At 68.1% G+C, this 50,161-nt stretch carries 47 protein-coding genes and 1 tRNA gene; 29 read left to right on the forward strand and 19 right to left on the reverse strand.

What is annotated here, in order from left to right; translation table 11 throughout:
* The first annotated feature begins 65 nt into the window (after positions 1 to 65).
* The 3 genes from bamA (at position 66) to fabZ (ending at position 3,826) form a co-directional block, all read left to right on the forward strand.
* Complete coding sequence (bamA, locus tag ABU113_RS05595) at positions 66 to 2,627, forward strand: outer membrane protein assembly factor BamA (protein ID WP_454558553.1); 2,562 nt, start codon at positions 66 to 68, stop codon at positions 2,625 to 2,627.
* On the forward strand, positions 2,627 to 3,223 hold the full coding sequence (locus ABU113_RS05600) for an OmpH family outer membrane protein (RefSeq protein ID WP_454558507.1): 597 nt from the start codon (positions 2,627 to 2,629) through the stop codon (positions 3,221 to 3,223). The genes bamA and ABU113_RS05600 overlap by 1 nt, the downstream gene beginning before the upstream one ends.
* A gap of 138 nt (positions 3,224 to 3,361) precedes the next feature.
* Complete coding sequence (fabZ, locus tag ABU113_RS05605) at positions 3,362 to 3,826, forward strand: 3-hydroxyacyl-ACP dehydratase FabZ (RefSeq protein WP_454558554.1); 465 nt, start codon at positions 3,362 to 3,364, stop codon at positions 3,824 to 3,826.
* A gap of 80 nt (positions 3,827 to 3,906) precedes the next feature.
* Here the strand turns inward: fabZ and ABU113_RS05610 are convergent, their stop codons facing one another.
* Positions 3,907 to 4,260, reverse strand: a complete 354-nt coding sequence (locus ABU113_RS05610) for a YbaN family protein (RefSeq protein ID WP_454558508.1) — start codon at positions 4,258 to 4,260, stop codon at positions 3,907 to 3,909.
* Between the two features lie 75 nt (positions 4,261 to 4,335).
* On the reverse strand, positions 4,336 to 4,578 hold the full coding sequence (locus ABU113_RS05615) for a hypothetical protein (RefSeq protein WP_454558509.1): 243 nt from the start codon (positions 4,576 to 4,578) through the stop codon (positions 4,336 to 4,338).
* A gap of 159 nt (positions 4,579 to 4,737) precedes the next feature.
* Between ABU113_RS05615 and ABU113_RS05620 the strand changes: the two genes are divergently transcribed.
* On the forward strand, positions 4,738 to 5,238 hold the full coding sequence (locus ABU113_RS05620; protein WP_454558510.1) for an SgcJ/EcaC family oxidoreductase: 501 nt from the start codon (positions 4,738 to 4,740) through the stop codon (positions 5,236 to 5,238).
* Between the two features lie 71 nt (positions 5,239 to 5,309).
* On the opposite strand, the gene ABU113_RS05625 is transcribed toward ABU113_RS05620, so the two are convergent.
* Positions 5,310 to 7,025, reverse strand: coding sequence for a class I adenylate-forming enzyme family protein (locus tag ABU113_RS05625; RefSeq protein WP_454558511.1), 1,716 nt, complete (start codon positions 7,023 to 7,025; stop codon positions 5,310 to 5,312).
* Here ABU113_RS05625 and ABU113_RS05630 point away from each other — a divergent pair.
* Together ABU113_RS05630 and ABU113_RS05635 are read left to right on the forward strand one after the other, a co-directional pair.
* Positions 7,015 to 7,224, forward strand: a complete 210-nt coding sequence (locus tag ABU113_RS05630; RefSeq protein WP_454558512.1) for a hypothetical protein — start codon at positions 7,015 to 7,017, stop codon at positions 7,222 to 7,224. The two genes, ABU113_RS05625 and ABU113_RS05630, sit on opposite strands and share 11 nt — an antisense overlap.
* 234 nt (positions 7,225 to 7,458) lie before the next feature.
* Complete coding sequence (locus ABU113_RS05635) at positions 7,459 to 9,699, forward strand: TonB-dependent receptor (protein ID WP_454558513.1); 2,241 nt, start codon at positions 7,459 to 7,461, stop codon at positions 9,697 to 9,699.
* A gap of 140 nt (positions 9,700 to 9,839) precedes the next feature.
* Here the strand turns inward: ABU113_RS05635 and ABU113_RS05640 are convergent, their stop codons facing one another.
* Positions 9,840 to 11,297: a carotenoid oxygenase family protein gene (locus ABU113_RS05640; RefSeq protein ID WP_454558514.1), complete on the reverse strand. Its 1,458-nt coding sequence runs from the start codon at positions 11,295 to 11,297 to the stop codon at positions 9,840 to 9,842.
* A gap of 248 nt (positions 11,298 to 11,545) precedes the next feature.
* Here ABU113_RS05640 and ABU113_RS05645 point away from each other — a divergent pair, with 248 nt between their 5' ends.
* From ABU113_RS05645 to ABU113_RS05655, 3 genes are all read left to right on the forward strand, one after another.
* A complete protein-coding gene (locus ABU113_RS05645; protein ID WP_454558515.1) occupies positions 11,546 to 12,772 on the forward strand; it encodes an acetyl-CoA acetyltransferase in 1,227 nt (408 codons plus the stop codon).
* Between the two features lie 165 nt (positions 12,773 to 12,937).
* On the forward strand, positions 12,938 to 14,692 hold the full coding sequence (locus tag ABU113_RS05650; protein WP_454558516.1) for an AMP-binding protein: 1,755 nt from the start codon (positions 12,938 to 12,940) through the stop codon (positions 14,690 to 14,692).
* A gap of 30 nt (positions 14,693 to 14,722) precedes the next feature.
* Positions 14,723 to 15,514, forward strand: coding sequence for a DUF1295 domain-containing protein (locus ABU113_RS05655; protein ID WP_454558517.1), 792 nt, complete (start codon positions 14,723 to 14,725; stop codon positions 15,512 to 15,514).
* Between the two features lie 41 nt (positions 15,515 to 15,555).
* Here ABU113_RS05655 and ABU113_RS05660 read toward each other — a convergent pair whose 3' ends face one another.
* Complete coding sequence (locus tag ABU113_RS05660; RefSeq protein WP_454558518.1) at positions 15,556 to 16,515, reverse strand: NAD(P)H-dependent flavin oxidoreductase; 960 nt, start codon at positions 16,513 to 16,515, stop codon at positions 15,556 to 15,558.
* Positions 16,512 to 17,663, reverse strand: coding sequence for a thiolase family protein (locus ABU113_RS05665; protein ID WP_454558519.1), 1,152 nt, complete (start codon positions 17,661 to 17,663; stop codon positions 16,512 to 16,514). The genes ABU113_RS05660 and ABU113_RS05665 overlap by 4 nt, the downstream gene beginning before the upstream one ends.
* A 405-nt stretch (positions 17,664 to 18,068) precedes the next feature.
* Between ABU113_RS05665 and ABU113_RS05670 the strand changes: the two genes are divergently transcribed.
* From ABU113_RS05670 to ABU113_RS05680, 3 genes are all read left to right on the forward strand, one after another.
* Positions 18,069 to 19,010, forward strand: a complete 942-nt coding sequence (locus ABU113_RS05670) for a winged helix-turn-helix transcriptional regulator (RefSeq protein ID WP_454558520.1) — start codon at positions 18,069 to 18,071, stop codon at positions 19,008 to 19,010.
* 103 nt (positions 19,011 to 19,113) lie between these two features.
* Positions 19,114 to 19,863, forward strand: coding sequence for an SDR family oxidoreductase (locus ABU113_RS05675; protein WP_454558521.1), 750 nt, complete (start codon positions 19,114 to 19,116; stop codon positions 19,861 to 19,863).
* Positions 19,864 to 19,960: 97 nt separating this feature from the next.
* On the forward strand, positions 19,961 to 21,085 hold the full coding sequence (locus tag ABU113_RS05680) for an NAD(P)H-dependent amine dehydrogenase family protein (RefSeq protein WP_454558522.1): 1,125 nt from the start codon (positions 19,961 to 19,963) through the stop codon (positions 21,083 to 21,085).
* Here ABU113_RS05680 and ABU113_RS05685 read toward each other — a convergent pair.
* The 8 genes from ABU113_RS05685 to ABU113_RS05720 all read right to left on the reverse strand — a co-directional run bounded on the left by ABU113_RS05685 (position 21,060) and on the right by ABU113_RS05720 (position 27,008).
* The gene (locus tag ABU113_RS05685) at positions 21,060 to 21,590 is read right to left on the reverse strand and encodes a nuclear transport factor 2 family protein (protein ID WP_454558523.1); all 531 of its coding nucleotides are present in this window, start codon (positions 21,588 to 21,590) and stop codon (positions 21,060 to 21,062) included. The two genes, ABU113_RS05680 and ABU113_RS05685, sit on opposite strands and share 26 nt — an antisense overlap.
* On the reverse strand, positions 21,587 to 22,030 hold the full coding sequence (locus tag ABU113_RS05690; RefSeq protein WP_454558524.1) for a nuclear transport factor 2 family protein: 444 nt from the start codon (positions 22,028 to 22,030) through the stop codon (positions 21,587 to 21,589). The genes ABU113_RS05685 and ABU113_RS05690 overlap by 4 nt, the downstream gene beginning before the upstream one ends.
* Positions 22,027 to 22,428 (reverse strand): nuclear transport factor 2 family protein, encoded by a 402-nt coding sequence (locus tag ABU113_RS05695; protein WP_454558525.1) that lies wholly within the window; start codon positions 22,426 to 22,428, stop codon positions 22,027 to 22,029. Before ABU113_RS05695 ends, ABU113_RS05690 begins: the two co-directional genes overlap by 4 nt.
* A gap of 99 nt (positions 22,429 to 22,527) precedes the next feature.
* Positions 22,528 to 24,006, reverse strand: a complete 1,479-nt coding sequence (locus ABU113_RS05700; RefSeq protein ID WP_454558526.1) for a carotenoid oxygenase family protein — start codon at positions 24,004 to 24,006, stop codon at positions 22,528 to 22,530.
* Between the two features lie 249 nt (positions 24,007 to 24,255).
* Positions 24,256 to 24,331 (reverse strand) — tRNA-Lys (locus ABU113_RS05705).
* Positions 24,332 to 24,491: 160 nt separating this feature from the next.
* On the reverse strand, positions 24,492 to 25,715 hold the full coding sequence (locus ABU113_RS05710) for an NADP-dependent isocitrate dehydrogenase (protein ID WP_454558527.1): 1,224 nt from the start codon (positions 25,713 to 25,715) through the stop codon (positions 24,492 to 24,494).
* Between the two features lie 123 nt (positions 25,716 to 25,838).
* On the reverse strand, positions 25,839 to 26,492 hold the full coding sequence (locus ABU113_RS05715; protein WP_454558528.1) for an LOG family protein: 654 nt from the start codon (positions 26,490 to 26,492) through the stop codon (positions 25,839 to 25,841).
* A 60-nt stretch (positions 26,493 to 26,552) separates the two neighbouring features.
* Positions 26,553 to 27,008 carry a hypothetical protein gene (locus ABU113_RS05720; protein WP_454558529.1) on the reverse strand — a complete coding sequence of 152 codons (456 nt, stop codon included), beginning with the start codon at positions 27,006 to 27,008 and terminating at the stop codon, positions 26,553 to 26,555.
* A gap of 222 nt (positions 27,009 to 27,230) precedes the next feature.
* Between ABU113_RS05720 and ABU113_RS05725 the strand changes: the two genes are divergently transcribed.
* From ABU113_RS05725 to ABU113_RS05760, 8 genes are all read left to right on the forward strand, one after another.
* On the forward strand, positions 27,231 to 27,920 hold the full coding sequence (locus tag ABU113_RS05725) for a phosphatidylserine decarboxylase (protein ID WP_454558530.1): 690 nt from the start codon (positions 27,231 to 27,233) through the stop codon (positions 27,918 to 27,920).
* Positions 27,917 to 28,927, forward strand: coding sequence for a CDP-diacylglycerol--serine O-phosphatidyltransferase (gene pssA, locus ABU113_RS05730; protein ID WP_454558531.1), 1,011 nt, complete (start codon positions 27,917 to 27,919; stop codon positions 28,925 to 28,927). The genes ABU113_RS05725 and pssA overlap by 4 nt, the downstream gene beginning before the upstream one ends.
* A gap of 201 nt (positions 28,928 to 29,128) precedes the next feature.
* Positions 29,129 to 29,566 carry an NUDIX domain-containing protein gene (locus ABU113_RS05735; RefSeq protein WP_454558532.1) on the forward strand — a complete coding sequence of 146 codons (438 nt, stop codon included), beginning with the start codon at positions 29,129 to 29,131 and terminating at the stop codon, positions 29,564 to 29,566.
* 90 nt (positions 29,567 to 29,656) lie between these two features.
* Positions 29,657 to 30,148 carry a CYTH domain-containing protein gene (locus tag ABU113_RS05740; RefSeq protein WP_454558555.1) on the forward strand — a complete coding sequence of 164 codons (492 nt, stop codon included), beginning with the start codon at positions 29,657 to 29,659 and terminating at the stop codon, positions 30,146 to 30,148.
* Positions 30,149 to 30,285: 137 nt separating this feature from the next.
* Positions 30,286 to 31,920, forward strand: a complete 1,635-nt coding sequence (locus tag ABU113_RS05745) for a long-chain-fatty-acid--CoA ligase (RefSeq protein ID WP_454558533.1) — start codon at positions 30,286 to 30,288, stop codon at positions 31,918 to 31,920.
* A 129-nt stretch (positions 31,921 to 32,049) separates the two neighbouring features.
* Positions 32,050 to 33,219 (forward strand): acyl-CoA dehydrogenase family protein, encoded by a 1,170-nt coding sequence (locus ABU113_RS05750; RefSeq protein ID WP_454558534.1) that lies wholly within the window; start codon positions 32,050 to 32,052, stop codon positions 33,217 to 33,219.
* Between the two features lie 63 nt (positions 33,220 to 33,282).
* The gene (locus tag ABU113_RS05755; protein ID WP_454558535.1) at positions 33,283 to 33,513 is read left to right on the forward strand and encodes an AbrB/MazE/SpoVT family DNA-binding domain-containing protein; all 231 of its coding nucleotides are present in this window, start codon (positions 33,283 to 33,285) and stop codon (positions 33,511 to 33,513) included.
* A 3-nt stretch (positions 33,514 to 33,516) separates the two neighbouring features.
* The gene (locus tag ABU113_RS05760) at positions 33,517 to 33,930 is read left to right on the forward strand and encodes a PIN domain-containing protein (RefSeq protein ID WP_454558536.1); all 414 of its coding nucleotides are present in this window, start codon (positions 33,517 to 33,519) and stop codon (positions 33,928 to 33,930) included.
* A 4-nt stretch (positions 33,931 to 33,934) separates the two neighbouring features.
* On the opposite strand, the gene ABU113_RS05765 is transcribed toward ABU113_RS05760, so the two are convergent.
* Positions 33,935 to 34,912 carry an L-threonylcarbamoyladenylate synthase gene (locus ABU113_RS05765; protein WP_454558537.1) on the reverse strand — a complete coding sequence of 326 codons (978 nt, stop codon included), beginning with the start codon at positions 34,910 to 34,912 and terminating at the stop codon, positions 33,935 to 33,937.
* Positions 34,913 to 34,968: 56 nt separating this feature from the next.
* Here ABU113_RS05765 and ABU113_RS05770 point away from each other — a divergent pair, with 56 nt between their 5' ends.
* The 4 genes from ABU113_RS05770 to ABU113_RS05785 all read left to right on the forward strand — a co-directional run bounded on the left by ABU113_RS05770 (position 34,969) and on the right by ABU113_RS05785 (position 40,520).
* The gene (locus tag ABU113_RS05770) at positions 34,969 to 36,759 is read left to right on the forward strand and encodes an acyl-CoA dehydrogenase C-terminal domain-containing protein (protein WP_454558538.1); all 1,791 of its coding nucleotides are present in this window, start codon (positions 34,969 to 34,971) and stop codon (positions 36,757 to 36,759) included.
* Between the two features lie 92 nt (positions 36,760 to 36,851).
* Positions 36,852 to 37,664 (forward strand): hypothetical protein, encoded by an 813-nt coding sequence (locus ABU113_RS05775; protein WP_454558539.1) that lies wholly within the window; start codon positions 36,852 to 36,854, stop codon positions 37,662 to 37,664.
* 129 nt (positions 37,665 to 37,793) lie between these two features.
* A complete protein-coding gene (locus tag ABU113_RS05780; protein WP_454558540.1) occupies positions 37,794 to 38,237 on the forward strand; it encodes a (deoxy)nucleoside triphosphate pyrophosphohydrolase in 444 nt (147 codons plus the stop codon).
* Positions 38,238 to 38,342: 105 nt separating this feature from the next.
* On the forward strand, positions 38,343 to 40,520 hold the full coding sequence (locus ABU113_RS05785) for a S9 family peptidase (protein WP_454558541.1): 2,178 nt from the start codon (positions 38,343 to 38,345) through the stop codon (positions 40,518 to 40,520).
* Positions 40,521 to 40,596: 76 nt separating this feature from the next.
* Here ABU113_RS05785 and ABU113_RS05790 read toward each other — a convergent pair whose 3' ends face one another.
* Positions 40,597 to 41,523 carry a methyltransferase domain-containing protein gene (locus tag ABU113_RS05790; protein ID WP_454558542.1) on the reverse strand — a complete coding sequence of 309 codons (927 nt, stop codon included), beginning with the start codon at positions 41,521 to 41,523 and terminating at the stop codon, positions 40,597 to 40,599.
* Between the two features lie 69 nt (positions 41,524 to 41,592).
* On the opposite strand from ABU113_RS05790, the gene ABU113_RS05795 reads away from it, so the two are divergent.
* From ABU113_RS05795 to ABU113_RS05815, 5 genes are all read left to right on the forward strand, one after another.
* Positions 41,593 to 42,363, forward strand: coding sequence for a double zinc ribbon domain-containing protein (locus ABU113_RS05795; RefSeq protein WP_454558543.1), 771 nt, complete (start codon positions 41,593 to 41,595; stop codon positions 42,361 to 42,363).
* Between the two features lie 77 nt (positions 42,364 to 42,440).
* Entirely contained in the window at positions 42,441 to 42,698 is a 258-nt protein-coding gene (gene grxC, locus ABU113_RS05800) for a glutaredoxin 3 (protein WP_454558544.1), read from the forward strand.
* Positions 42,699 to 42,722: 24 nt separating this feature from the next.
* Positions 42,723 to 43,586 (forward strand): carbon-nitrogen hydrolase family protein, encoded by an 864-nt coding sequence (locus ABU113_RS05805; protein ID WP_454558545.1) that lies wholly within the window; start codon positions 42,723 to 42,725, stop codon positions 43,584 to 43,586.
* Between the two features lie 4 nt (positions 43,587 to 43,590).
* Positions 43,591 to 44,061: a DUF1178 family protein gene (locus ABU113_RS05810; protein WP_454558546.1), complete on the forward strand. Its 471-nt coding sequence runs from the start codon at positions 43,591 to 43,593 to the stop codon at positions 44,059 to 44,061.
* A 281-nt stretch (positions 44,062 to 44,342) separates the two neighbouring features.
* Entirely contained in the window at positions 44,343 to 47,291 is a 2,949-nt protein-coding gene (locus ABU113_RS05815; protein ID WP_454558547.1) for an ATP-binding protein, read from the forward strand.
* A gap of 2 nt (positions 47,292 to 47,293) precedes the next feature.
* Here the strand turns inward: ABU113_RS05815 and ABU113_RS05820 are convergent, their stop codons facing one another.
* From ABU113_RS05820 to ABU113_RS05830, 3 genes are read right to left on the reverse strand one after another with little or no spacing between them, the layout of a single operon-like run.
* Positions 47,294 to 47,743 (reverse strand): hypothetical protein, encoded by a 450-nt coding sequence (locus tag ABU113_RS05820; protein WP_454558548.1) that lies wholly within the window; start codon positions 47,741 to 47,743, stop codon positions 47,294 to 47,296.
* Positions 47,740 to 48,783, reverse strand: a complete 1,044-nt coding sequence (locus ABU113_RS05825) for a phosphotransferase family protein (RefSeq protein ID WP_454558549.1) — start codon at positions 48,781 to 48,783, stop codon at positions 47,740 to 47,742. The genes ABU113_RS05820 and ABU113_RS05825 overlap by 4 nt, the downstream gene beginning before the upstream one ends.
* A 10-nt stretch (positions 48,784 to 48,793) precedes the next feature.
* Positions 48,794 to 49,897: a hypothetical protein gene (locus tag ABU113_RS05830; RefSeq protein ID WP_454558550.1), complete on the reverse strand. Its 1,104-nt coding sequence runs from the start codon at positions 49,895 to 49,897 to the stop codon at positions 48,794 to 48,796.
* Between the last annotated feature and the right edge of the window lie 264 nt (positions 49,898 to 50,161).

Consider the following 50,161-nt stretch of genomic DNA (forward strand, 5'->3'; position numbering starts at 1 on the left):
ATCACTTCCGGAACATTGGTGAAGACATTGGCGAGACGGGGACGGGACGCGTGAGTGTTGCTGTGATGAGCCGGGGATCGGCATCCGCGTTGGCGGCTCTTTTGACCGTGACAACGGCGCTGACGCCGGTTGTCGCTCATGCCCAGCAGGGGCCTGTGGGCCCCCAGGGTCCGGCGAGCGTTGCCCCGCCGCCAACCCCGCCCGCCCAGCCCGCTACCGCCCAGCCCGCTACCGCCCAGCCGGCGCCGGTCCAGGTCGCGGTGCCGGCCGTGCCGCGCACCACCATCCGCTCCATCACCATTGTCGGCAGCGAGCGTCTGGAGCCGGAGACGGTCCGCTCCTACATGCAGCTGTCGGGTGGCGACCCCTACGACCGTGATATCCTCGATGAGGCGCTGAAGCGGCTCTACGGAACCGAATTGTTCGCCGACGTGCAGATCCGCGACGACAATGGCGCGCTCACCGTGACGGTGCGGGAAAACCCGATCATCAACCGCATCGTCTTCGAGGGCAACAAGAGCCTGAAAGTCGACAAGCTGCGCGAGGAAGTGAAGCTGGCGCCGCGCCAGATCTTCACCCGCTCTAAGGTGCGTGCCGACGTCCAGCGCATCATCGAGCTGGCCCGGCGCTCGGGGCGCTTTGCCGCCACCGTCGATCCCAAGGCGGTGCAGCTGGAGCAGAACCGCATCGACCTCGTGTTCGAGATCCGCGAAGGCCCGAAGTCGAAGGTCCGCCAGATCAACGTCATCGGCAACCAGAAGTTCTCCGACGGCGATATCCGCAGCGAACTGGCGACCCGCCAGGCGCGCTGGTGGCGTATTTTCACCTCCAACGATACCTATGATCCCGATCGTACCGCCTATGACCGCGAGAAGATGCGGCAGTTCTACCTCACCGAGGGCTATGCCGACTTCCGGGTGGTGTCGGCGGTTTCCGAACTGGCGCCCAACCGTCGGGACTTCATCCAGACTTTCGTCGTCGAGGAAGGCGAGCGCTACAAGTTCGGCAAGATCGACGTCGAGAGCAAACTGCGCGACCTCAAGCCGGAGGTGCTGAAGCCGCTGGTGCGGATCAAGGAAGGCGACTGGTACGACGCCAAGCGGATCGAGAACACGGTCGAGAGCCTGACCGAGACTGCCGGCCTGTTCGGCTACGCCTTCGCCAACATCCGGCCCAGTTTCGACCGCGACAAGGACGGCCGCACGATGGGTGTGACCTTCGTGGTCAACGAGGCGCCGCGCGTCTATGTCGAGCGCATCGACATCAACGGCAACACCCGCACGCTCGACAAGGTGATCCGCCGCGAATTCCGTCTCGCCGAGGGCGACGCCTTCAACAGCTTCAAGGTCAAGCGCTCGAAGGATCGCATTCAGTCGCTGGGCTTCTTCCAGGAGAAGCTGGAGGTGGAGCAGAAGCCGGGTTCGACGCCGGACAAGGTGGTGCTTGAAGTCAACGTCGAGGAGAAATCGACCGGCGAACTGCAGGTCGGTGCCGGCTTCTCGTCGATCGAGAGCTTCATCGCCAACCTGTCGATCCGCGAACGCAACTTCCTCGGCAAGGGCCAGGAGCTGCGGCTGGGCTTCACGCTGTCGAGCTATCGCAATGAAATCGATCTCGGTTTCACCGAGCCTTATTTCATGGGCCGTAACATTGCCGCCGGCATTGATGTTTTCCGGCGCGATCTCAACAGCTTCCGCTATACGTCCAACAATGATCGCGACACCACCTACGAGGAAGTGACGACGGGCTTCCAGCTGCGCGCCGGCTTCCCGCTGACCGAATTCTGGTCGCTGGGCGTGCGTTACGGCCTGTCGAAGTCCGACGTCTCGCTGGACAAGGACAGCTACTTCACCAACGGCCAGTGCGACCTGTTCCTGGCGGGCGCCTTCCTCTGCGATCTGGTGGGCACCACCGGATCGTCGTCGCGGGTGACCTCCTCGGTCGGCTACTCGGTGGTTTACGACAGCCTCGACAACCGGATGCGGCCAAGCCGTGGCCAGCGTTTCGTGTTCAGCCAGGACGCGGCGGGTGTCGGTGGCGGCGTCAATTACCTGCGCAGCAGCGTCGACTATGATCGCTACTTCCGCCTGTGGGACAACTGGGTGCTGCGTACCGGCGCCGAGGGCGGCTGGATCATGGGCTGGGGCGGCGAGGATGTGCGCATCAACGATCGCTTCTTCCTGGGCGGTCCGCGTATCCGCGGCTTCGCCATTCGCGGCATCGGTCCGCGGTCCTACCGTACCTGTGTCAACACCTCGGGCTGTTCCAGCGGCCTGGTCGCCGAGGGTACGACGCTTGACGACTCCATCGGCGGCGAGATGTATTATCTCGGCAGTGTCGAGCTTGAGGTGCCGCTGGGTTCGGCGGTCAGCGAAATGGGCCTGCGAACCTCGGCCTACGTCGACGTCGGCAGCTTGTGGAAGTACAGCAAGTCCAGCTTCGGCTCGACCGCGGACGTGCAGGAAACCGTACTCGGCGATACCGCCGCCCCGCGCGTGTCGGTGGGTGTCGGCGTGTCGTGGAACTCGCCGTTCGGGCCGTTCCGCATTGATCTTGCCAAGGCGCTCGTCAAGAAGGATGGCGACGATCCGGAAGTTTTCCAGTTCAACATAGGGACGCAGTTCTGATGAAAACGCATTTCCTGAAAGCCGCGGCGGTCGCGGCTGTGGTGCTGGCCTCGGCGCCGGCGGTTGCCCAGCAGGCCTCCGTGCTGGTGGTCAATCTCGACCGGGTGGTCAACGAGTCGGCCGCCGGTCGCGCGGCGGGTACCGAGCTGAAGGCGAAGGCCGAGGCCATTTCGGCCAAGGACAAGAGCCTGGCCGAGAAGTTCAAGACCGAGGAAGACGCGCTGACCAAGCAGAAGGACTCGGTGGAAAAGGGCATCATGCAGCCTGCCCAGTTCGAGGCCAACGTGCGCGGCTACCAGGAGCGCCGCAACAAGGACATCCAGGATTTCAACAAGCTGCGTGTCGATTTCCAGCGGTCGCAGGCCTATGTGGTCGAACAGATCACCGCCGGCGCGGCGCCGATCATCCAGGAAGTGATGCGCGAGCGCGGCGCCAGCCTGGTGGTGAAGGAAGGCGCGCTGGAGGCGTTCAGCAATACGCTGGACATCACCTCGACCGTCGTTCAGCGGCTGGACCAGAAGTTGCCCAAGGTGTCGACCACGCCGCCGCCGGCCCCCGCCCAGCCAGCGACACCGGCGACGCCGCCGAAGAAGTAAGCTTGCGCCGGTCGTGAAAATTCGTCATTCCCGCTTGAACGCGGGGATGGCGGGACCGGACAGACAGGTTGATGGCCGGGCAATGCCCGGCCATTGGCGTTTTGATGATTGGATGACGCGCAGGACGAGAGGATGACAATGACCGACGGCACCACACTTACCACGCTGGAACTGGCCCGGATCATGGAGATGATCCCGCATCGCTATCCGATGCTGCTGGTGGACCGCGTGGTGGATATGGTGACCGACGTCTCGGCAACCGGCATCAAGGGCGTCACCATCAACGAACCCTTTTTCCAGGGCCACTTCCCCGGCCGGCCGATCATGCCGGGCGTGCTGATCGTCGAGGCGATGGCGCAGACCGCCGGCATCCACGCCGTTCACTCAATGGGGGCGGATGCCGAGGGCAAGCTGGTCTACTTCATGTCGATCGAGAACGCCAAATTCCGCAAGCCGGTGGAGCCGGGCTGCCTGCTTGAACTGCGGGTGTCCCAGGTGCAGGTGCGTGGGCCGGTGCGCAAGTATCGCGGCGAGGCTTTCGTCGACAATGTGCGCATGGCGGAAGCGGATTTCACGGCGATGATCTCCGCTCGCCCATCCTGACCCCGCCCATCCTGACCCTGGCCATCCTGACCCTGGCCATCCAGCCGACGGTCCGGGCGCCTAGGCTTCGGCCCGGGCGCCTAGGCTTCGGGTCGTCGCCAGATCCAGGTGCCGCCAATGACGGCGGCCGTCAGCGGCGCCAGCTTCCAGGGCATCGCCACCAGCAGCAGGCCGATCAGCGCGCTGGCGGCAAAGGCAGTCAGCGCCGCGACCTTGCCCTTGCGGCTGATGGCGCCCTGCTCGCGCCAGGCGCGGATATGCGGGCCAAACCGGCGATGTTCCAGCAGCCGGCGTTCCAGCGCCGGGCTTGAACGGGCAAAGCAGAAGGCGGCCAGGATGGCGAAGGGCACGGTGGGCAGCAGAGGCAGAAAAATGCCGATCGCGCCAAGACCGAGCGCGGCGAAACCCGCCGACAGATAGACCATCCGTTTCATCGACCCGAGCGTAGCAGAACGTCAGGCGTCGGTCAGCGGCACATGCGACGGATCGCCGGGCGCGCGGCGGGGGCCTCAGTCGTCGGCGGCCTGGTGGCGACCATCGGGTTGAAACGCCCGGCGCTCCTGCAGCGTTGGACCCTGCCAGCGGCGCATGTGGCCGCACATGAAGCAGGAGCAGTTGGCCATGTGATCCGCAAGCTTCACGGCGCCGGGCGCGTGCGGGCGCACCGCGACGGCGCGGCGCTTCATGCGCGCCTTGTGATGGCGGCGCGTCGCGCGCCGGCCATCGTGCCAGCTGTTGTCGGGCCCGGTCATGCCGGCAGTGTAGACCATTGTGCGGCGGTTGACGACCGGCGGCCGGAGGTCGTGGCGGATCGTCGGTGCGATCGCGCGAGATTGAGACTCGCATGCCCGGTGAAGCGGGCTATATACGCATAGTCACTTGCATAGACGTACCTTTTAGGGGATAGGATCATGACAGTCAGAACAATGGCCTGCCTGGGGCTTGTCATCGCCGCGCTTGCCGGCAATGGCCTGCCCGTTCAGGCCCGCGAGCAGGGGAAGACGGAAATGTCGGCAACGGATGCCAAGATCGCGGTCGTCCAGCAGATGATCGAGGCATGGAACACGCGCGATTGGGTGCGCGTCGGCGAGTTGTTCACCGAGGATGGCGTGCTGCACTCAATGATGATCGAGCCGGTGGTGGGGCGGGCGGCGATTGCCCAGCGGATCAGTGCGCTGGGCGCGGGCGTGTCGGAAATCACGCTGGACATCCGCAACATCGGGCGGGTCGGTGACGTGGTGTTCGTCGAGCGGGTCGATCGCTTCACCTACAACGGCCATAAGGGCGCGGTGCCGGTGGTTGGTGTCATCGAGGTGCGCGGCGACCGCATCAGCGTCTGGCGCGAATATTATGACCGCGCCCAGCTGCTCGCCGAAATGGGTGTTTCACAGGATATTCACGCCAGCCACTGAGGCGGCTTCCGGCCGGCTGGTTTGCGGCGGGTGCCCTGTGGCCCCGCCGCTTTTCATTGTCGTCCGCCGTTTCAGCCGGTCTCGTCCGCCGCGATCGCGGCCAGCACCTGGCTTCGCAGCACATCGCGCTGCACCTTGTTCATGGCGTTGCGCGGCAGGCGGGGCAGCAGTACCAGCCGTTCCGGGCGTTTGAACACGGCGACATCGGCCTGCTTGAGCCAGGCGGTGATGTCGTCGAGCACCGGCGTCATGCCGTCACGCGGCACCACGGCGACGGCGATGCGCTCGCCCAGCACCGGGTCGGGGATGCCAACGGTCGCGGCCTCCTGCGCGCAGGGCAGGCCGGCCAGCAGGTCGTCAAGTTCCGCCGGCGAGATGTTGACGCCGCCGCGCACGATGATCTCCTTGCAGCGGCCGACGAAGCGGTAGAAGCGCGCCAGCGGTCCCGGTCCGGCGATTTCGAACAGGTCGCCGGTGCGGAAATATCCCTGGTCGTCGAAGGCGGCCTTGTTGAGGGCCGGCGACCGCCAGTAGCCGCCGAAGGTGGTGGCACCGCTGATGCGCATTTCACCGACGTGGCCGGGTTCGGTGATGTCCGCCCCGGTGTCGAGGTCGACCAGCCGGGTGCGGATCACCCGGTGGATGATGCCGGGGAAATCCTGATCGGCGGCCCCGAAGCGCGGGAAATAGCGGGCGCGGTCGCCGGCGTCCGGCACGTCGACGGGGCCGGAGAACAGCGACATGCCTTCGTTGGAGCCGAAGATGTTGCAGATCGAGATGCCGTAGCGTTCCTGCCAGCCCTCGATCAGCCACGGCGACAGCGGCGCCGATCCGGAACCGATGGCGCGCAGCCGCGACAGGTCGGTGTTGTCGAGCAGTGCCGGCGTTTTCAGCAGCGCTGCCAGAACCGCCGGCGGCGCGATGGTGTAGGTGACCGCCTCCTCGGCGATCTGGCGCAGGAACAGCGGCAGATCGAACGGATGATGCAGCACCAGCCTCCCGCGCAGTTGCAGCCATGGGATCACCAGGCCGCCGATGGAGCCGATGTTGACCAGCGGAAACGGGTTCAGCAGCACGTCGCCGTCACGCATCCCGCCAGCTTCGGCGACGATGCGGCCGTTGAGCACCCAGTGGTTATGGTCGCGCGGCACACCCTTGGGCCGGCTTTCGGTGCCCGAGGTCCAGCAGATGGTGAGCACCTCGCCACCGGCGGGCGGATGCGCCGCGGCATAAGCCTGTGCCCGGGCCGGATCGACGACCGCCATGGCGGCGCGCAGGTCGGTGCCCTGCGGGGCGTCGCCAAGCAGCAGCAGGCGGGCGCCGGGGTGTTTTTCCAGCAGGTGGGCGGCCATGGCGGCGTGGTCGTGGCCGTGGAAGGCGGGCAGGGTGACGAAGGCGCGCGGCCGGGTCTGCTCGAAGATGTGCGCCAGCTCATGCTCGCGGTACTGCACCACCACCGGACAGAGGATCAGGCCCAGCCGGGCGCAGGCGAGAAACAGGATCACCGCATCGACGATGTTGGGCAGCTGCACGGCCACCACGTCGTCCTTGACGAGGCCGGCGTCGAGCAGGGCGGCGGCCATCCGGTCGACGCGCTCGCGCACGTCGGCCCAGCTCAGGCGCTCCGGTACCCGGCCATCGAGCGCGGCGCGATTCATCGGGTCGACCAGCGCCAGGGCCCGGGGGTCGGCGGCGGCGGCCTGCTGGAACAGAGCGTCGACGCTGATGCCCTCCCACCAGCCGCGGGCTTGATAGTCGGCAATGCGGTCGGCGGGCGTGATGAACATGATGGCTCCCCTGTTGGCTGGCCTGCGGGCGGCGTCCGGCGCCTTCCACGCGGCGCTCTCAAGTGAATTGCATAATAAGACCGTCTCGCGGGATCAATGCTTCATGTGGGTTGCGCCGCTGAAAATGCCGGTGGACGCCGGCGCGCCCTGGTCATGGGTGCCGGTGCCGGGGCGCCAACAGTGGCGAATCGCCTTGTGACGAGGGCGCGCGCCGGCCAGGGCGGGGTGGTTATGGTATTATGAAGCAAGTGTGTTGCGATGGCTTGGGCTCGAAAAAGAATCTCCAAAGGGCGGATGGAATCTAATTTATCAATATAAAACAATGTATTGATGATTATGAGACCTGAGGGTGCTTGACAGGGGCCGAAAAACCCTCAGAACAGAGACTTGCATAGTCACACCTTAAAAAGAACTGCCTAGGGGGAGAGATCGCGTGAGCCAACGCCTTATCGTTCATTCAGGGATTCGCCGGTCGGCCGCGGGCCTGCTGGCCGTGCTGCTGGGCTCTGTCGCCGGTCAGGCGCTGGCGCAAGCAGCCGCCGAGACCGAGACATTCGGCCTGGAGGAAATCGTCGTCACCGCGCGCAAGAAGGCCGAGAGCCTTCAGAACGTGCCGATCGCCGTCACCGCCATTGACGGCGAGGCGCTGCGCGCCAGCGCGATGACCGACATTTCCGACCTCGCCAGTCGCACACCGAGCTTCACCTTCCAGCAACAGAACGCGCTGGAGCAGGAACTGTTCATCCGTGGCATCGGCACCGTGCGCCTCAACAGCGCCACCGCCGACCCGTCGGTGGGTGTGTTCCTCGACGAAGTCTATATCGGCCGTCGCGGAACCGCGACGCCGCCGATCTTCGACCTTGAGCGCGTCGAGGTGCTGCGCGGTCCGCAGGGCACGCTGTTCGGCAAGAACGTCGTCGGCGGCGCCATCAGCTTCATCACCGCCCGCCCGCGTGACGAATTCGAGGGCTATGCCTCGGTCGGCATGGGCAACTATGGCGCCATCGCCTCGCAGGGCTATGTCACCGGCGCGCTGACGGACAAGGTGAAGGCGCGTCTGTCGCTGTACCAGAACCATCATGACGGCTACTCGAAGAACATCGTCAACGGGCAGGAGCTGGAGGATCTCGAATCCTACGCCGGCCGCCTTTCAGTGGCGATCGACGCCAACGAGGCGCTGCAACTGCTGATCGTCGCCGATGCCAGCCGCGACGAGGGCGGCGGCTCGGCCCGCCACGCGGTGGACGATCCCACCAAGGCGGCGCCCGGCTTCATCACGCCGAACCTGATCTCGCAGGATCCGCGCACCACCGAGACGCCGTATGACCAGTACATGAAGCGCAACACCTCGGGCCTGATGCTGCGCGCCGACCTCGACCTCGGCGGTCCGATGCTGACCTATGTCGCCGCCGTGCGGCGCGGTGACGCCGCCAACCGCTGGAGTCAGGCCGGCGCCGGTTCGCCGCCGTCCGTCACCGACAGCGTGCTCACCCAGGCGGAGGACTACACCGGCATCACCCAGGAACTGCGGATCGTGTCCGCGCAGGAACAGTCGCTGCGCTGGCTGGGCGGCGTCTACTTCCTGCGCGAAAAGACCGATCGCACCTCGCGCAACACCGCCACCTCGTTCCTGCCCGGCGGCGCCGGCAGCACCCGCGACACCCTGGATGGCGACAACATCTTCACCCAGGTCGGCAAGGTGTCGAACTACGCGGTGTTCGGCGAGCTGGAATATGACGTGGCCTCCAATGTCACGCTGTCGGCCGGGTTTCGCTACACCATCGACGACAAGAGCTTCGACGCCGAGGGCAAGGTTCTGAGCCTCGGCCCGGATTCGATGGACAACATCTACTCGCCGGCGCCGTTGAAGGAACCCTACAACATCCAGGTCGACAAGAGCTGGAAGAAGCTGACCCCGCGTGTGCTGCTGGAGTGGTCGCCGGTCGAGCGCACCATGGTCTATGGCTCGGTGACGCGTGGCTTCAAGGGCGGTGGCTGGCAGAGCGCCGCGGCCAATGCCACGGTCGCCTCGCTCGCCTATAATCCGGAGACGGCGTGGAACTACGAGATCGGCGTCAAGTCCGAGCTGTTCGATGGCCGCATGCGCTTCAACGTCGCAGCCTTCTATACCGACTTCAAGGATCTGCAGGTCGAGCAGCTCGACGACGTCGATCTGACGCTGGTGGTCGCCAACGCGGCGTCGGCCAAGATCAAGGGCGTCGAGGCGGAAGTGCAGGTGCAGGCAACACGCGAGCTGACGCTGTCGGCCGGCGGTTCGTTGCTGCACGCGCGCTATGGCAAGTATCTCGATGCCGCGCGCGGTCTCGACTTCACCGACAACACCATGCTGCGCACGCCGGACTATCAGTTCAACGTCGCCGCCAATTACGCCACGATGGTGTCGGAGAGCCTGAAGTTCACCGCAAATGTTTCCTATGTCTATCAGGATGCCATTTTCTGGGGGCCGGAGAACACCAACCGCGAGCCGGGCTATGGTCTGCTGGATGCCCGCATCAGCCTCGGCGAGGCCGATGGCGCCTGGCAGGTCACGCTCTATGGCAAGAACCTGACCGACAAGCTGTATCGCACCAGCATCATTCCGTTCCTGGGTGACGAGGTGTCGCTGTTCGGCGCCCCGCGTACCTATGGCGCACGGCTGGCGGTGCGCTTCTAGGTTCCGGCGCTTCTCAATCCCTGCACCTTAAAACTGCGCCCGCCGGAGGAAACTCCGGCGGGCGTCTTGCTGTGGGTGGGGTGTCCCGGCACGCGGGGCATCGCTGTGTCAGGGGTGGCCCCTGACACAGCGGCGCCGGTTCAGCGCTTCATGCGATCAGCGGCCATCCAGCAGGCATGAAAGCCCAGCGGCAGGCGGTGCGGCATTTCCAGCTGGGCAACCGGGCCGGCGCCGATGTCACGGGCATCGAAAATATCCAGCGTCTCGCGGCGCAGCCTTTCGTTCCACTGGAAACTGATGACATAGCCGTCATCCTCGTTGACGGCGTTGTCGGCCGCCGCGAACCACGGCTCGGAATAGAAGCTGTGCTCGGGGTCGTCCGACCACGAGGCCAGACTCTCACCCGTGTCGAGGTCGTATTTGCGGATGCCATACCATTGCAGCGTCCGTGTTTCGGAATGATCGACGAGGTAGCCAAAGCGCGTGCGCCGGCCGGACAGCCGGCTGTTGAAGGTGGGAAACTCGACATTGCGGTCGGCATCGAGCATCCGCTCCTCGGTCTCGCCGGTGCGGACGTTCATCCGCCACACCCACAGGCGGGCGCGCATCTGCAGCTCGGCGACGTTGCGCGCGGTGCGTTGGGCGTCGATGCTGCCGTCGGCGTGGCGTTCCGGCATGTAGCGGCAGCCGACCATCACCACCCAGTCGCCTTCCTCCCACGCATTGACGACGTGGTAGAGGAAGCACGGCGAGAAATCGAACCAGCGGATGGACTCGCCCGCGCCATAGCGGCCGATGACGCCGAAGCGCGCCGGCAGCGCGGGGTCGAAACGCACCTTGTGCCGACCGAGCTTCAGCGCTTCCTCGTCGTGAATCAGCGGCAGGTCGTGCAGGATGGAATAATGCTCGGTGATCGCCATGTCGTGCGGCAGCCGGGGGCCGGGCAGGGTGATCGGCACGAAGTGCTTCAGCGCGCCATCGGGGCCGACCACGCCATAATGCATGTAGGGCGCTTCCAGGCCGTAATCGAAGAAGATCAGCTCGTCGGTGATCTCGTCGACCTTGGCATGGGCGGAGATCGACCCGCCGGAGGCGGCGACGCCGGGGCATTTGCCGCGCGTCTCCAGCGTCACCGGATCGATTTCGTAAGCGTCGCCCGACATGTACCACAAGGCCAGCACCCGGCCGCCCTGGGCGACGAGATCGGTATTGGCGGTATCCTTCAGCCGGCGGTCGGGGCGGCCCTTCAGCGTGTCGCGGATGCCGTCGAACACGCTGGCGCCGGCGCGATCCTCCTCCTGCCAGGCGTCGGTGCGGACCCAGCGGTTGCGGTAGGTGACGCGGCCATGGTCGAACTGGGCGGCGTGCACCATGCCGTCGCCGTCGAACGGATGGTAGCGGCCCTTCGGCGCGAAGCGCGGGTTGGGGCCGGCGCGGAAATAGGCGCCGTTCAAGTCGACCGGCACCCGGCCCTTGAGAAGCTTCAGGTCATGATGCTCGCCTTCCCGGGCGATGGGGGCGAATTCGCCCATCAGGCCGGGACCATAATCCTCCCCGAAGGGGGCGAGGTCGTCCGTCGTCTGGCTGTGATTCAACATGGGGTCCTCCCTCGTGTGCGGGTGTCGTGTCTGGCGTATCGCCTAGTAACTTGCATAAACGAACCATAAAGTGCGGTCCTTGACCCACATCAAGGCCGCCTCGTGCGTGAGGGTATGGGTGGGCGCGCGTTTGCGCTTGCATCCCGCACGCGACTTTTATAATCATACCATAAAGAGGCGCGGCGTCGGCCATGCAGGCCAAGGCGGTCCCGGTGGGATGGCGCGATCACAAGCTGGGGAGAGCCGGGGTGGTTTACGTCATTGGCGGTTGGCAGAGCGATTTCTCGCGCAACTGGGCGCGCGAAGGCGTGACGATGCCGGAAGCGTTCGTCGAGACGGTGCGTACAGGCCTTGAGGCATCACGGCTGGACGCGGCCGACATCGAGACCGGCCACGTCGGCAATTTCGTCGGTGACCTGTTCGTGCGCCAGGGGCTGCTGGGTGGCCTGTTTGCCTATGTCGACCCGGTGATGAACGGCATGCCGACGGCGCGCCACGAAGCCGCCTGCGCGTCGGGCAGCATTGCCGTGCTCGCCGCCATGGCGGAGATCGAGGCCGGCCGCTACGACATGGCCTGCGTCGTCGGCATCGAGCAGATGCGCAATGTCGATGGTCGCACGGCGGCGGAATATCTCGGCGCCGCCGCCTATACGGGGCGCGAATATGCCGACGCGACCTATGTCTGGCCGCGGGCCTTTTCCGACCTGGCGGAGGAATATGACCACCGCTGGGGTCTGTCCTACGATCATCTCGGCCGCATCGCCGAAATCAACTTTGCCAACGCGCGCGCCAACCCCAACGCCCAGACCCGCCGCTGGGACTTCGGGCCGGACAGTTTCCGCGCCGACGATGCCGCCAATCCGGTGGTCGAGGGGCGCACCCGCAAGAATGATTGCGGTCAGGTCACCGATGGCGCGGCGGTGGTGTTTCTGGCATCAGCAGCCCGTGCCGCCGACTACGCCCGCCAGCACGGCATCGCGCTGGAGAGCCTGCCGCGCATCAGCGGCTGGGGCCATCGCTCCTCGGCGCTGGCCTACCGCGACAAGCTGCGGCTGGGCGCCGGCGACAGCCATGTGTTTCCCCACCTGCGCGACACCGTCAACGACGCGCGCCGGCGCGCCGGCGTCACCTCGGTCGAACAGATCGACGCGGTGGAGCTGCACGACTGCTTCGCCATGACCGAATATATGGCGATTGATCACCTGGGCATCACCGCGCCCGGCGAGGGCTGGAAGGCGGTGGAGGACGGCGTGATCGAGAAGGGTGGCCGGCTGCCGATCAATCCCTCCGGTGGCCTGATCGGGCTTGGCCATCCCGTCGGCGCCACCGGCGTGCGCATGGTGCTGGATGCCGCCCGCCAGGTCGCCGGCCAGGCCGGGGGCTGCCAGGTGGAGGGCGCCCGGCGGGTGCAGACACTCAACATCGGCGGCTCCACCACCACCTGCGCCAGCTTCATCGTCGAACGGGCGGCCTGAGCGGCCGCAACGCCTGGCCTGCCCGTGCCGTCGCGCCCGGCCACCCGCCGGGCAGGCGCGGGCGTCCGTCTCACCCGTTCCCGCTTTTGCCAGAATCCAGGTGATTGGATGACCTCTCCCCACAGTTCAAGTGTCCCGCCGGCGTTAGTGCAGGAGGCCCCGCATGTGCCGGTGGAATTCATGCCGGTCGACCTCGACGTCGAGCGGCGGGAGGATGGCACGCTGGTGCTGCGCAGCCGGCTGCCGCTGGGGGATTATGATCCCAACCTCGCGCGCGCCATCGCCCGGCGCGCCCGCGACAAGGGCGCGGCGACCGCGCTGGGCTGGCGTGGTGACGATGGCGGCTGGCGGACACTCTCCTACCGCGATTTCAAGGCGCAGGTCGATGCCGCCGCCACCTGGCTGCGCCAGCACCTGCCGCCGCGTAGCCCGGTGCTGATCGTCGCCGAAAATGGCCCGGCCGCGGCGCTGATGACCGTGGCGGCGTTCAGCGCCGGCATGATCGCCGCCCCTGTCGGTCCGAGCGTCGCGCTGGTCGGCCCGCCGTTCGAGCGGCTGCGCCATGTGCTCGCCAAGCAGCGGCCGGCGGCGGCGTTTCTCGACTCCCGGCCAGCGTTCGCGCCCGCCGCGGCGCTTCTGCGCGAGGCCGGCATCACCGTGATCGCCGAGCAGCCCGACCGGCTGGGCGGCGGCATGCCGCTCGACGCGCTGCGGGCACAGACACCGGACCCTGACATCGAGGCCTTCATCGACGGGCTCGATGTCGACGCGCCGGCGCAATATATGCTGACCTCGGGCTCCACCGGTCTGCCCAAGGTGGTGCCGCACAGCCTGCGGATGCTGGCGGCGAATCTGGCCCAAGGCGTCGCCTCCATCGGTCGCGCCGCCGGCTGGGATCAGGACATGCTCGACTGGCTGCCCTGGCACCATGCGGCGGGCGCCAGTGTGCTGCGCGCCTGTCTGGTGCTCGGCGGCACGTTGTACATCGACGCCGGCAAGCCGCTGCCGGGGCTGTTCGAGGCCTCGATCGCCAATCTGCGCGATCGCGCCGTCTGCTATTTCAACAACGTGCCGGCCGGCTTCGCGCTGCTCGCCGACGCGCTGGAGGCGGACGCCGCCCTGCGCGCCACTTTCTTCAGCAAGCTGCGCCTGATGCTCTACGGCGGCGCCGGCCTGCCGCAGCCCTTGTATGACCGGCTGCAAGCACTCGCCGTCGCCACCACCGGCCGGCGTGTCCACATGACCACCGGCTACGGCATGACCGAGACGGTGTCCGGCTGCATGACCATCCACTGGCCCGACACCCGCGTCGGCATCGGCCTGCCACCGCCGGCGCTGGCGGTGAAGCTGGTGCCCAACGGCGCGCGCTATGAGGTGCGGCTGAAAGGTCCGTCGGTGATGGCGGGCTATCTCGACGAGCCGGCGAAGAACCGCGCGGCGTTCGACGACGAGGGCTTCTACCGCACCGGCGATCTGGCGGTGTTCCACGACCCGCAGCACCCGGCGCAGGGGCTCGCCTTTGCTGGCCGCATGGTCGAGGAGTTCAAGCTCGCCAACGGCACCTGGGTGCCGGGCGGCATGTTGCGCGAGGCGCTGCTCAAGGCGCTGGCCGGCACGGTGCGCGAGCTGGTGCTGGCGGACGACGGCCGGCCGGTGCTGGGGATGCTGGCCTGGGCCGCGCCCGGCGTGTCGCTCGACGCCGTGGCGCAGGCGCTCGCCCGGTTCAACGCCGGCCAGCACGGCGCGTCCACCCGCATCGCCCGGGTGACGCTGCTCGCCAGCCCGCCCGATCCGGCCCGCCACGAGCTCTCCGACAAGGGCAGCATCAATCGCCGGGCGGTGCTCGACAATCGCGCCGACGTGGTCGAGGCGTTGTTCGCCACCCCGCCGGGGCCGGACGTGCGCGTGCTGCCGGCCTGAGACAACAAAACACAAGGGAAGGTTGCCATCATGATCGTACCCGTGCTGCTGGTGAACGCGGCAGTCCTGGCGGGGTGTTTCCTGCTGCTGTGGCTGGTCTGCCTGTCGACGCGCGACGTGACGCCGGTCGACAGCTTCTGGGCCTGGGGCATGCTGGTGATGGCGCTGGCCACCTTCCTGCAGTTCGACGCGCATCATCCGCGGCAAATTCTGCTGCTGGCGCTGGTCGGCCTGTGGGCGGCGCGGCTGGGCAGCTACATGCTGTGGCGCTGGCGCCATCATGGGCCGGACCGGCGCTATCAGGCGCTGCTCGGCAAGGCCGAGCGGGACAGGGGCTGGCGCTTCGCCAAGGCCAGCGGCCTGCTGGTGTTCGCCACCCAGGCCCCGTTGCTGTTCATCGTCTGCCTGCCGGTGCAGCTGGGCCAACTCGACGCCGCGCCGGCCATCGGCACGCTGGGCTGGATCGGCGCGGCGATGGCGGTGGGCGGCACCCTGTTCGAGGCGATCGGGGACGGCCAGCTGGTGCGCTTCAAGCGCGACCCGGCCAATGCCGGCAAGGTGATGGATCGCGGCCTGTGGCGCTACACCCGCCACCCCAATTACTTCGGCGATGCGCTGACCTGGTGGGGCCTCTATCTGGTGGCCGCCGAGACGGCGACCGGCCGGTGGGCGATCGTCGGCCCGCTGCTGCTGACCTGGACGCTGATGAAATGGTCCGGCGCGCCGACGGTCGAGGGCAAGATGAAGAAAACCCGCCCCGAGTACGCCGATTATATCCGCCGCACGTCGGGCTTCCTGCCGCTTCCGCCGCGCAAGGCGTGACGGCCCGCTGAGGGCCTCACGCTTGGCGTCGCGTGAGCCGATCAGATCGCCGCGCGGGCCGCGAGTGCCGCGCTGGCGGTGCGGAATTCGTCTGCCAGCCGGTCGACAATGGTTGCCACCGGCTCCTGCGCGTCGACCGCGCCGACGCCCTGGCCCGCCGCCCACAGGTCTTTCCAGCGCATGGCGTCGCCGCCATAGTCGCGGGCGGCGGCGGTCTTGAGCTGGTCTGGGTCATAGCCGTTGGCGCGCAGCGACGGCAGCAGCCACGAGGCCGGCGTGCCGGTGATGGCGGCGCTGACCACCAGATCCTCCAGTCGCGCGTCGACCACCATCTGCTTGTAGGCGGGCACGGCGCGGCTTTCATCCGCCGCGAGGAAGCGCGTGCCCATGTACACGAGGTCGGCCCCGGCGGCGACCGCGCCGGCGATGCCGAAGCCGTCGGCGATGCCGCCGCTGAGGCAGATCAGGCCATCGAACTCGCGGCGCAACGCGCTGACGAAGGCGAACGGCGACAGGAAGCCGGTATGGCCGCCGGCACCGGCCGACACGCACACCAGCCCGTCGGCGCCGGCGGCCGCCGCCTTGCGCGCCAGCTCGACGGAAATCACGTCGGCCAGCACGATGCCGCCATAGGCGTGCACCACCTCGACCGCGGCGCGCGGGCTGCCGAGCGCGGTGATCACCACCGGCGGCCGGTAACGGGCGATCAGCGCCAGGTCGTCGGCCAGGCGCGGGTTGGTCGAATGGGTGACGAGGTTCGCCGCCCACAGGCCGGGCGCGCCGGCGCAGGCCTCGGTGATGGTCGCCATCCACCGCTCAAGGTCGGCGGTGGTGCGGCAATTGGGGGTGGGGAAGGCGCCAACGATACCGGCGCGCGCCGCCGCGATCACCAGCTCCGGGCCGGAGACCAGGAACATCGGTGCGGCCACCACCGGCAGCCGCAGGCGGGCCAGATGTTCACGGATACTGGTCAGGCCAGAGGGTGCGGTGTTTTGGCTCATTGCAGATACTCCACGATCATCGCCGTACCGACGCCCTGGGCGCCGGTGGCCACCACCAAGCCGTAGCGGCCGCCGCAGGCGGCCAGCGCGTCGATCAGGCTGGACAGCAGAATGGCGCCGGTCGCGCCCATCGGGTGGCCCTTGGCGAGGTGGCCGCCACCGACGTTGACCCTCGCCGGGTCTGGCGCGCGGTCGCGCAGAAATTTGGCGATGACGACGGCGAAGGCTTCCATGAACTCGATGCGGTCCATCGCGGCGAGCGGCAGGCCGGCACGGGCCAGCACCTGGTCCATCGCCGCGAACCCTGCGGTGAGCGAGGCGCGCGGGTCGCCGCCGGCCTCGGCGACGGCGACGATGCGGGCAATGGCGCCGTCGCGCGGGCCCAGCAACGCCAGACCGGCGCCATCGGCCATCGGCGGCGCGTGGGCGACGGTGTGACGAAAATCGAGGGCCGCGCCCTCCAGCGCCTCGGCATAAGGTTCGGCCAGCGCGGCAAAGGCGGGTTCGAGTGCCGCCAGTCGCGCGGCATCGAGCGGCGGGCGCACGGTTTCCTCCCGCGTCAGGCCGTTGACGGCGATGCGCGAGGCCAGCAGCGCCGGCTGGCTCTCGGCGGCGGCGGCGCGCTGCTGGGAGGCGAGCGCGCAGGCGTCGAGTTCCGCCCGGCTGATGCCCTCGGTTGTCGCCAGCAGGTCGGCGGCGAGCGCGACCTGAATGTAGCGCTGGCGCGGCGGCAGGTCGGTGGCGGTGTAATAGTCCGCCTTGTCGGCCATGAACGGCACCCGGCTCATCATCTCGACACCGCCCGCCAGCACCCACCGGGCCTGACCGGCGACAATGGCGGCGGCCCCGGCGCCGATGGCGGACAGCCCGGAGGCGCAGAAATTGTTGAGCGTCTGGGTGGCCACGTTATCCGGCAGGCCGGCGTGGAACTTGCTCACCATCGCCAGATGGCCGCCCTGGGCGCCAACCTGGCCGACGCAGCCCAGTACCAGCCGTTCCGCCCGGCCGCGCGGGTCGTGGCCGCGACCGGCAAGCGCCTCGACCAGTGCCGCCACCAGGCCAGGCGGGGTCAGGCCGGCCAGCGCGCCGTCGGGGCGGGCCTTGCCGCGTGGCGTGCGCAAGGCGGCGTGAATGTAGGCTTCGGTCATGCGGCGTTTGTCCCCCAATGCGCGGGTGCCAGCGGCGGCGCCCGTCTTGTCCGTTGCGTGCCCTTGTCGGCGATGGCGGCGCGGGCGGATTGGCGAGTCCCCCGGGACGATCCTTTGTTGGTATTTCTATGCAAGTAATAAATCAAGGGCGCAGGCAGCCGGCTGCGCGATCCGTCACGGGCCGGCTCGACAAGCCGGCTTGGTTCAGCGTCGCGGAGGCCTTATGCTGAAACCCGGTCGGGCGAGCGCCGTCCGACGGGGGGATGATGGCAGGCATGGTGACGTCACGGGATATCAGGCGCGCGCCGGCGAGGCAGGCCGCTTGTCGGGCGGTGCCTTGCACAGCCGACTCGCCCAAACAGTGCCGCAATCTGGGGTTAGCCGGGCGCCATGCAGCTTGACCACATGATCCGTACCTGCTCGATCTGGCGTGCGCTCGAAGTCGTGGGCGATACGCCGACCCTGCTGATTCTCGAAGCCTGCTGGCTGGGTACCCGTCACTTTTCCGCCTTGCAGGAGCGTACCGGCCTGCTCAAGGCGCTGCTGAGCGACCGGCTGAAGCAGCTGACCCAGGCCGGCCTGCTGGAAACCCGGCAATACAACGCCCGGCCGCCCCGCTACGAATACCTGCTCACCGCCAAGGGTCGCGATCTTTACTGGACCTCGCTGATGCTGCTGCGCTGGGAACAGCGCTGGGGCTCGCACGAGGGCAAGATCCGTATCGAGCTGACCCACAAGACGTGCGGCCATGTGTTCGAACCGACGCCGGCGTGCGGCAGCTGCGGCGAGACCATCGACGCCACCCAGGTGGACTGGACCGCCGGCCCCGGTGTCGGCCTGATGCGCCCGGTCTACAGCCGCCGGCGGCAGCAGCGTGCCAGTGCCGGCGATGCCACCTCGCTGATGGAGGACGCCGCCCAGTTGATGGGCGATCGCTGGGCCAGCCTGATCATGCGCTCGGTGTTCACCGGTCTCAATCGCTTCGAGGAAATCCGCCAGGATACGGCGATCGCCACCAATATCCTGTCCGACCGGCTGAACTGGCTGATCGGCTTTGGCGTGCTGCGCGCCCGCCAGTACGCCACCAACCCGCCGCGCGACGAATATCGGCTGACCCGCAAGGGCGTCGACTATTACCCGGTGCTGCTGATGCTGATGCGCTGGGGTGACAAATATTACTGCGCGCCGGAAGGCCCGCCGCTGCGGCTCACCCACAAGCACTGCGGCAAGCCGCTCGACCCGCAGGTGGTGTGCAGCCATTGCCGGCAGCCGATCCGGGCGGATGACGTCACGGCGGTGGTGCATGAAGCCCGGTCGCATGACGCGGCGACGACAGCGACGGTCTGACCGCCTGAACTCGGTCAGTCGCTCCGGCGGGGATCGGTAAACCACTTTCATTATCATACTCTGTATGCTAGCCCGACCTGCACAATAACAGGGGAGGCTGGACATGAAGATCGCAGGGTGCACGGCACTGGTGACCGGCGGCAATCGCGGTATCGGCGAGGGGTTCGTCGAGGAACTGCTGGAGCAGGGGGCGGCCCGGGTCTATGTCGCGGCCCGCACGCTTGCCGATGCCCAAGGTGTGGCGGCACGCGCGCCTGACCGGCTGGTCGCGGTGCAGCTCGACGTCACGCGCCCCGAGGACGTGCAGGCGGCCGCCGCGCGCTGCCCCGACGTCAACCTGCTGATCAACAACGCCGGCGCCTTCAACCGGCAGACCCTGCTGGGAGCGGCCGACATGAGCGCCCTGCGCCAGGAGATCGAGACCAATTATATCGGCCTGGTCGCCATGTGCCGGGCGTTCGCACCCATCCTCAAGGCCAACGGCGGTGGCGCCATCCTCAACGTGCTGTCGGCCGGCGGCATCGTCGCGGTGCCGGAGATGGGCGGCTACAGCCCCTCGAAATTCGCCGCCCGCGCCGCCAGCGACTGTCTGCGCGCCGAACTGGCGCCGCAGGGCACCCATGTCGCGGCGCTGATCGTCGGCTCGGTGGATACCCGCATGGCGAGCCACGTGACGGGGGTGGAGAAAAGCACGCCGCGCGCGGTCGCCCGTGCCGGCCTGCTGGCGGCCAAACATAACATCGACGAGCACGACACCGACCCGCACGCGATTTCAGTGCGCGCCTTTCTGGCCCGCGATCCGCATACGCTGAAACGGTCCCTCGCGGCGGGGGTCGCCGCAACCAAACCATGACCGGCGGGCGTCGCCGCAACCAAACCATGATCGGCGGGCGTCGCCGCAACCAAACCATGACCGGCATTTTTCGTCGCCAGCAGGGGAAAGCAAGACCATGACCTACCGCGTGATTCAATGGGCCACCGGCGCCATGGGCCGCTCCTGCCTGCAGGCGGTGATCGACCATCCGGCGATGGAGCTGGTCGGCCTGTATGTCTATGGCGAGAAAAAGGAAGGCCGTGACGCCGGCGACATTGCCCGCCGGGCGCCCACCGGCGTCATCGCCACCCGCGATGTCGAGGCGATTCTGGCGCTGGAGGCGGACGTGGTGATCCACTGTGCCCGTATCGCGCCGCCCTATGGCTCGCATGATGCCGATATTCTCAGGCTGCTGGCCAGCGGCAAGAACGTCATCAGCATCAACGGCTATTCCGACCCCGCCTACTGGCAGGGCACGCGCGCCGAGGCGCTGGCGGCCGCCTGCGCCACTGGCGGCACCACCCTGATGGCCGCCGGGCTCAACCCCGGCTTCGCCGCCGAACAACTCGCCGTGGTGGCCTCCGGCCTGTGTTCCGCCTTGGAGCATGTGGAGGTGGTGGAGAGCGTCGACTGTCGCGCCGTGCGCCAGCCCGACTATGTGTTCAAGGTGCTGGGCTTCGGCGCCGACCCGGCGCGGGTGGACGCCAACGATCCGGCGTGGGGTCCGGCCTCGTCGCTCAACGGCATGTACACCGAGGTGCTGTCGGCCATGGCGCGTCACCTCAACCTGACGCTGGAGCGCGTCGACACCGATCACCGGGTGTTCGCCGCCACCGACGATCTGGTCATCGGCGCCGGCACCATCGCCCGGGGTACGGTCAGTCACATCAACTGGCGCTGGCATGGCGTGGTGGCGGGCCAGCCCCGGCTCACCATGTCGATCCACTGGTACATGGAGCACGCGCATCTGGGCGGCGCGGAACCCTCGCTGTGGCAGGTGAAGATCACCGGCCAGCCGGACGTGGCGATCCGCGTCGATCTGGTCAGGAACGCCGCCGACACCGCCACCACCTCCGCCGAGCAGCTGGCGGTGGCGGCGATGGTGGTGAACAGCATTCCCGTGGTCTGTGCCGCCCCGCCGGGGCTGCACACGCGGCCGCTGGCGACGCCGTTCCGGGGCGTTCTGGTGCCGCCGGGCCGCGCGGCTGTCGGCGTGCCAGTCAGTCCAGCGTCCGTCAGCCCAGCGCCGGGCGGTCGATGAGCTGGCGCACGGCAGCGGGGATGGGGCCGCCGGCCTTCATCGCCGCCGCCAGCCGGCCGTCGTAATATTCCCGCCAGCGGCGGATGCGCGCGGCACGGAACTCCAGCACGCCGGCATAGGGCAGGGCGATGTGCTGGCCGGAGACGAGGTGAAACTCGTCGACGCCTTCCATGAACAGCCGGTCACCGGCTTCCGCCACGTCGAACAGCCGCCAGTGGTTCGACCGGATGACCCTGGCCATGCCCTGCAAGGCTTCGCGCATGGCGGGCTTGCCCTCGATGGCCGGCGCATAGCCGCCGCTGTTCTGCCAGACGATGTCGTCGGTGACGAGCGCCAGCACGCCTTCGACATCGAGGCGGTGCCAGGCGCTGATCAGCGCCTGCAACACCGGCAACAGACGCGGGGCCGGTGTGGCCGCATGAACGGGCGTGGGGACGGCGGTTGTCGTGACCGCCAGGGCGCTGGCCAGCACGGCGCGGCGATGGAGGATCGGCGCGGATGTCACAGCACGGCCTCCCGTGCCAGCAGGGCGCGCAGGTGGGGTGTGGCGGCCTCGCCCTGGCGCTGGGCGGCGATCACGCCGAGGTCGACATAGTCGCGCCAGCCGGTCACCCGGCCGTCGCGGAACTCCAGCACGCCGGCATAGGGCACCGCGACCGGGCGGCCATCGCTGGTGTCGTAGGCGTCGACGCCTTCCAGCAGCAGCCGGTCGCCGGCCTCGGCAATGGCGAACAGTTGCCAGCGGATGTTGTGCATGTCTGCCAGAAACCGTTGCAGCAGCCGGGCCATTGCCGCCTTGCCGTGCACCGGCGGCAGGCCGGGGGCGGCGTAGTGCCAGACGATGTCGTCGGCCACATGGGCGAGCACGCCGTCGATGTCCTTGGCCTGCCAGGCGGCGATGATCGCCCGCAGTGTCGCGCGGTGGCCAGTTGTGGCGTCGGTCATGGCCGCCCCTGGCCGGCCAGCGCGGCGCTGAGCTGGTTGGCCTGGCCGGAGTCGAGATATTCGTCGAGCCGCGTCACCCGGCCGTCGGTGACGCGGACGATGGCGCAGGCATCCAGCCGCCACGGCTGGCCGTTGGGCAGTGTCGCTTCCAGCGCATGCTGCTGCACGAAGCCATCCGGCAGGGCCTCGACCCGCTGCACCCGGTAGGTGCGGTCGGGCAAGGTGCGCTGCATCCAGGCCATCAGCCTGAGGTTCTGCTCCACGCTCTGCTCGATGCCATCGGTGTTGTGCCAGATCGTCGCGTCCGGGTGATAAAGCCCGCGCAGCGTCTCGGCGTCGCCGGCCTGGATCGCGGCCATGAAGCGCCGCGCGAAGTCGCGCATGTCCTCGCCTGTCATCCTGCCCTCCCGTTTTTTGGTCTCGTTGTCGCCCCCACCGGCATCAGCCGGCCATTCTCCCGCCGCCGGCATCAGCCGGCCATTCTCCCGCCGCCGGCATCAGCCGGCAAGCATCCCGTCCCGGATGAAGGCGCGGTCGGCCCACACGCTGTGGGTGCCGCTGGAGATCTTGTGCGGCAGGGCGATGCGCGCCACCGGCCCGTCGGCGAAGCGCTTGCAGTCGATCAGCACGCACTCGGAGCTCTGGTTATTCTCGTCGATGATGAAGCTGACCAGATAACCGTCGTCCTCGTCGCGTGCGTTGATGCGCGGCGCGAACGGCGCCTCGCTGGCGTAGCGGCCCTCGGGCAGGCCGACCGACCAGGACTCGCCGGTCACCAGGTCGTGCTTGACGAAGCCCTTGAACAGGAACCAGCCCGGCTGGGTCCAGGTCGAATAGGCGTAGCGATACGGCTTGCCGGCGTAGCGCTGGTTGAACATGCCGAATTCGAGAATGCGGTCGTCGAGGTGATATTCCCGCGTCTTGCCGGTCTTGAGGTTGAAGTGCCAGCGGTGCAGCTTGGGCCGGAAGGAATGCTCGTCGACGAAGGCCATCATCTGGCCGAAGCCGCCCGGCGCGTCGGCCAGCGGCGCCGGCGACGGGTTTTCCTGGAAATAGCCATCCATGATGATCTCGTCGCCATCCTCATAGGCATTGAGGAAGTGCAGGATGTAGGTGGGGTCGGCCTCGAACCAGCGGATGTCGTCGGTCTGGCCGTAACGCGGCAGGATGGCGAAGCGGCTGGGCAGTTCCGGGTGCAGCCGGGCGGCGTGGATGCCCTTGGCCAGCAGCGACGGTTCCCAGAACATCGGCAGGTCGTTGAGAATGGCGTGGTTGGCGGTGAAGGTCATGTCGTGCGGCAGCCGCGGCCCCGGCAGCGGCACCGGTACATAATGGGCGAGGTTGCCCTGCCGGTCGACCACGCCGTAGTGCATGTAGGGCGCATGCTTCGAATAGTTGAAGAACAGCATCTCGCCGGTGGCCTCGTCGATCTTGGTGTGCGCCGACACGCCGTCGAGCGGCGCCCACGGCGCCAGCCCCAGCGGCGCCATGGTGTCGGGGTCGAGCAGATAGGCCTCGCCGCACTGGTAGAAGGTGGAGACGATCTTGCCGGCATGCACCACCACGTCGGTGGACGAGCTGTCCTTCAGGCCGCCGTGGGCGCCGAAGCCCGGCCGTAGCGATACGCCCGGCGGGTCCATCAGGCCACCCCACAGCGAGGCGTTGGCTTCCTGCTCGGCGGCAAAGCAGCGGGTGCGCACGAAGCGGTTGCGGTAGTCCGCCCGGCCGCCGTGGAAGCTGATCATGTGCAGCATGCCGTCGCCATCGAAGGGGTGGTAGCGCCCGAGCGGCTGATGCACCTGGTTTTCGGTGTTGCGCACATAGATGCCGTCGATGTCGTCGGGGATGCGCCCCTCGATGACCGCAAGGTCGGTGGCGTTGACTTCCGAGAAGATCGGCGTCCAGGCGCCGTTGAGATAGGGGTGGTTGCTCGGCTGCAACGAGGACCGCACCGGGGGCAAACGCTCGACAATCATCAATGGTCTCCACTTGCAAGAAAGTCGCGGCCGCCCGCAACACAGGAATGCAGGTTTCTTACCACATAGGTATTGTTATGCAAGTGAAGGGCAGTTGGCGGGCCCAAGTGAACGGCGGCAGGTGCCGGGCCAACGCCGCAGGCGCATGGCTCACCGACCGGCAGCACAGATGCCGAGTCATGTCAGAACGGGTGTCAGAACGTGTGCCAGAACGGCTTTTCGACAAAGCGGGCAAAGCATTGAAAAATTTGGTGAGCCCAGATGGATTCGAACCATCGGCCTACTGATTAAAAGTCAGTTGCTCTACCGACTGAGCTATGGGCTCTCACCAACCGGCCGCCGGGCGGCCGTAACATCTCATCCGCCGCCGGGGCGGCCGTTCATGCGGCGCGGACCATAGGGAGGTGGCGCCGCCGGGTCAACAGCTTGATGGGGCGCGTGCCGGGCCTCGGGCGAGGGAGCCGTGCGCGCGCCCCGGAACCAGCTCAGGCGCTGGCGCCCATGGCTTTTTCAAGGTTCTGCACGATCGCCTCGAAGAACTGCTCGGTGGTCAGCCACGGCTGCTCGGGGCCGACCAGGATGGCGAGGTCCTTGGTCATCTGGCCCTGCTCGACGGTCTCGATGCAGACGCGCTCCAGCGTGTTGGCGAAGTCGACCACCTCCGGCGTGCCGTCCACCTTGCCGCGGTGCTTGAGGCCGCCGGTCCAGGCGAAGATCGAGGCGATCGGGTTGGTCGAGGTCGCCTTGCCCTGCTGGTGCATGCGGTAGTGGCGGGTGACGGTGCCGTGGGCGGCTTCGGCCTCGACGGTGGAACCGTCCGGCGTCATCAGCACCGAGGTCATCAGGCCCAGCGAGCCGAAGCCCTGGGCGACCTGGTCCGACTGCACGTCGCCGTCGTAGTTCTTGCAGGCCCAGACGAACTTGCCCGACCACTTCAGCGCCGAGGCGACCATGTCGTCGATCAGGCGGTGTTCGTAGACGATGCCCAGCGCGTCGTACTTGGCCTTGAACTCGGCCTCGTAGATCTCCTGGAACAGGTCCTTGAAGCGGCCATCATAGGCCTTGAGGATGGTGTTCTTGGTCGAGAGATAGACCGGCCACTCGCGGGCGATGCCGTAGTTGAGGCAGGCGCGGGCGAAGTCGCGGATCGACTCGTCGAGGTTGTACATGCCCATGGCGACGCCCGAGGAGGGGAACTGGAACACCTCGTGCTCGATGACGTCCTTGCCGTCCTCGCTCTCCCACTTCATGGTCAGCTTGCCGGCGCCGGGGATGCGGAAGTCGGTGGCGCGGTACTGGTCGCCGAAGGCGTGACGGCCGACCACGATGGGGTCGGTCCAGCCCGGGATCAGGCGCGGAATGTTCTTGATGATGATCGGCTCGCGGAACACCGTGCCGCCGAGAATGTTGCGGATGGTGCCGTTGGGCGACTTCCACATCTTCTTGAGGTTGAATTCCTTCACGCGGGCTTCGTCCGGCGTGATGGTGGCGCACTTCACGCCGACGCCGTACTTCTTGATGGCGTTGGCGGACTCGACCGTCACCCGGTCGTCGGTGGCGTCGCGGTGCTCGACACCGAGGTCGAAATAGACCAGATCGACGTCGAGATAGGGCAGGATCAGGCGTTCACGGATCCACTGCCAGATGATGCGGGTCATCTCGTCGCCATCGAGCTCGACGACAGGGTTCTTCACCTTGATCTTCGCCATGGAATCCTCTCCGAACGCGGGGGCGGCGGCCCCCGGAAACGGCGGACGGCCGCGACTATCGAGCGGTGTGTAGCAGGCCGGCCGGTCAAATCAACCTAACCCGTCTCACGCCTGTCAAAAAATTTACTCCTCAACTGCCGGCACCCGCGCCGTGGTCGCGCTATCGGCGCCCAGCGCCGGGTGGCCGGGCGACGGGATGCGCGCGGGGTCCACCCCCAGCAGCGCCGCCAGGGTGGCGATGTCGGGCAGCTCGATCAGCCGGCCGAGCGCGCGGGCGTCGCCGAAGCCGGCGGCCGCCACATGGTCGAGCAGGGCCTGGAACGGCTGCCAGTAGCCGTTGGCCCCCAGCAGCCAGGTCGGCTTGCCATGCTGGCCGAGTTCGGCCCAGGTCATCATCTCCAGCGTCTCGTCCAGCGTGCCGACGCCACCGGGCAGCGCCAGGAAGGCGTCCGCCCGTTCGGCCATCACCTTCTTGCGCGTCATCAGGGAGTCCACCAGCACCAGCTCGCTCAGCCCGGTCTGGGCGATCTCGCGGGTGGCCAGATAGTCGGGGATGACGCCGACGACCCGGCCGCCGGCGGCCAGACAGGCGCGGGCGGCGACGCCCATCAGCCCCAGCGAGCCGCCGCCATAGACCAGCCTCACCCCGGCCTCGGCGAGCAGCACGCCCACCAGCCCGGCCAGCAGCGCGTGCGCCGGATCATGGCCGGTGCGGGAGCCGCAGAACAGGCACAAGGCCTCGATGGCGGGACGGGGGGCGGGTGCGTCGGCAGTCATGGCCGCCAGCATAGAGGCCGATGTCAGGACAGGAAAGCGTGCCGGCCGGGGGACGCCGGCTCAGACCGGCATCAGGTCGGCCTCGATCGCCTCGATGGCCGGCAGCACGGACAGCAGTGATTCGCTGACCGCGCCCATCAGCGCCGGGAAGCCCATCGGTGCCTTGACGTGCAGTTCGTGGTGCAGCTCGACCCGGTTGCCGGTGAGCGTCAGGCCGGCGCGCGGCCAGCTCTTGCGCAGCCGCACCAGTGCCGCCAGCACCTTGGAGCGGCCCTGGCGGTTCTCCGACGAAAAGGGCAGCGCGCCGATGGCGCCGGTGACGACCAGGCGGATGGCGGCGCCATCCTCGGTCGCGCTGACGTCGTAGTGGCCGGAGCGCCAGGCGAAGGTGAAGCGGGCGGGCAGTTCCAGCGGCCAGTGCGGCAGCTGGTCGCGCAGCGCGGCATGGGCGGTTTCCAGTGTCCATGCCGTCGGCGTCGTCCGCCAGGTGTCTGGGTGGGGTGCGGCAATGGTCACGGGCGGCCCTGAATCGGTTGTCGTCAGAATCGGTTGTCGTCAGACACCCCTATTGAACGACCAGACCTTCAAGATTCGGTTAATCCGCCGCCCGGTCCGTCGAAAATGGCCGGCCGCGGGAGATCCGTCGCGGATGGCGACAACCGCGCTGGAATGCGTGATACTTGCGGTGGCGCGGGCGTTCGGATAGGCCCCGGGGATGACTGGTTAAAGGAGAGCGTCATGGCTGTGTTCGACAAGCTTCCGCCCGTTCATCCCGAGGGACGCAAGTTCGTCATCATCGCCGCGGCGATCGCGCTGCTGCTGTTCCTGCTGGCTGGCCCGCATCTGGGCTGGATCGGCGTCATCCTGACGCTGTGGGTGGCCGCCTTCTTCCGGGATCCGGCGCGGGTGACGCCGGTGGGCGCCGATCTGGTGGTGTCGCCGGCCGATGGCGTGATCTGCCAGATCGCCGACGTGGTGCCGCCGGCCGACATGGGGCTGGGGGAGACGCCGCGCACCCGGGTGTCGGTGTTCATGAGCGTGTTCGACGTTCACATCAACCGCTCGCCGATCGCCGGTACCATCCGCCGTATCGTCTATGTGCCCGGCAAGTTTCTCAACGCCGACCTCGACAAGGCCAGCGAGGACAATGAGCGGCAGATGTTCGTCGTCACCGGCGCCGACGGCGTCGAGATCGGCTTCGTGCAGATCGCCGGGCTGGTGGCGCGGCGCATCGTCCGCTTCACCAGGGAAGGCGACTGGGTGGAAGCAGGCCAGCGGGTCGGTCTGATCCGCTTCGGCAGCCGGGTGGATGTCTATCTGCCGGCGGGCTGCGCACCGAAGGTGGCCGTCGGCCAGCGCATGGTAGCCGGCGAGACGGTGCTCGGCCGGCTGGGTTGCGAGGCAACGGTGACGGGAGTGCAGCGGTGAGCGCCGGGGAGCCGCCGCCGGCCGCGCCTTCGGATCGAAGCCATACCCTGCCGCTGCGGGCCCTGGTGCCCAATGCCATCACGGTGCTGGCGCTGTGCTTTGGCCTCACCGCCGTGCGCCATGCCATGCTCGACAACTGGGAGAAGGCGGTCGGCGCCATCATCATCGCCGGTGTGCTCGACGGTCTGGACGGCCGCATCGCCCGTCTGCTCAAGGGCGCCTCGCGCTTCGGCGCGGAACTGGATTCGCTGTCCGACGTCATCGCCTTCGGCGTCGCGCCGGCCATCATCATCTATCAGTGGTCGCTTCACGAACTCGGCGGTGTCGGCTGGGTGGTGGCGCTGTCGCACGCCGTGTGCTGCGCCCTGCGGCTGGCCCGCTTCAATGCCAATCTCGACGTCGACAACCAGCCGCACAAGAGCGCGGGCTACCTTACCGGGGTACCATCACCGGTTGCCGCCGGCCTGACGCTCAGCCCGATCTTCTTCGACCTGTGGCTGGAGACAGAGTTCTTCCGCACCCCCATCATCACGGCGATCATTGTCGCGGCGACGGCGGCGGTGATGGTCTCCAACCTGCCGACCTATTCCTGGAAGCTGATGCGCCTGCGCCGCGACCTGCGGCTGCCCGCCCTCCTCGGCATTGGTCTGTTCGCCGCCAGCCTGTTCACCGCCCCCTGGGGGACGCTGTCGCTGCTGTCGCTGGCCTACGCCGCCTCGATTCCGATGAGCTACAACAGCTATCAGCGGATGCGACTCCAGCAGCGCCAGGCGGCGACCGCGACCGGTGCGACGGCAGGCGCCCCGACCGCCACGCCGCCGGCTGTCGTGCCCACCGTCACGCCGCCAGCGGCAACGGACGAGCCTGCCGCACCGGCAGCGGCCGACGCGATGCCAGCGGCACCGGCTGCACCGGCATCGGACGCTCCAGCAGCGGGTGCCTCAGCACAGGACGCGGCGCCGGACGACGCGCAACAGCTGCCGCCCCGCGGGGACGAGCCGGCCTGAACAGGCTGCGCACCAGGCTCACGCCGCCCACAATGCCGCACAGCCAGAACAGCAGAAGTCCGAGGGTGTAAAACATCGTCGTCGTCCCTTTCACTCTTTGTGTTCTCAATGTTCCATTTTTGTTCCTATCTGTCAAGCGCGGAATCGGTGCTGGTGTTCACCAAATGGTGATCTTGCGCGGTTAAGGTCGGCCCTGCCGACATGACGCTGATGTCTTATCTTGACGCCGTCACCATGGGTGACCGGGCATTGCCGGTTTCGGTCAAGCTGATCTGCGTGCGCCGCGATCAGGCGCTGGTGCTGCGCAAACGCAATGGCCTGTGGGATCTGCCGGGCGGCAAGCTGGAGCCGGACGAGCAATCGCTGATCGAAGGGCTGCGGCGTGAAATTCACGAGGAGTTGCGGCTGCCGCTGCCGCCCGTCGTACCGGCCGGGCACTGGATTCGTCAGAAGCCGGGGCGGGTGTCGCGCTACATTGCCTTCTTCCGCATGGCCGGCGAGGCGCCGTTCGATCTCGCCGACCTGACGCTCTCGGACGAGCACGACAAGGCGCGCTGGATCGGTGTCCCGGCGCTGGGCGGGCTTGACATGCCGGACGGATTCCGGGACGCCCTCGTCAGGACACTGACCACGAGTTGAGGTCGGGACTCCGGCGACCGCATAACGCCAGGACTCCGGCGTAATCCTGATCTCCAGTCTGACGAGGCGACCATCGGCAAGTATCTCGAAATCGAGCGGCGGTTCCTGGTGCGGTCGCGCGACTGGCCGGCGCCGCGCCGGACGCTGCATATCCGCCAGGCCTATCTCAACCAGCGCGACGAACTGTCGGTGCGGGTGCGCAACATCGAGAACGACTACTGGCTGACGCTCAAGGCCGGCGTGCGCAGCGGCGTGCGCCACGAGTTCGAGTGGCCGATCCCCGCCGAGGACGGCCGGGTGATGATCGAACGCCTGGCCTCGGCGCCGCCGATCACCAAGATTCGCCACGAGGTCGAGGATGCCGGCCGGCTGTGGGAGGTGGACGTGTTCGACGGCGCCAACGCCGGCCTGCTGATCGCGGAGACCGAGCTGCACGACCTCCACGAGCCGCTGGCGCTGCCGGCGTGGCTGGGGCCGGAGGTGACCGGCGATCCCCGCCTGTCCAACAACGCGCTGTATCGCCATCCCTTCACCGCCTGGGGCATCAGCTACGACCAGCTGCTGGCGGAAGCCGCCGCCTGACGCGGCGGCGCCCATTCACCCTTCATCGCACACCCCCACGCCGGTGGCCGTAGCCCCCCGGTGCGTTGCATTGTCCGCCCGGCGGCGGAATGTTAGCTCTAGTTGCGAATCACAATCGGCAAGCTGGGGAGAGTGCGATGTTGGGTGAAATGCAGGACTGGCCGTTGCTGACCTGGCGGCTGATCGACCATGCGGCGCAGGCCCATGGCGACCGCGAGATCGTCACCGCCACTGTCGAGGGCGCCATCCATCGCTATACCTGGTCCGATGCCCGCCTGCGTTCGAAGCAGCTGGCGGCGGCGCTGGTGGCGCTGGGCGTCGAGGTCGGCGACCGGGTCGGCACGCTGGCGTGGAACACCCACCGTCATCTGGAGTCGTGGTACGGCATCGCCGGCATGGGCGGCGTCGCCCACACCGTCAACCCGCGCCTGTTCGCCGACCAGATCGTCTACATCATCAACCACGCCGAGGATCGGGTGCTGCTGTTCGACATCAGCTTCGCCAAGCTGGTGGCCGAGATCGCGCCGCGGCTGACCACGGTGCGCCATTTCGTGGCGATGACCGAGCCCGCCCACATGCCGGCGGACGCCGGCATCTCCAACCTGCTGTGCTACGAATCGCTGCTGGCGGCGCAGGGAACGGACTTCCAGTGGGTGATGCAGGACGAACGGGCGCCGGCCGGCCTGTGCTACACCTCGGGCACCACCGGCAATCCCAAGGGCGTGCTGTACAGCCACCGGGCCAATGTGCTGCACACCTTCGGCGCCTGCATGGCCGACGCGCTGGGGCTGGCCTCCACCAGCGCCGTGCTGCCGGTGGTGCCGATGTACCACGCCAACGCCTGGGGCATCCCCTATGCGGCGGCCGCCGTCGGCGCCAAGCTGGTGATGGGCGGGCCGCACTTCGACCCCGGCACCCTGCACAAGCTGATCATCGATGAAGGCGTCACCTTCACCGCCGCCGTGCCCACCGTCTGGCTCGGCATGCTGCAGTTTCTGGAAAAGACCGGCCAGGACATGGGCGCGCTCAAGACGGTGGTGATCGGCGGCTCGGCGGCGCCACGGATGATGATCGAGGCGTTCCAGAACAAGTACGGCGTCCGCGTTGCCCACGCCTGGGGCATGACCGAGATGTCGCCGCTGGGCTCGGTCGGCACGCCGAGCGCCCACTCGCTGCAGCTGCCGGCGGAGAAGCAGCTCGACCTGCAGTGCAAGCAGGGCCGGGGCCTGTTCGGCATCGACATGAAGATCACCGACGACGCCGGCAACAGCCTGCCGCGCGACGGCGAGTCGGCGGGCCACCTCAAGGTGCGCGGGCCGTGGATCGTCGGCCGCTACTTCAAGGGCGACGGCGGTGACATCCTCGACGCCGAGGGCTATTTCGATACTGGTGACGTCGCCACCATTGACCAATGGGGTTATATTCAGATCACCGACCGCGCCAAGGACGTCATCAAGTCCGGCGGCGAGTGGATTTCCTCCATCGAGCTGGAGAACGCGGCGGTCGCCCACCCCGAGGTGGCCGAGGCGGCGGTGATCGGCGTCCACCACCCCAAGTGGGACGAGCGGCCGCTGCTCATCGTCGTGCGCAAGCCCGGCGCCAGTGTCGACAAGGACGACATCCTGTCGTTCCTGGCGCCCCGGGTGGCCAAGTGGTGGCTGCCGGACGACGTGGTGTTCGTCGAGGGCCTGCCGCACACCGCCACCGGCAAGATCAGCAAGCTGGAGCTGCGCCACCAGTTCCGTGACTACAAGCTGCCGACCGCCGCCTGAGCTGGCGGGTGCCTGAGCCGGTGATCGCCCGGGGCAGAGGCGCCTGCCGCGCCGGGCGTGCCGGCGCGGTCCTGTTGTTGCGTGCGTTTTTTCCGTTCGCCTTTTCCTGCCTGATTTTCGGGGACGATCATGACCTTGTTCGATGACTGGCGGGCGCGCTCGCCGTTTTACAGCGAGACCCACGAAGCCTGGACGATGAGCGTGCGCCGCTTTGTCGAGCGCGAGGTCGCCCCGCATATCGACGCCTGGGAGGCGGCGGGCGAACTGCCGCGCGACCTGCACCGCCGCGCCGCCGAGGCCGGCATCATCGGGCTCGGCTTCCCCGAGGCCTATGGCGGCGTGTCGGAGGGCATCGACCCGTTCCACCGGCTGATCACCACCGAGGAGCTGGCCCGTCCCGGCGCCGGCGGCCTGATCGCCTCGCTGATGACCCACGGCATCGGCCTGCCGCCGATCCTCGCGCTGGGGTCCGAGGCGCTGAAGCAGCGCATCGCGCCTCCGGTGCTGGCGGGCGAGAAGATCATCGCGCTGGCGATCACCGAGCCGTCCGGCGGTTCCGACGTCGCCAACCTGCGCACGCGCGCCGAGAAGCGCGGCAACAGCTACATCGTCAACGGCTCCAAGACCTTCATCACCTCCGGCCTGCGGGCGGACTATTACACGGTGGCGGTGCGCACCGGCGGCCCCGGCATGGGCGGCATCTCGCTGCTGCTGCTGGAGAAGGGGATGCCGGGCTTCACCCAGACCCGGCTCGACAAGATGGGCTGGCACTGCTCCGACACCGCCGCGCTCTACTTCGACGATGTCGAGGTGCCGGCCGACAACCTGATCGGCCCGGAGAATGCCGGCTTCATGGGCATCATGCAGAATTTCAACGGCGAGCGGCTGGGCATGGCCATGGGCTGCTGCGCCTTCGCCCGCGTCTGCCTGGAGGATGCCGTCGACTGGGCCAGGTCACGCGAGGTGTTCGGCAAGCCGCTGATCAGGAACCAGTCGATCCGCCACAAGCTCGCCGACATGATGCGCCAGATCAACGCCACCCAGGTGTGGGTGGACCAGTGCGCCTGGGCGGTGGGGGCGGGCAAGGCCAACCCGGCGGATTTCGCGCTGCTCAAGGTGCAGGCGACCCGCACGCTGGAGGCTTGCGCCCGCGAGGCGGCCCAGACGCTGGGCGGCGCGAGCTACCTGCGCGGCGCCCGGGTCGAGCGCATCTACCGCGAGGTGCGGGTCAACGCCATCGGCGGCGGCTCGGAGGAGATCATGCTCGACCTCGCCGCCCGCCAGCTCGGCTTCGCCTGAGGGGGCATTGCGCAGCGCGGGGCGTGGATATACAGTAGATAATGTATATCCACGGAGGCCGTCATGCAGGTAGCCCGTTGGGGGAATAGTCTCGCCATCCGCTTGCCCCGGGCCGTTGTCGATGCCCTTGGCCTGAAGGAAGGCGACGACATTGAAATCCATGTGGCGGGCGAACGCCGGTTCGATGTCGACCGCGACCGTTCGCGCGAGCGCGCGCTGGCGCGCATCCGGGCCTTGCGCCAGCCTCTGCCGCCCGGCTGGCGGTTCGACCGCGACGACGCCAACGCGCGTTGAGCCATGCGGGCTTTCCTCGACACCAATGTGCTCGTCTATGCCTTCACGGCCGATGCGCGGGCCGATGTCGCCGAGGCGCTGCTGGCCCAGGGGTGCGACATCAGTGTCCAGGTGCTCAACGAGTTTGCCCACGTGGCGCGCCGCAAGCTCGGCATGGACTGGTCGCAGGTCGGCGAGGCACTGACGGCGATCCGCAGCCTCTGTCCGCATGTCCACCCCATCGACCTTGATACCCATGTCGAGGCGCTGGACCTCGCCGCGCGCGCCAATCTGTCGATCTACGACGCGCTGATTCTGGCCGCCGCCCTGCGGGCCGGTTGCGAGTGCCTCTATTCCGAGGACATGCGGCACAACAGCCGCGTCGCCGGACGGCTGCGCATCATCAATCCGTTTGCGGCTGACCCACCGGCGCGTTGAGGCGTCACCCGCGCGGCGCGGCGGCGCGGCGCAGCCGGTCGTTGATCGCAGCGCCCAGGCCGGTGTCGGGGATCGGCGCCACGGCGATGGCGGCGGCGCCACTGGCTTCCGCCGCGTGCAGCGCCTCGAACAGCCGCGAGGCCGCTGCCACCGGGTCGCCCGCCGGGCTGAGGTTGATGTCGCCGTCGATGGCGCCGAAGCCGATCAGATACTCCCCCGGCCGCCTGTCGGTGGCGTCGAGCCGCACCGGCTGGCGCGGCGCATAGTGGCTGGCCAGCATCCCCGGCGCGGTGATCGCGGCCCCTGGTGCGGCGGTATCGACCGGCGCCAGTTCGGCCAGCGCCTCGGCCGGCACCGGACCGGGGCGCAGCAGCCGCAGCCGCTCGCCCTCGACGGCGACGATGGTCGATTCCAGGCCCGCGCTGGTCGGCCCGCCATCGAGGATCAGCCCCACCCGGCCGGCCAGACCCGCCAGCACATGGGCCGCGCGGGTCGGGCTGATCCGCCCCGACGGGTTGGCGCTGGGGGCCGCCACCGGATGACCCAGCGCGGCGATGACCGCCTGCATCGCCGGGTGGGCCGGGCAGCGCACCGCCAGCGTCGGCAGGCCGGCGGTGACGAGACCGGCCAGCGGCCGGCCATCGATGCCGGCGTCGGGCCTGAGCGGCAGCACCAGCGTCAGCGGCCCGGGCCAGAAACGGGCCATCAGCGCCCGCGCCAGCGGCGGGGTCTCGACCAGTTTCTCCGCCATCGCCGGGCCGTCGACATGGACGATCAGCGGGTTGAAGCTCGGTCGGCCCTTGGCGGCGTAGATCGCCGCCACCGCCCGCGGCCGGGTGGCATCGGCGGCGAGGCCATAGACCGTCTCGGTCGGCAGCGCCACCAGCGCGCCGGCGCGCAGCGCGTCGGCCGCCCGGGCGATGCCGGCGGCATCGGCGGGAATCACCGCCGTGGCGGGCTCTGGCGCTTGTCCGTTCATCATCAGGCGCTATACGGGGTCGCGAAAACAGATGCCATTCGATTCCGGGAGAAAGTCGCGTGACCTACACGGCCCCCATCGCCGATCAGCGCTTCGCGCTTGAAACCATTGCCGACCTCGACGGGCTGGCCCGCCTGCCGGCCTTCGCGGCGCTGTCGCCCGATCTGGTCAGCGCCATTCTGGAGGAGGCGGGCAAGTTCTCCGCCGGCGTGTTCGCGCCACTCAACCGCCTTGGCGACACCGAGGGCGCGCGGTGGAACGATGGCGTCGTCACCCTGCCGGAAGGCTACAAGGCCGCCTATCGCCAGTATGTCGAGGGCGGCTGGGGCAGCCTGGGCGCGCACCCCGACCATGGCGGCCAGGGCCTGCCGTTCGCGCTGGCCAGCGCGGTGCAGGAACAGCTGACCTCGGCCAACATGGCCTTCTCGCTGTGCCCGATGCTGACCCAGGGCGCCATCGAGGCGCTGGCGGCCCACGCCAGCCCGGAACAGCAGAGCGTCTATCTGACCAAGCTGGTCTCCGGCGAGTGGACCGGCACCATGAACCTCACCGAGCCGCAGGCCGGCTCCGACGTCGGCGCCCTGCGCACCCGCGCGGAACCCCATGCCGACGGCAGCTACCGCATCAAGGGCTCGAAGATCTTCATCACCTGGGGCGAGCACGACTGCGCCGACAACATCATCCATCTGGTGCTGGCGCGCCTGCCGGACGCGCCGGCCGGCACCAAGGGCATCTCGCTGTTCATCGTGCCGAAGTTCCTCGTCAATGCCGATGGCAGCCTCGGCGCGCGCAACGACCTGCGCTGCGTCTCCATCGAGCACAAGCTCGGCATCCATGCCTCGCCCACCTGCACCATGAGCTTCGGCGACAACGACAACTGCGTCGGCTATCTGGTGGGGGCGGAAAACGCCGGCATGAAGGCGATGTTCACGATGATGAACCACGCCCGCGTCAATGTCGGCCTGCAGGGCGTGTCGATCGCCGAACGGGCCTATCAGGGGGCGCTGGCCTATGCCCGCGACCGGGTGCAGTCGGCCCGGCTGGGCGGTTCGCGGGCGCCGGTGCGCATCATCGAGCACGCCGACGTGCGCCGCATGCTGCTGACCATGAAGGCGACCACCGAGGCGATCCGCGCGCTGGCCTACCTCAACGCCGCGGCGGTCGACCGGGCGCACGCCGAGACCGACGCCGACGCCCGCAAGGCGGCCCAGGGCCTGGCCGACCTGCTGACGCCGATCACCAAGGGCTACGCCACCGACATGGGTGTCGAGATGTCGAGCCTGGCCGTGCAGGTGTTCGGCGGCATGGGCTTCATCGAGGAAACCGGGGCGGCCCAGCACTATCGTGATTCGCGCATCGCGCCGATCTACGAGGGCACCAACGGCATCCAGGCGCTCGATCTGGTCGGCCGCAAGCTGCCGATGGACGGTGGCGTCCACTGGCGCCGGGTGTTCACCGACATCCGCAACTTCCTCGGCCAGCTGCCGGCCAATGGCGATCTGGGCGCGATCAAGCCCTATCTGACCGACGCGCTGGACGCGCTCAACTCCGCCACCGTCTGGCTGGCCGGCCAGAAGCCGGAAGAGGTCGACAACACCGCCGCCGGCGCCACGCCGTACCTGCGGATGTTCGGCATCGTGCTGGGCGGCTGGCTGCTTGCCCGCCAGGCGGCGGTCGCCGCCGAGCGACTGACGGCGGGCGAGGGCGACCCGGCCTACCTCAAGGCCAAGATCGTCACCGCGCGCTTCTTCGCCGAACAGGTGGTGCCGCAGGCGACCGCGCTGCTCGGCCCCGTTACCCGGGGCGGCGCGCTGCTCTACGCGCTGAGCGAGGACCAGTTCGCCGCCTGAGACGCCGCGCGATCCCGGTCTCATCCTTTCCGGTTGTGGGCTTTGGCCGATGGGCTAAACTGCCCTGATCAACCTGCGGGGAGGGCAAGGCGATGCGGGGACAGTCACGTGTGCTGATTCTGGCGATGTTGCTGGGGGCTGTGGCGGTCCAGCCGGCCCAGGCGCAGGAGACCTGGCAGCAGGCCTACCGGGCCTCGGCCCGGGCCGTGGAGGGTGGCGACACAAAGGCTGCCCTTCGCATGGCCCGCGAGGCGGCCTCGATGTATCTCATCATGGAGCGCCCGGTGAAACCGGACGCCTATGTTCATCTCGTACTCACCGCCGCCGATCTGGCGCAGCAGGTCGGCCGGACTGGCGTGGCGCTGGCCGACATCCGCTATGCCCTTGGCAAGCTCGACGGCGATGATCGCGCGAACTGGGCCGCCAAGGCCTATCTCTATCGGGCGATGGGGGACCTGCAGGTCGGTGCCGACGGGCCGGCGGCGCGCGACGCCTACGTCAGTTACCTGTCGGCCAGTCAGCAGGCCTATGGCCAAACGGACCCGCGTGTCGCCATGGCGTATCTGTCGCTGGTGGAGCTGGAGCTGCGCCTGAACGACGTCGCCACGGCCCGACAGTACCAGCAGCAGGCGGAGGCGATTGTCCGGCCAGCGCTCGGCTGGTCCGACATCACGCGGGTGCGTGTTGAACTGCTGGGTGCGCGGGTCGATACCGCGTCCGGCAAGGTTGTCGCCGCTGAACAGCGTTACAATCAGCTGCTCGACGTCAAGCGACCGGCAGACGGCGAGGCTGCCGTGCTGTGGCAGGCGGCCGGGCAGGATTATCTCGCGCTTCTGCGCCAACAGGGTCGCGTCGCCGAGGCTGATGCCCTCGCAGCCCGTCTGAGCGCTGGCGGGATGCTGTAGGCCGGGGCCACGGCGCCCGGGCCTTGCGATGCGGCGGGCGTGAAATTCGATTCCCCGCCGCTCTGCTGATCCTCTATGACGGGCGCTCACCGAATCGGATGCAGTCTGCGGAAACTGATGACGCCCTTGATGCTTGATGATTGCCCCGCGCCGCCGGGTCTTGGCGACCCCGCCCTGCCGACGGTGATGGTGGTGGCGGCCGCCCTGATAGATGCCGACGGCCGGGTGCTGGTGGCGCAGCGTCCCGAGGGCAAGTCGATGGCCGGCCTGTGGGAATTTCCCGGCGGCAAGCTGGAGCCCGGCGAGAAGCCGGAAGCGGCGCTGGTGCGCGAGCTGCACGAGGAGCTGGGCATCGATACCTCGGTGTCCTGTCTGGCGCCGCTGACCTTCGCCAGCCATGCCTACGAGACGTTCCACCTGCTGATGCTGGTCTATGCCTGCCGCAAATGGCGCGGCGCCATCCAGCCGCGCGAGGGTCAGGCCGTGCGCTGGGCGGCGATCAATGAACTGTACAGCCTGCCGATGCCACCGGCCGACGTGCCGCTGGTCGGCATGATCGCCGCGCTGGTGTAGGGCGGGCCAAAGGGTCTAGGGTTCGCTCGGCAGCGTCCGGCGCGCGGTCGGTGCGGACGGGGCGGACGCGGGTAACGCAAACGCGGACAATCAGGGTGAAGGCGGATGGCCGACGAGTCTCGCAGCAACGATGACACCACCCCGGCCATGGTGCCGCCGGATGTCGAGCCCGTTGATGCCGTGGCCGCGCCCAACGCTGGCAGCCCGTCGCGCCGGCGCCGGGGGGTGCTGATCCTGCTGGTGCTGGCGCTGCTGCTGGTTGTCGGCGGCGCGGGCCTGTGGTGGTGGCGGCAGGGCGGTGGTCCGGCGGCTCCCGCCGACAGCGCGACGCTGATTCCGCGCGATGCCCTGTTCTCGCTGCCGACCCACGCCAGCCCGACCCTGTCGCCCGATGGCAGGCAGGTGGCCTGGCTTGGCCCCGCCGAAGGCCAGCCCAACCTGTTCGTCGCCGCGGTCATCGAACCCGGCAATGCCCGCCAGCTCACCCGGTTCAGTGACTCCTCGGTGGATGCGGTGAGCTGGTCGGCGGATGGCCAGCGGCTGCTGTTCATCGTCAACTCGCTGCGGGGCGACGACGCCTGGCAGCTGATGGTGCACGACCTCAAGGGTGGCAAGAACCGCACCCTGCTCACTGGCACCGGTGCCCGGCCGCTGGTTGTCGCGGCCTCCGCCGCCCAGCCCGACGCGCTGCTGCTCGGCCTGGCGCGAGCGGAGTCCCCCTACCGGGACCTCTACCGGCTCGATCTCGCCACCGGCAAACGCACACTGGTGCTGGCCAACGATCGCTATGACGGCTTCGTCGCCGATGCCGCGCTTGCCGTGCGGGTGGTGCAGCAGGCGGTGCCGACGGGCGGCTTCCTGTGGCGGCGGCCGGAAGGCGGCGGATTCGTGCCGTTCGCCCAGGTGCCGGCGGAAGACGCGCTGACCACCGCGCTGGTCGGTCTGTCCAACGATGGCGCGACTCTGTTTGCCCGCGACAGCCGCGATGGCGACACCAGCCGGCTGGTGGCGATCGACGTGGCGAGCGGCCGGCTGACACCGCTCACCGAGGCCCCTGCCGCGGCGGATGTCGAGGATGTGGTGATCGACCCGGCGACGGACCGTCCGGTACTGGCGGCGATCGAGGGCGCCACCCGCCGGTGGCAGGCGCTGGACCAGGCCTACGCCGCCGATGCCGCGGTGCTGTCGACGCTGGCGCCGCAGGTGGCGGTGCTGGACATCAGCAACGATGGCAAGGCCTGGCTGCTGGCGGCCGATGATGGCGCGCGGCCGACCCGTTTCTATCTCTACCGCCGGGGCGGCCAGCCGGTGCTGCTGTTCAGCCTGCGCGACCTGCCGGCCAAATCGCCGATCGCGCGCACCGTGCCGGTGACGGTGCCGCTGGAAGGCGGGTTGCAGGCCACCGGTTACCTCACCCCGGCCCAACAGGTGCCGGTCGATGCCGATGGCCTGCCCAGGGCGGCCGCGCCGCTGGTGATGCTGGTGCATGGCGGACCATGGACGCGCGACCGGCTCGGCTGGCTGCCCACCCACCAGTGGCTGGCCAATCGCGGCTATACCGTGCTCAGCGTGAACTACCGGGGTTCGGCCGGTTTCGGGAAGGCCTATCTCGCGGCGGCCGACAATGGCTGGGCCAGCATCATCCCCGCCGACATCGAGGCCGGCGCGGCCTGGGCCGTGGCGCGCGGCTATGCCCGGAAGGACAAGGTGGCGCTGATGGGCGCCTCCTTCGGCGGCTATGCCGCGTTGATGGGGCTCGCCAGCCAGGGGGACCGCTACGCCTGCGCCGTCGCCAGCCATCCGCCGGTGGACCTGGTCAAGCTGGCCGATGGCGTGGCGCCGGCCGACGTCGCCACCTACGATCTGATCGTCAACCGTGTCGGCGATCCGACGACGCAGGAAGGCCGCACCGCGCTTGCCGCCGCCTCGCCGGTCAATCGCGCCGACAGCATCGGCAAGCCGTTGCTGCTGGCCATGGGCGGGCGGGATCGGGCGGCGCTGGAACCGGACCTGATGGCGTTCGCCCAGAAGCTCGCCGCCGCCGGCAAGCCGGTGACGGCGGCGGTGTTCGTTGGCGAGGCCGGCGGCTACGACCGGCCGGACAACGAGCGCGCTTTCCTCGGGCTGACGGAAGCCTTCCTTGGCGCCTGCCTTGGCGGCCGGGCCGAGCCGATCGCGCCGGCGCTGCTCATGAAGAGCGAAATGCGGGTGCCGGTGGGGGCAGATAACGTCCCCGGCCTGCGCACGGCCCTGATGGGCGGCCCGACGCCGACCAAGGAATAGACCGGCCGCCGTCGTTCGCGATGCGTGGCCGATTGGCAGGGTTGGATTCTAACCCTGTCGGGCACGCCCGGCGGCGTCAGTCGCGCGGTGTCCGGGGCTCCAGCACGTCCGCCAGACTGACGGTGGCCGAGCCCGGTCGCTTGGGCACCGGCTGGTTGGGGCCGGGCGCCCAGCCCATCAGCGTCACCACCTCCAGCGTCGCCGCCACCCGGCCGTCGGGCAGGCCGAAGCGTTCCGCATAGAGGGCGCAGGCTTGCGCCAGCACGTCGCGGCGCAGCGGCCGGCGGGCACGCTGGGCCAGCGCGTTGGTCTCGCCCATCGCGCGCAGCTCGGCCAGCAGCGCCATCGGATGGGCATAGGTCAGGGTCAGCCGGTCGCAGTCGGCCACCGGCATGGCGAAGCCGGCCCGCTGCAGCAGGGCGCCGCCCTCGCGCATGTCCACCATCGGCGACACCCGCGGTGCCGCGCCGCCGGTGACGTCTTCCTCCGCCGCCAGCAGGGCATGGCGCAGCTCGGCGAGGCTGGCGCCGCCGGGGAAGGTCGCCAGGAACAGCCCGTCGGGTACCAGGACATGGCGGATTTGCGCCAGCGCGCCCGGCAGGTCGTTGACCCAGTGCAGGCTGCCCGCCGCGACCACCAGGTCGAAGCTGTGGGGCGCGAAGGGCAGCAGGTCCGGCTCGCAGACCACCAGCGGCAGGCTCGGACGGGCGGCATCGGCGGCGGCGACCTCGGTGGTCACCACCGACACGCCGTCGCCGGCCAGCCGGGCCGCCAGCCGGCCGTCGTGACAGCCGAGATCGAGCACCCGGGTGAAGCGGCGATTGACCAGCGCCAGCCGGTCCAGCAGGTCGTCGACCAGCAGGTCGAGCAGGGCACCGTCATTCGCGCCGGCCCGCGCCGTCCGCTGCCACTGGCGGCGGCGCTGGCGGCGGTCGAAGATTTCGCTCACCGGGGCGGCGCCGGTGGCGGAAGTCGTCGGGGGCGGGGTGGGCGCGTCGCTCATGCCTGCGCATATGGCGTGCGGGCGCGCCGTCGCCAAGCGATTATCCGGCCGCTATGCTGCCCGATTATGATGAGGGGGGCTCTTCGCCCGTTGCGCGGGCTGCTCGACGTGGTGTTGCCGCCGCGCTGCATGGCCTGCGGTGCGCTGGTCTCGGCGCCCGGCCTGTTCTGCTCGGAGTGCTGGGCGAGCCTCGGCTTTCTCGACGGCCCGGCCTGCGTCCAGTGCGGCCTGCCGTTCGAGTCGCCGTCCCAGGGACATGTCGAGGGTGACGGCAGCCCGGAGGACGGCGGGCTCAAGTGCGGCGCCTGCCTTGCCAATCCGCCGGCCTTCGCCCGCGCCCGGGCGGTGTGGCGCTACGACGGCGCGGCACGCGCCGCCATCGTCGCCTTCAAGCATGGCGACCGCCCCGAGCAGGCGCGCCACCTGGCGCCGGCGCTGGCGCGCGCGGTTGCCGGGCTGCTGGACGTGCCGGACCTGATGGTGGTGCCGGTGCCGCTGCATCGGGGGCGTATCTGGCGGCGCGGCTACAACCAGGCGGCGTTGCTGGCGCGTGCGCTGGCCCGGCTGGTGCGACGGCCGGTGGTGCTCGATGCTCTGCTGCGGCTGCGTGCCACCCCGCCACAGCAGGGGCTTGACCGCGTGGCGCGGCGGGCCAATGTGCGGCGCGCCTTCGCGGTCAATCCTCGCCGGGTGGCGCATGTACAGGGTCGGACGGTGCTGCTGGTCGATGATGTCATGACGACCGGTGCGACGCTGGACGCCTGTGCCACGGCCCTGCTCAAGGCGGGTGCGCGCGAGGTGCGGGTGGCGACGCTGGCGCGGGTGGTGCTGATGGCCTGACCACACCCGATGGTTTGCGGACTTGTGACAGATCGCCGGCCCGACCATATTGGGCCAAACTGTTTCAGGAGTAAGGCGTGGCCAAGGTCGAAATCTATACCACCGCGATGTGCCCCTATTGCGTTCGGGCCAAGCAACTGCTGACGGCCAAGGGCGCGGCGTTCACCGAATATGACGTCTCCTTTGATCCCGAGGGCCGGGCGGCGATGGTCGAGCGGGCGCACGGCGCGCGCACCGTGCCGCAGATCTTCATCGACGGGCGTCACGTCGGTGGCTGCGACGACCTTCACGCGCTGGACGCGCGCGGCGGGCTTGATCCGCTGCTGGCGGCCTGAACGCGGCACGCCGGCGCCCCGACCATGAGCGATGCCGCCCCCCCGCCGACACTGACCGTCGGCCTGCTGCAGATGACGTCGGGCATCGAGCCCGCCGGCAATGCCCTGGCGCTGGAGTCCGGCGTGCGCGACCTCGCGGCGGCGGGCGCCCGGCTCATCCTGACGCCGGAGATGACCGGTGTGCTGGACGGCAACAAGGCGCGCCTGCTCACCAACACCCGCACCGAGGCCGAGGACGAGACGCTGGCGCTGGCGCGCGGGCTCGCGGCCGAACTCAAGGTCTGGCTGCTGATCGGCTCGCTGGCGCTGAAGGTGCCGGATGCGGACGGTCCGGCCGCCGACATGCTGGTCAACCGGCAGTTCCTCATCGACGACGCGGGCGTCATCCGCGCCTGGTACGACAAGATCCACCTGTTCGACGTCGAGTTGCCCAATGGCGAGCGTTACCGCGAGTCCGCCTCATACCGGCCCGGCGACCGGGCGGTGGTGACGGCGACGCCGTGGGGCAGGCTGGGGCACGCCATTTGTTACGACCTGCGCTTCCCCCATCTGTTCCGGACGCTGGCGCAGGCCGGCGCCGACATCCTGGTGGTGCCGGCGGCTTTCACCCGCACCACCGGCCAGGCCCACTGGCACACGCTGCTGAAAGCCCGCGCCATCGAGACGGGCTGCTTCGTGCTGGCCCCGGCGCAGACCGGCCACCATGCCGACGGGCGGGATACCTTCGGCCATTCGCTGGTGGTGGCGCCGTGGGGCGAGGTGCTGGCCGATGGCGGCGAGGCGCCGGGGGGGCTTGTCGTCAGGCTCGACCTTTCCCAAGTAGGGGTGGCGCGGGGCCGCGTTCCCGCCCTCCGGCATGATCGCGGCTTCGCCCTGGTCGAGGTGTAGCGTCATGATCGTGTTCGATCTCAAGTGCGGTAACGGTCACGTCTTCGAGGCGTGGTTCGGCTCGTCCGCCGATTACGAGAGCCAGCGGGCCCGGCATCTGCTGTCCTGCCCGATGTGCGGTAACAGCGATGTCGGCAAGGCACTGATGGCGCCCAATGTCGCGCCCAAGGGCAACCAGCGGCGTGCGCCGGCCGAACCCGTCAGCGTGCCTGTGGCGGCTGGTGGCGAACACTCCCCCGAGGCGGTGAAACAGGCGCTGGCGCTGCTGGCGGAAATGCAGGCGAGGGTCGAGGCCTCGTTCGACGACGTTGGTGACAAGTTCGCCGAGGAAGCGCGCCGCATCCATTACGGCGAGGCGGAGGCGCGCGGCATTCTCGGCGAGGCAACGCTGGAGCAGGCGAAGGAACTGCACGAGGAAGGCATTGATGTGCTGCCGATGCCGTTCCGTCGGCGGCGGAAGCGGCTAGACGCCTGATTTCCCCTGCCGCATCCGGCAGTGGCACTTTAGAGCGAGTCAATACAGTATTCCCCTTCTGGCGCTGATCTGGCAGAACTGAACGCGTCAGGATTGTGGGGAGAGGGCTGGTGAGAGGGGACAGGCCGGTGCCCGCCGGGGATGGAGGGCAGGGAGCCGTTGCGGGTCGCCCTGATGCCGCCATTGTCTTGTCTGACGCCCTGCCGTTCGCAGAGCGGTGGCGACGTGGTGCGTTCTCGCCCCTGACGATTGCGGTCGCTTTCACGGTCTTTGCCTGTCTCGTGCTGGCATTGGTGGTGGTGCAGGCCTACATCTACCGTGGTCGGCAGCTGGCCGAGGCCGAGGTCTCGCTGGTCAACCTCACCAGTGTGGTGGCCGAACATGCCCGGCAGACGGTCGAGACCGTCGACATGCAGCTGCAGAACATCCGCGAGAACATGCCAGCGGCGATGCTGGCTGGCGACCTGTCTCCCGAACAGCAGCGTCTGCTGGTGCGCCGGCGCGACTCAACGCCGGATGTGTATGAGTTTTTCGTCCTGGATGCCGATGGGGTTTTCCGCGCCACGTCGGCCGACCAGATGCCCGCGACGACGGATTTCCGCAACACCGAGACGTATCTGCATCATCTGAATGATACGGCCGACTCACTGCATGTCGACAAGCCGATGGAAGGTTTCGTCGGCCGGGCGACGGGCCGGCAGATCATTCGCGTCAGCCGCAGGCTCACCTCTGGCGACGGCGAGTTCGCCGGTGTCGTTGTCGCCGCCATGGCGGTCGACCGGTTCGTGTCGTTGTATGAGTCGATGAACCTTGCCAACCGTGCGGTGGTGTCGCTGTCGCGCAGCGACGGGGTGCGCCTGGCCCGTTACCCGATGATCCGGTCCATGCTCGGTCGCTCCTACACGCACCTCGAACCGTTCCGCTCGCTGGTCAGGACGCAGGATCACGGTACCTTTACCCGACCCTATGTCGGGGATGGCCTTGTCCGGCTTTCGGCCTTTCGTAAAGTGAAGGACTACCCGCTTGTCGTGACGATCGGCCAGTCGCGGGACAGCATCCTGGCCTCCTGGTGGCATCGCTCCCTGACAGATGGCGCCATCACAGCGCTCCTGGTGATCGCGGTGGTGCTGTTCGCGTTCATCGGTCTCACCCAGGCGCAGCGACGCAGCGGGCAGGCCGAGCAGATATCCCGTCGCTTCCGGCGTCTGGCCGATGCCTCCGCCGACATCGCCGCCGCACCCAGTGTGTCAGCCATTTTACTGCAGGTGTCGGATGTCGCGCGCGAGTTGGTGCCTGCCAACATCATCATCGCCGGTCTCGCCGATCCGGCGGATCATGAGCGGATGGATATCCAGGCCGCTTACCTTGCCGGCTTTTTTACGCAGGTGAGGCCGCAGGACTGTGCGGCGGTGACCGAAGCACTCGCACGAACGGCCTGTCATGATCGGCGTGCGCTGCGTCTGACCCGTGAACAGATGTCGCTGCACATGGTGCCTTTGCCAGGCGATCATGGCGTGAGCGACGCGCTGTCGATGCGTGGCTGGCTCGGGGTACCGCTGGTCGAGGGTCATCAGTGTATCGGGTTCATTCAACTCGCTGATCGTATACGGGGAGAATTTTCCGACACCGATCAGGCGGTGATCGAGCAGTTGGCGCGGATTGCCACGGTCGCCATCGCCAACATGCGTCTGATGCAGGAAAATCGCACGGCCCTGGCGAGCGCCGAGGACGCGCGTGCCGAGGCGGTAAAAGCCCGGCAGATGGTCGAGGCCGTTATCAACACCGCCTTCGATTCCTTCATCAAGCTCGACGGAGCATGGCGCTTCATCGGTGCCAATGACTACGCGCTGGCGGAACTGGGGTTCGCATTGCCGGACCTGCTGGGCCGCAGCATCTGGGACCGTTTCCCCGACACGCTGGGCACCAATTTCGAGCAGGAACTCCACCGCGCCAAGGCCGAGCAGCGCCTGATCGAGTTCGAATATAACAATCCACGCAATAACCGCTATTTCACCGTGCGGGTCGCGCCGACCAATGGTGACATCGCCATCTATTTCCGCGACATCACCGAACAGAAGGATACCGAGCAGCAATTGCGCCAGGCGCAGAAAATGGAAGCGATCGGTCAGCTTACCGGCGGCGTTGCCCACGATTTCAACAATCTGCTGACGGTCATCCTGGGTAATGCCGAACTGCTGCTGGAGGAGTATAAGAACGACAGCCGGATCAGCCGCCTGGTCGGCATGACGCAAAGGGCCGCCAATCGTGGTGCTGAACTGGTGCGCCGGTTGCTCGCTTTTGCCCGCCGGCAGGCACTGACCCCGGAAGTGGTGGATGTCAACCAGCTGGTGTTGCGCCTTGATGACCTGCTGCGCCGGACTCTGGGCGAGCATATCCAGATCCAGCTGGTTCGTGGTGGCGGGTTGTGGCAGGCCTATGTCGATCCATCACAATTGGAGAACGCCATTCTCAACCTGGCGATCAACGCCCGCGACGCTATGGGAGAGAGTGGCAAGCTGACCATCGAGACTTCCAACGCCCATCTCGATGCCTATTATGCCGAGCACAATCCTGGCGTGACGCCCGGCCAGTATGTGCTGGTTGCCGTGTCGGACAACGGCAAGGGCATTCCGTCGGATATCATCGATAAAGTGTTCGAGCCGTTTTTCACCACCAAGGAGGTGGGCAAGGGCAGCGGTCTGGGTCTCAGCATGGTCTATGGTTTCGTCAAGCAGACCGGCGGTCATATCAAGGTCTATTCCGAGATCGACCAGGGCACGAGCATCAAGCTTTACCTGCCGCGCGCCGCCTCGACCGTGGCGGCGTCGGAGCCCCGCCAGACGCGTGTGGAACCGGCGCATGGCACTGAAACCATCCTGCTGGTCGAGGATGATGAAATGGTCCGTGCCCTGATCAAGGAAGGGCTGCTCAGCCTCGGATATGAGGTTCATGATTTCGACCAGGCCGCGCGGGTGCTGGAGGCCATCGACAGCGGTCTGCGCTTTGATCTGCTGATGACCGACGTCGTCCTGCCAGGCGGCTTGAATGGTCGCAAGCTGGCTGATGCCGTGCAGGCGCGGATACCGGATGCCAGGGTTCTCTATATCTCAGGCTACACCGAAAACGCGATCATTCACGAAGGTCGGCTCGACCCCGGCGTACAGCTGTTGAGCAAGCCGTTCCGTCGCGAAGACATGGCGCGCCGCATCCGGGCTATTCTCGACGCCTGACCTCAAGTCGGCGAGGGCAGGCTGGGGACATGGCGATCCGACATATCCACCAGCGCCGACCAGATGCGCGTGGCCAGTGCCTCTCCGGTGCGGTCATGACGCGCCTCGACGGCGGCGTGCAGATCAATGATCGCGGCGGCCATCTGGTCGTGCACGGCATCGAGCGCCGAGATTCGCAGACTGGCGGGCGTCGCCGCGCTGGCGGCTTCCAGAGTCGCGCGCAGGGATGGATCATGCACCAGCGCCAGTCCGTCGCGCAGCAGCACGCGCATCGCTTCGATGTCGGCGTGGCGCACGTCGGCGGCGCGGTCATATTCTCCCGCCACCATGAACATCATCAGGCCGATGAGGTTGAGCGTGCCGGTGGCGTAGTCGCCGGGCAGGGCGGGCGCGATGCTGGCCGACAGTTCGGCGCAGGCACCCAGCAGGATGTGGTCGGCTTCCGGTCTCATGCGGCACACTCCTCCAGGGTCAGGTCGCGCAGGCGCTCGGCCAGCATCCGGTTGTGGGCGGCGGTGCAGAACCAGCCGGAGAAGGCGAGAATCGGGTCACGATTGCTGCCGGTCGCGTATTCGCGGGACGACGACAGCCAGATCGCCAGCCCCTTGACCATGGCGAAGACCTGCCACCAGCGCAGCGACTCCGGGTTCACCGCCATGCCCGATGCCTGCGTCCACAGGCGCAAGCCTTCCTCGGTCGGGATCATTGTCCCGGCCCGAGTCGGGTCGCCGAACGCCCACAGCGGATCGGCGGCCCAGGCGATGTCCTCGTGCGGGTCGCCGAGATGGCACATCTCCCAGTCCAGTACGGCGCGGATGGTCCCGGTATCGTCATACAGGAAGTTGCCGGTGCGATAGTCGCCGTGGATGACGGTGACGCGCGGCGGTGCCGGCGGCGGGTTGCGTCGCAACCAGCGGATGGCGCCCTGCACGATAGGCTGGGGCGACAGGGCGTCGGCGTCGATGACCGCCGCCCAGTAGTCCAGCGCCTGACGCCAGCAGTCGGCGGGCGCGGGCATGTCGAGGCATCGGGTCAGGCCGCGTGCCGCCGGGTCGGCGCGGTGGATGGCGCCGAGGATGTTCCAGAACTGCGTGCCGATCCTGTCCCGCAGCGGCCCGTAGGGGTCGGGCTGGAACGGGGGCGCCGCGGTGCAGCCGGTGATCTCCTCCATCACGAAGAACGGACGATCCAGCCACTGGCCGTCCATTTCCAGAAACAGCGGCTCCGGCACCGGCACGTCGGTGCCGTGGTAGGCGCGGTAGGCATTGTACTCGACGTCGCGTTCGGTCTCGATCAATGACCCGGTGGGGTCACGGCGCAACACGAAACCGCGCTCGACAGTGGCGCCCTCCTGCAAGTAGCGCGCGCGCAGCCGGTAGGTCTCCCGGCTGGCGCCGCCATGGAGGCGGGCTGCGGTTACAATCTCGACGTCGGTGATGCCCTCCATGCGGGCGGCGAGATAGCGGGCGAAGCGCTGACGGATCTCGTCCATGCCTGTTCTCCTACTTCGCCATGTCCATGAGGCCGGTGAAGCCCGATGGCGCATGGGCACCGATGGAGAGTTGCTCCAGCACGCCAAATCCGGTGCGCCGGCCCAGCGTGCCGGTCATCTCGGCGCGCACGAACGCCTGCACATGCCAGTGCAGTGGCAGCGTTTCGTCGGCGGTGGCGATCTCGATGCGGTCATAGCCGACCGCCAGATCACCCTTGTTCAGGCCGTGCCCCCATTCGGGGTGCAGATAGCCGAGCCCGGACATGTAGAAGTTCCACCGCGGCGCCAGCGTGATGCGGGTCTCGCCGCCCGCGGGGTCGACAAAGGTCAGGCACGCTGAACGGGCATGTCGGGTGCCGGGCTTGTACTCAATGTCGGCCGTTGCTGTCGCCATTGACCGCGGTTCGGCGTCGCCCAGCGCGCCGAACAGGCCATGGGTGTTCCATGGCCGGCCCTGGTCGTCGGCGTTGAGATGGTAGAGCGAGAAGCCATCGGCGAAATTGAGCGGCGCCCATAGCCAGAAAAACTGGGGCGGCTCGGCGGGGGTGACCGGCTGGCTGTCAGGCGCGCCGACCGGCCGGATGCCCCAGGAGCGGTCGCGCGTGCCCAGAAAGCGTGCCGGTTCCAGCGTGAAACGTTGGCCGGCGATGTCGACCCAGCCCGACCAGCTGCCGTTCTGGGTCAGCCGGGTGTAATCCATGATCGTGCGGGGGCCCTGGCGGCGGATGAACCGTGGTTCCTCCACCGGGCGTGCCCGGGCCTCGAAGGTGAGGTCGGCGGTGATGCCATGCTCGTTCGGCGCCACCACGACGCGCAGGCGCTGCAACGGCTCCAGTACATCGACGCGGATCGGACCGACGATGGTGTCCAGGCGTTCCATGCCGAGCAGGCGGGAGGCGCGCAGATTGTGCTGCACCCCGTCGTGCACGACGCAGAAGGCGGCATCCATGATGTTCAGGTGGGGGTAAACTCCCAGTGCCACGGCGAAGAACAGTTCGCCGTCGGCGTCATAGCCGTTGAAGAAGTAGCGGTCGTAGAAATTCCGGTCGGTGCCGGCGTAGGCAATCGGTTCCGGTGTCTGATGAACAGGATAGTCGTCGGCTTTTGTCAGCATGGTCCCTCCCCAGGGGAGTCGCGCGCCTTGGTGGCATTTTTGAGCGCGGCTCAGGGTGCAGCATGGCGGCAAGGCGATCCGCCGTCAATGCGGCGCGGAGGCGGTGGCGCGGGCGGATGCACGGCCCTGTTAGGAGTGGTCGCGTCCGTCAAGGTGGTGTAATTTCGGCTGTGGCCGTGGGCCATCGTCAGGCGGCTTTGGCGGTGATGTGTAGGGGCTGATTTTCCTCCTCGATCATGGGTTGGTTGAGTTCGGCCATGCCTT

This window comes from Parapedomonas caeni, assembly GCF_041060555.1.
In the GTDB taxonomy this organism is placed as follows: domain Bacteria; phylum Pseudomonadota; class Alphaproteobacteria; order Sphingomonadales; family Sphingomonadaceae; genus CAUJIW01.

What these genes read in the sequence shown, in the direction of transcription:
- ABU113_RS05735 (WP_454558532.1), top strand. Translation starts at nt 29,129, where the DNA reads ATGACGCTGATGTCTTATCTTGACGCCGTCACCATGGGTGACCGGGCA.
- ABU113_RS05745 (WP_454558533.1), top strand. Translation starts at nt 30,286, where the DNA reads ATGTTGGGTGAAATGCAGGACTGGCCGTTGCTGACCTGGCGGCTGATC.
- ABU113_RS05830 (WP_454558550.1), bottom strand. Translation starts at nt 49,897, where the DNA reads ATGCTGACAAAAGCCGACGACTATCCTGTTCATCAGACACCGGAACCG.
- ABU113_RS05660 (WP_454558518.1), bottom strand. Translation starts at nt 16,515, where the DNA reads ATGAGCCAAAACACCGCACCCTCTGGCCTGACCAGTATCCGTGAACAT.
- ABU113_RS05820 (WP_454558548.1), bottom strand. Translation starts at nt 47,743, where the DNA reads ATGAGACCGGAAGCCGACCACATCCTGCTGGGTGCCTGCGCCGAACTG.
- ABU113_RS05790 (WP_454558542.1), bottom strand. Translation starts at nt 41,523, where the DNA reads ATGAGCGACGCGCCCACCCCGCCCCCGACGACTTCCGCCACCGGCGCC.
- ABU113_RS05675 (WP_454558521.1), top strand. Translation starts at nt 19,114, where the DNA reads ATGAAGATCGCAGGGTGCACGGCACTGGTGACCGGCGGCAATCGCGGT.
- ABU113_RS05695 (WP_454558525.1), bottom strand. Translation starts at nt 22,428, where the DNA reads ATGACAGGCGAGGACATGCGCGACTTCGCGCGGCGCTTCATGGCCGCG.
- bamA (WP_454558553.1), top strand. Translation starts at nt 66, where the DNA reads ATGAGCCGGGGATCGGCATCCGCGTTGGCGGCTCTTTTGACCGTGACA.
- fabZ (WP_454558554.1), top strand. Translation starts at nt 3,362, where the DNA reads ATGACCGACGGCACCACACTTACCACGCTGGAACTGGCCCGGATCATG.
- ABU113_RS05615 (WP_454558509.1), bottom strand. Translation starts at nt 4,578, where the DNA reads ATGACCGGGCCCGACAACAGCTGGCACGATGGCCGGCGCGCGACGCGC.
- ABU113_RS05805 (WP_454558545.1), top strand. Translation starts at nt 42,723, where the DNA reads ATGAGCGATGCCGCCCCCCCGCCGACACTGACCGTCGGCCTGCTGCAG.
- ABU113_RS05750 (WP_454558534.1), top strand. Translation starts at nt 32,050, where the DNA reads ATGACCTTGTTCGATGACTGGCGGGCGCGCTCGCCGTTTTACAGCGAG.
- ABU113_RS05825 (WP_454558549.1), bottom strand. Translation starts at nt 48,783, where the DNA reads ATGGACGAGATCCGTCAGCGCTTCGCCCGCTATCTCGCCGCCCGCATG.
- ABU113_RS05760 (WP_454558536.1), top strand. Translation starts at nt 33,517, where the DNA reads ATGCGGGCTTTCCTCGACACCAATGTGCTCGTCTATGCCTTCACGGCC.
- ABU113_RS05625 (WP_454558511.1), bottom strand. Translation starts at nt 7,025, where the DNA reads ATGTTCATCACGCCCGCCGACCGCATTGCCGACTATCAAGCCCGCGGC.
- ABU113_RS05775 (WP_454558539.1), top strand. Translation starts at nt 36,852, where the DNA reads ATGCGGGGACAGTCACGTGTGCTGATTCTGGCGATGTTGCTGGGGGCT.
- ABU113_RS05780 (WP_454558540.1), top strand. Translation starts at nt 37,794, where the DNA reads ATGCTTGATGATTGCCCCGCGCCGCCGGGTCTTGGCGACCCCGCCCTG.
- ABU113_RS05765 (WP_454558537.1), bottom strand. Translation starts at nt 34,912, where the DNA reads ATGATGAACGGACAAGCGCCAGAGCCCGCCACGGCGGTGATTCCCGCC.
- ABU113_RS05785 (WP_454558541.1), top strand. Translation starts at nt 38,343, where the DNA reads ATGGCCGACGAGTCTCGCAGCAACGATGACACCACCCCGGCCATGGTG.
- ABU113_RS05755 (WP_454558535.1), top strand. Translation starts at nt 33,283, where the DNA reads ATGCAGGTAGCCCGTTGGGGGAATAGTCTCGCCATCCGCTTGCCCCGG.
- ABU113_RS05690 (WP_454558524.1), bottom strand. Translation starts at nt 22,030, where the DNA reads ATGACCGACGCCACAACTGGCCACCGCGCGACACTGCGGGCGATCATC.
- ABU113_RS05710 (WP_454558527.1), bottom strand. Translation starts at nt 25,715, where the DNA reads ATGGCGAAGATCAAGGTGAAGAACCCTGTCGTCGAGCTCGATGGCGAC.
- ABU113_RS05610 (WP_454558508.1), bottom strand. Translation starts at nt 4,260, where the DNA reads ATGAAACGGATGGTCTATCTGTCGGCGGGTTTCGCCGCGCTCGGTCTT.
- ABU113_RS05810 (WP_454558546.1), top strand. Translation starts at nt 43,591, where the DNA reads ATGATCGTGTTCGATCTCAAGTGCGGTAACGGTCACGTCTTCGAGGCG.
- ABU113_RS05600 (WP_454558507.1), top strand. Translation starts at nt 2,627, where the DNA reads ATGAAAACGCATTTCCTGAAAGCCGCGGCGGTCGCGGCTGTGGTGCTG.
- ABU113_RS05620 (WP_454558510.1), top strand. Translation starts at nt 4,738, where the DNA reads ATGACAGTCAGAACAATGGCCTGCCTGGGGCTTGTCATCGCCGCGCTT.
- ABU113_RS05680 (WP_454558522.1), top strand. Translation starts at nt 19,961, where the DNA reads ATGACCTACCGCGTGATTCAATGGGCCACCGGCGCCATGGGCCGCTCC.
- ABU113_RS05665 (WP_454558519.1), bottom strand. Translation starts at nt 17,663, where the DNA reads ATGACCGAAGCCTACATTCACGCCGCCTTGCGCACGCCACGCGGCAAG.
- ABU113_RS05715 (WP_454558528.1), bottom strand. Translation starts at nt 26,492, where the DNA reads ATGACTGCCGACGCACCCGCCCCCCGTCCCGCCATCGAGGCCTTGTGC.
- ABU113_RS05700 (WP_454558526.1), bottom strand. Translation starts at nt 24,006, where the DNA reads ATGATTGTCGAGCGTTTGCCCCCGGTGCGGTCCTCGTTGCAGCCGAGC.
- ABU113_RS05670 (WP_454558520.1), top strand. Translation starts at nt 18,069, where the DNA reads ATGATCCGTACCTGCTCGATCTGGCGTGCGCTCGAAGTCGTGGGCGAT.
- ABU113_RS05655 (WP_454558517.1), top strand. Translation starts at nt 14,723, where the DNA reads ATGATCGTACCCGTGCTGCTGGTGAACGCGGCAGTCCTGGCGGGGTGT.
- ABU113_RS05795 (WP_454558543.1), top strand. Translation starts at nt 41,593, where the DNA reads ATGAGGGGGGCTCTTCGCCCGTTGCGCGGGCTGCTCGACGTGGTGTTG.
- ABU113_RS05725 (WP_454558530.1), top strand. Translation starts at nt 27,231, where the DNA reads ATGGCTGTGTTCGACAAGCTTCCGCCCGTTCATCCCGAGGGACGCAAG.
- ABU113_RS05640 (WP_454558514.1), bottom strand. Translation starts at nt 11,297, where the DNA reads ATGTTGAATCACAGCCAGACGACGGACGACCTCGCCCCCTTCGGGGAG.